This is a genomic window from Desulfomonile tiedjei (assembly GCA_016212925.1).
Lineage (GTDB): Bacteria > Desulfobacterota > Desulfomonilia > Desulfomonilales > Desulfomonilaceae > JACRDF01.
In genome coordinates, this window is record JACRDF010000006.1 from 57,672 (window position 1) to 115,342 (window position 57,671).

Below are 57,671 nucleotides of genomic sequence, written 5' to 3' on the forward strand. Positions count from 1 at the left end.
TAAGGTCCTTGTAAGCAAAAATTATGGTGTTCAGGTTCTTCTTTCTGGTGCACAAGTTTGGCAGCATGGCTGCAAGAATATCCCTCCGATTAAACTGAACGTTGGTTCCAAAGCAAGGCCTTGGCTGATTAAGCCCATTACTCCATTCCCTGCTGAAGTCGTCGAATGTCTCAACGTCAAATGGCTTCAAGGTGGAACGAGAACTGGTCGAGTTCACGGTCTTGGAATCGGGGAAGGGATTGAGCTTTTGCTTGAGAGGGAAGATCTTGCAAGTGGGATAGTAAATCGAGCGCTATCTTTGGCGACGATAAACGGGGCACCGCTTCTCCTCGCCCTAGGACAGGCCGACCATCGCGGTGATGGCACGCTAAACCTCGGAACTCGATACAGGCGACACGCCAGCCTGCTACCATCTTTGTTAGGGCTTCTATTGTATAAACAAAACCTTATGAAAGGAGCGTACATGAACACGGCACCGTTTCTCGTAGGACGACTTCTCGCCTTAGCTGATGTCCTTCACAAGGAGTACTGTGCGCACGTGCGTGAAGGCGGTATCCCACCGCAGTTGCTTGGTAACGCGCTCATGACTTCTGCAATGGAGAACCCTGAAAAGGCGATCGCCAGGCTTGGCGAGCGCTTGATGATTTATCAGGCATGGGCAAACACTGCACGCGGGGAAGGCATCGGCTTGGCCAAATGGGCGGTCAAAGAGATGGGCATTGCCTCAGGTGAACTGGTCAGAGTTAACCTGCTTGACCGGACGAGCGACACTGATAAGGCACAGATGTTGTTGGGATATCTCGCTCGCCTTGACGATAAGGCAAGCGAATGCGCTCAGGATTTAGCGAACGACACAGATCAGGAGGTGCAGAATGAACATGAAAACTGATGGCGGGGAGGCTATCGTTCGAGGCACGGGTCTATTGATAATTGAGGTGATTCGTTCCAATCCCAATGGAGATCCAGATCGGGAAAGCGACCCCCGCCAACGACCTGATCAACGGGGTGAAATCTCTCCCGTATCCTTCAAGCGTAAGCCACGAGACCTCGTAGCAGACAAGAACGGGCCGGTCTGGAAGGGTATCTCGACAAGTTTCAGTCCCCCTCTTGAAGAGGCAGAATTCTGTATTCTAGAAAGCCGGGATAGGGAACGCGAAGCAATCATTCGCGAAATAAAGGGGGACAAGTTCCTACCCAAATATTGGGATGCCAGGGTCTTCGGATGCACTTTCCTGGAAAAAGATAAGGACGATGAAAGTACCAGGAAAAAAGGCAAATTGAATTTCATAAAGACAGGGGTAGTTCAATTTGGCTTGGGCGTCTCGCTGGCCCCAATCCTCATTGAGCGAATGACGAACACCAACATAGCGCCAGTACAGGAGGGGAAGACCCGCGGCATGGCGCCACTGGGCTACCGTATTGTCCAGCATGGCGTATACTGCATGCCTTTCTTTATCAATCCTACTGCCGCGACGAAATCGGGGTGTACGAAGAGAGACATTGACCTGCTTCTTCGAGTAATCCCATATGCCTACACACATACCGCGTCCTATGTTCGGCCATTCGTGGGCATCCGGCACGCCTGGTACATTGAACACAAATCAGCCTTGGGATCTTGTTCTGACTTCGAGCTTATCTCTGCGCTGACTCCCAAAAAGAAGAATGACCCTGAAAGCCCGTCCGCTGCCTGGGAAGAATATGATGTCCCCACGGCCTTGCCAGAAAAGCTGGAAGGCAGAGTAGAACCTTTACGTGATCTCATGAACGAGGATTATCATGGAACCGCTCGCCCATAGCGCACGTCTCGACAAGGGGATACCTGCTCAGCCGTACGCGGAACATGTCTGTCACGTAATGGAATTGGCAGTTCAAAATGCCCGCCAAGCAGCAAGGTATTGGCATGGTGACAAAGACAGATTTGTTGAGGCCGTCCGTCTGGCTGGGGAGTTTCATGACTTGGGAAAGCTGGAAGCAGCGAACCAGGCAGTACTGATGTCAGAATCTCAGCGAGAAGCTTTGCCCGTAAATCACGTGGACGCAGGAGTTGCGCACCTCTTTGATGCTGGCATCAACAATCTGCTGGCGGCTTCTCTTGTTTACGCTCATCACATTGGTCTCCCCGATTTTCAAGATCAGAGCTTGAACGGACCTGGCAGGGTACTCAGAGATGTAAAACCAGGCAAGTTAGGCCGAGCCACAAAGTCAATTACCGACCAAAGGCTTGATGACTACCTGGAATTGCATGGGACGGCTGTTGATGCACTAATTCAGCGACGGGACACGCCATCGCGTGTGGCTCCATCGCCCTTGCCCCCGTTGATATTTCGGATTGCGCTCTCGTGTCTGGTGGACGCAGATCATTCAGATACAGCGGGGCATTATGGAAAAGTCTTGGAACGGGTAGTTCCCCCGCTTCAGCCTGAGCTTCGCCTTGCTCTACTGGATCAGTATGTCGCGCACCTCGAAAAAGCGCAAAAAGACGAACGGAACACACTTCGCGGCGAAGTATACAGGGTCTGCCGTGATGCAGACCCCCATCCACGAATGTTTGCCTGTGACAGTCCGGTGGGCACGGGCAAGACGACGGCTGTTATGGCTCACCTTCTTCAGGCTGCCAGAGCCAAAGGGCTTCGCCGGATTTTCGTGGTTTTACCTTTCACCAACATTATTGATCAGTCGGTGGAGGTATACCGAAAGGCCCTAGTGTCCAAGGGTGAGCGTCCTGAAGATGTCGTAGCTGCGCATCACCACAAGGCAGAATTTGAAGATTTAGAGTCGCGGCATCTTTCCTTTCTTTGGAAGGCGCCCATCGTAATTACCACTGCCGTCCAGTTTTTTGAAACCCTGGCATCCAATCGTCCTGCCAGTCTGCGCAAAGTTCACCAACTCCCAGGTTCGGCCATTTTCATCGATGAAGCCCACGCAGCACTTCCCGCGCATTTATGGCCACAAGCCTGGAGGTGGTTGCGTGAACTGGAATCGCAATGGGGCTGTCATTTTGTTCTGGGCTCCGGCTCGCTTAACCGGTTTTGGAAACTAGAGGAGTTTTCGGAAGAACGCGTGGACCTGCCCGAACTCGTTCATCCTCATGTGAAGGCTAAAGTTAAGACGTATGAAGAACGTCGCGTAACGTATCTGCCCAGATCCGGTTCGCTGAGTGAGGAGGATTTGCTGGACTGGTTGCCGGACATACATGGGCCTCGTCTCTTGATCGTCAACACGGTCCAATCGGCCGCAGTGATTGCCGCAAGTATTGAGGAACGCTCCGGGCGGGAGTCTGTGGAGCATTTGTCAACGTCGCTGTGTCCGCGGGACCGAAAAGCCTCTCTTGCCCGTGTCAGGAGACGGCTCGATGATCAATCGGACACAGATTGGACTCTTGTAGCTACCTCTTGCGTGGAGGCAGGTGTCAATCTGTCATTTCGCAATGGATTGAGAGAACGGTGCAGCCTCAACAGCCTGATTCAAATGGGCGGGCGCGTCAGTCGGGAAGGCGAATTCCTTGATTCGGCAGTATGGGACTTCAAGCTGCAACATGGCAGGCTTCTCAAGGATCATCCGGCCTTTAAAGATTCCGCTCGAATCCTGGGGGAATTGTTCAGGGAAGGAAATGTGTGCGCAGAAGCTTCGACGGAGGCTATGCGGAGGGAGATCCGGCAGGGGGGATTGAGGGACGTTTCCAATGTCATCCTGAAGGCCGAGAGAAATCTACAGTTCCCAATTGTGGCTGAGAAGTTCACCGTGATTGATTCCGACACGGTAACCGTCATTGTGGACTTGGATCTGATTGAAAGCTTGAAAAGTCATGAAAAGGTTGATCCGGACATGATTCAGCGCTCCAGCGTCCAGATCTGGCGCTACAGAGAACACGATTATAACTTGGAATCAGTTCCCGGATTTCGAGGTCTGTACCGTTGGACATTGGGCTATGACGATTTCCTCGGGTACATGGCCGGGGTGCTTCCGATTCTGCGCCACCAACAGCATGGAACAGTCATTTAAGCGACTACTCCGTCGCCGGGGCAGAAAACCATGTTTACCGAAGACGATCTACTACCTTTGTCGGCGCTTCAGCATTTTCTTTTCTGCCCGAGGCGGGCGGCGTTGGTCCTTGTTGAAGGGATTTGGGATGAAAACCGTGCCACCGCTGAGGGGGCTTTGGCGCACGAGCGGGTGCATGAGGCCGAACCCGAATCGCGAGGTGACGTGCGTATCGCTCGGGGGCTTCGAATCCGGTCACTCCGGCTTGGTCTGACGGGCCAGACCGACGTGGTTGAATTCCACAAGCTGCCGGATCACGGCCCTCCAAGCGATAAAGAGGCCGGACTTTCCACAGGAATTGAACTGGACGGGATCGAAGGCTTTTGGAGGCCCTATCCGATCGAATACAAATCCGGAAGGCTCCGGCATGAAAGGGGCTATGAGGTTCAGCTTTGTGCGCAGGCGCTCTGTCTGGAGGAGATGCTGAACGTGAGGATTAATGAGGGTGCTCTTTTCTACGGAAAGACCAAACGACGGCTGGAAATCTCCTTTGACGAGAAACTGCGCACGGAGACAGAGGTCGCCGCGCAAGACCTGCATCGGTTGGTGGACTCCAGGAGCACGCCGAAGGCAAAATATCAGAAGAAATGCCGAGAGTGCTCCTTGTTGGCCGTTTGTATGCCCAAGGTCACCGGGGTCCAAAGAAATGTCGCGGCTTACCTGCAAAAAGCGTTGAATCCAACAGATTGGGAACACCAATGAAGCGACTGCTCAACACCCTTTACGTCACTACTCAGGGGGCCTATCTCTCCAAAGAAGGCGAGACCGTCCTCGTACAGGTGGAAGGCCAGACCAAGCTTCAATTGCCCATCCACACGCTCAGCGGAATAGTGTGCTTCGGCCGTGTCGTTTGCAGCCCGCCTCTGATGCATTTATGCGCGGCACGGAGCGTTGCAATCTCTTTCCTGAGTGAGTATGGGCGGTTCTGGGCAAGGGTCCAAGGCCCGGTTTCTGGAAATGTGTTGCTTCGCCGTGAGCAGTACCGCCGAGCGGACGACGACAAAATGTCGGCCGAGATCGCTAGAACGGTTGTCCTCGCGAAAGTGGCAAACTCCAGGACGGTTCTTCTTCGAGCTGTGCGGGACCATCCCGAAACGACCGACACGGGGTCGTTAGACAATACCGCGCGTGAGCTTGCGCGCATAGCTGAGGGCCTGAGCAAGCCGGCCGGGCTTGATACCGTGCGAGGGCTGGAAGGAGACGCGGCCCGGAAGTACTTTGAGGTCTTCGATCATCTTATCGTTGCCCAGAAGGAGGATTTCTTCTTTCGGGAACGGAGCCGACGGCCACCGCTGGACAACATGAACGCTCTTCTCTCGTTCCTGTACACGCTCTTGACTCATGACGTGGCGTCCAGCCTGGAGGCGGTGGGATTGGACTCGGCTGTGGGCTATTTGCATCGGGATAGACCTGGGCGACCGGGTCTGGCCCTGGATCTCATGGAAGAGTTCCGACCCTTCTTTGCGGATCGGCTCGCACTGTCACTGGTTAACCGCCAACAGGTTAAAGGGAAGGGATTCAAGAAGACCGAGACAGGAGCGGTCATGATGGATGACGAGACGCGTAAGACAGTGCTTGTGGCCTATCAGAAGCGCAAACAGGAAGACCTGAGGCACCCCTTTCTAGAGGAGCAAATAGCAGTGGGCCTTTTGCCGCACGCACAGGCAATGCTTTTTGCCCGTTACCTTCGGGGAGACATCGACGGATACCCGCCGTTCTTTTGGAGGTGATCGGATCATGTTGATTTTAGTCACATACGACGTAAGCACCGAGACCCCGGAAGGCAAAAAGAGACTGCGTCGCGTCGCCAAGATCTGTACGAACCTTGGACAACGGGTCCAAAAGTCGGTCTTCGAGTGTCTCTTGGAGCCCGCCCAGTGGGCGGTTTTGCGACAGCGCTTGATCGACGCAGTTGACCAGGAGACAGACAGCTTGCGGTTTTACTTTCTCGGAAAAAACTGGAAGCTGCGGGTGGAACATGTGGGCGCAAAGGAGTCGTACGATCCGCAGGGATCACTAATCGTCTGATCGGTCTATTTGCGAACCCCAAACTCCCAGGAAATTCCAGGGAGGTTCGCAGTTGTTGTAACGTCCTGGAATAATGATGGTTATCTGCCGATGGGAGGCCGGCTTAACCCATGACTAAGCGTGAGGGAACCATGGTTCGCAAAAATGTGCCTTGTAGGGACCGCTGAATCAAGGTTTCTCCCTCTCGCTATCGCCCCTCGCGCAGGGGCGTGGATTGAAACGCGGGTCGCCGATAGCGTTGACAACAAGGTGTGCTCATCGCCCCTCGCGCAGGGGCGTGGATTGAAACAACTGGACCAGAAAGCCGTTTCCTACGCCGGTTGATCGCCCCTCGCGCAGGGGCGTGGATTGAAACAATGGTGCGGTGAAGCTCACCACTGCGGCCACAGATCGCCCCTCGCGCAGGGGCGTGGATTGAAACCCTTTTGTATTGCTCCCGCCGCGCTAGCTTTGCGATCGCCCCTCGCGCAGGGGCGTGGATTGAAACCTACGGCCAGTATCAGATTGCGGAATACCTGGTCGATCGCCCCTCGCGCAGGGGCGTGGATTGAAACACCGTGATGGCTGAAGTAAAACTTTATCGAGGCATATCGCCCCTCGCGCAGGGGCGTGGATTGAAACCGCAAATCTCCAGTCAGGAAGCTCATGCCTTCAATCGCCCCTCGCGCAGGGGCGTGGATTGAAACCACGTAATCCAGCCAGTCTTGCATTTCACTTTTATCGCCCCTCGCGCAGGGGCGTGGATTGAAACTCGCAACCCCAACTAATCATGACCCTTCCTCCCTATCGCCCCTCGCGCAGGGGCGTGGATTGAAACTCGACATTCACGGTCGGCGGTCCGGCCGCAGCAGATCGCCCCTCGCGCAGGGGCGTGGATTGAAACTGTGTAGTATGGCTCTTGACCGAGATGCTACGTGATCGCCCCTCGCGCAGGGGCGTGGATTGAAACACAACGATGGTGTCCTGGCCGTCTTCCGCGCCCTATCGCCCCTCGCGCAGGGGCGTGGATTGAAACTCGAACTCTTCCTGACTCATCCGGTTATTCGGATATCGCCCCTCGCGCAGGGGCGTGGATTGAAACCTCCTTACTGCCCCACTTTGTTAGAGTTTTTGGGATCGCCCCTCGCGCAGGGGCGTGGATTGAAACCGTTGATTCCCTCCAGGTGCTTTCTCAACCCTGATCGCCCCTCGCGCAGGGGCGTGGATTGAAACTCCATAGTGACGACAGCAATGGCCCTGGAGCAGCATCGCCCCTCGCGCAGGGGCGTGGATTGAAACCGCTTCAGCGATGAACATCCCGCGAATGGCCGAATCGCCCCTCGCGCAGGGGCGTGGATTGAAACCGCTTCAGCGATGAACATCCCGCGAATGGCCGAATCGCCCCTCGCGCAGGGGCGTGGATTGAAACCAACTTGTGCAACAGCCTGCCGCGGTTTAGAATTATATCGATTGCTCAAATTTAAGAGGGGGAAAATTGCTATGCTGAAATCAATACTCATTGCGGCAATAGTGGCGGCGGCGTTTGTCGCGACAAATATTATGGTGGATGCCGCAGATAGTACGTCAGACCCGAAAAGCCGGTCCGTGATAGCCGAGAACCTTCCCACGGCACACACTGTGGGAAAGATAGAACCGGTAGCCGTGTTCGACGGACCAATGCCGACCGGTGTAACCGTATCACATGACGGCAGGATCTTCGTGAACTTTCCGCGGTGGGGAGACAAGGTGCCGTACACCGTTGCGGAGCTGCAATGCGAGACAGTTCCATACCCCAACGCAGATTTCAACAAACCGAACGCGGAGCGCCCATACGAATCTCTAATATCAGTGCAGAGCGTGGTGGTTGATCCCAAGAACCGACTCTGGCTCCTGGACACGGGTCGGATAGAATTCGGGCCTCCCAAGCTCGGGGGCCCCAAATTGGTCGGTGTCGATCTGGCCACCAATCAAGTCTTCAAGATCATCGTGTTTACGCCTGACGTGGCAATGCCCACCACCTACCTCAATGACATGCGTTTCGATCTGCGCCGAGGCAAGGAAGGCATGGCTTTCATAACCGATTCTTCTAGCGAAACCCCCGGCATCATAGTTGTCGACCTGGCGACCGGCCAGAGTTGGCGCCGGCTCACGAATCATGAGTCGACGAGGCCGTTTCACTCCTTTTTCCCGCTGGTGGAGGGCAGGCCGTGGATGGTGCGCCCTCCCAACGGAAAACCTTCGCTGGTGCTGGTGGGAGCAGACGGGATAGCCATCGGCAATGACGGGAAGAGACTATTCTATAGCCCGCTCTCCAGTTGGAGTCTGTACAGCGTCAGCACCGACGCGCTGGCTGATCAGTCTCTGACCGAAGATAAGGTCGCTGCAACGGTTAAAGAAGAAGGTGAAAAGGGGGTCGCGTCAGATGGCCTGGAATCCGACTCGAAAGGGAATCTTTACGTGACCAGCTTCGACCAAGGCGCGATACTGCGACGATCTCCGGATGGTTCATACGAAACGCTGGTGTTCGATCCTCGAGTGCTGTGGCCTGACACCTTGTCCGTGGCCGGCGACGGGTACCTCTATTTCATTGTGAACCAGCTACACCGGCAGGCCCGCTTTAACCGCGGAAAGGACCTCCGTGAAAAGCCGTACGTGCTCTACCGGGTCAAAATCGACGCCAAACCGGTTATGTTGAAGTAGGTGCGGGGAAGAGGAGGAGAGGAACATTGCAGGGGGAACCTTTTCTGAAGAAAAGGTCCCCCTGCACCCCCTCCAAAAGACTTTATTATCAACTTGCAAGTTAGGTCCGGTGTCTAATGGCGGGCTTTGGCTGCCGGGACACGGGCCGGTGCCTTCGCTGGCCTGTAAAAAGCTGCATGGTCTTACCGCCCTCAATTCTGATTCCCGACGATACGTCTCCCGACCGCGCGGACAAAGTCCTGTCCGAGTGCCTCTCCGGCAGGGCAAGCCGATCCTCACTGGCCCGGCTCATGAAGAAAGGGCTCGTGATCCGGGATGGTGTGCCGGTACGCGCGTCAACCGTTCTGAGTCCCGGAGATCGGGTGGAGTTGGTCTCGACGGAAGCTGAAACCCCGCCGGCTAAAGCACCGGAAATTTCGCAAGCGCCAATCCTGTTTGAAGACGACGACATCATAGTCGTAGACAAGCCCCCTGGGCTGGTAGTCCATCCTGGAGCGGGCCGAGACTCAGGTACGTTAATGGACGCTCTCCTGCAAACCAGGCCTGACATGATCGGCGTTGGAGAGCCCGGACGGTGGGGAGTGGTCCACCGGCTGGACCGAGACACTTCCGGTGTGATGGTCCTAGCGAAGAACGTTGCTGCTCATGCTTCGCTTTCCGCTCAATTCAAAGCTCACTCTATCCGACGCGTCTATTTGGCCTTGGTACGAGGCAATCCCGGCAAAGACGAAGGAATAATTGACGCTCCTTTGGGCCGACACCCGAAAGACAGGAAGAGAATTTCCACCACGACCTCCAAACCACGGCGGGCCGTCACGAGGTGGGAAGTCCTCCAACTATGCTCAGGATATGCGCTCCTGGAGGTAACGCCGGAAACGGGACGAACCCATCAGATCCGCGTCCATCTGGCATCCGCGGGCCTTCCGGTGGCAGGAGATCCGGTTTATGGTAAGCCCCGGAGGAGAGGGGGTTCATCAGGCCCCGCAGTGCGAAGCCTGGAAAGCGTCCTGAAACGCCAGGGGCTCCACGCCGCGATTCTAGGGTTTGAGCACCCGAGGACTCACGAGTACGTAGAGTTCTCTTCGCTCTTAGCGGCTGACATCGCTGCCGCAATCCGGATTGTGGGGTGCGAGGATAATTGATGCCGATTGCTGGACGATCTACACGGCGGCGAGCGTGCTAGTGATGGGCGTTTGGAGGCCCATTTCCTCATAGTGAACGTGGCGCAAAAAAGAAACCCCCGATTTGACGGCTTCGGGGGCGCAAACTAAAAGGAAAAAGCTCCTAATGTGGCAGGCTGATTTTGCTACTTTTGATCGAAGTAAGTCAAGTACTTTTATGTCTGGAACTCAGGCTATAGTTCATTTCCGGGAACCGCCGGCGTGTCCAAAACGAAGTCTCAACACATAATGTGTACTCGGGATTGTAACTATACATCGCTAGAATTCAATTAGGAAATAATTCTCAGTTGGGGGCAAAACTAGGGAACCAAAGAACCGAAATCCACATCCCTGAATTCATAAAGCCTCGCGATCTCTTTTCCGGTGAAAAAACGACGCGCAGACTTTTTTCTTCAAAGTTATCCTAGTACCGGCTGGGGATTTGATTTCTCAGAAAGACCGTGACGGCCCAGCAAATACCGCCCCGTTTAGGGCCCGGTCAAGCGGGATGCCCCGTGCCTCAAGGCAAGATCTTTACAGGGGTTCCCACATTAACCATTTGATACAATTCCTGAGCGTCCGCGGGAAACATGTGTATGCAGCCGTAAGACTTCTTCAGCATTCCTTCTTCATGTCTTTTATCCGCATGAATGTGGATGCACTCACCGGTGAAGCCGCGCTGCCTGTCTTTGACATTGGGATAGTTGATGCTAAGAACCGTGGCCTCATCTCCACCATACGGCTCTGACCACAGCTTCTCCAGCGCGGGCCCGGTGGAAGCATCGACAAAGGCATTTCCCTTGCACCAACTCCGGTTGTCCACTATCCGATGGCCTTTGCCCGAAGTGCGCGAAGCCATCCAGGAGACCTCGTAGTCGCCGACGGGCGTACGGTGGTCGCCGCCGCGTTGCTTACCAACTCCTCCCTTGCCGACTCCAATGGGGTACTCTCGGATCAACTCGGCATGCCGCCATAATTGGAGAATCCCATCGGAGCAGTGTATGGCAATACGATATTCCGCTTGTTTGGGCTGAGGATCTTGAGAGGGTTCGGCATGCGGACAAACCGGGACCGCCAGAAAAAGGAAGCAAAGCGCTGCTGTGCCGAGCGCCCGAAGCCCTTGAAGGTCATGTTCCATTTTTTCTCAATAACTGGTATTAGCGATGCCAGGATCGTTCACAACGACCGGGTCCGTCATTGTGTATCATAACGTACTGTTACGGTCATGAATAATCTACAATCAGCCTTCAAGTCCGTTGCGGAGTTCAAAGCAAGAATGCCGACTCGTGTCAAGTGGCCTTTGGCGGTATTTGCCGTCGTGTTGGGGCTGGTTGCAGGATCGGCATCCTTCTTAAGCGCGGCCGATTCGTCCCCAGTCCCGCGGGAAAACACTCCCGAGGCCGTCTTGGAGGCCGCGGACCGGGCCTACAACGAGAGCAGGTTTCAGGAAGCCATCAGGCTTTACACCCAGATCACAAAGATCGTGGCCCCGGCCGGGCGTGCTTTCGTCGGAAGAGGCATGGCCCATGAAATGACGAACCAACCAGATAAGGCGGTGGAAGACTATAAGAAAGCCCTCGAAGCGGATCCGGACAACTACATAGCCATGGAAAACATCGCAGGGATATGGGAACGCAACGGAAAGAACATTCCCGAAGCGATCGAACTCTATAGGAGAGCCTTGAACCTGGACCCTCGGCCCGCCTGGCGGGAAAACCTGGCAGTGTGGATCGGAATTCTGGAAACTCGCCTGAGATCGGAGGGATCGTCCGCGGTGGCTTGTTGGCACAAAGGCAACGACAAGGTCCTCAAGGGAGATCTCGCTTCCGCGAAAACGGCTTATTCCAAGGCAATTGCCCTGAATCCGGCCATGTTTCAAGCCTACTACAGCAGGGGCCTGGTTCGGGTGAAGAATGGCGACCTGACAGGGGCGTTGAAAGACTTCGGTGAGACGATTCGGCTCTCTCCAACTCTTAGGGGCTGTCTGGTTCAGAGAGGGCTTGTCTGGGAACAGTTGGGGAACAAGCAAGCAGCGCTGGAGGACTTCAAGCGGGCCGCGGAGCTGGACCCGCGAGATCCCCAAGCCTTCTATCAGTTAGGGAGAACCTTGGAGACGGAAGGCAACCTGGAAGAAGCTTTACAATCCTACCGGGCCGCTATGGCGCTCAAGCCCAAGCCGGATTTGTTGAAACTCTTGCTGGAGAGGACCGCGGCCGCTTCTGCCACAACGACAACGAATGGGAAGAGGCATCCGGTTGGGTCAAAAAAATCGAAAGGGTTGTGGTGACAGGATCGTTTTGGTCGTGACAAAAAGGGCTCCGCTGTTGCGAAAATCTCGGAGGCTTAATGCCCATGTAGGCACTGCTTGCCGGGATTTGCCGACAAATATTGACTTCGGCGGACTAAACTTGTAGATTTAATCGTTGTGGAGGGCGTAGCTCAGTTGGCAGAGCACAGGGTTGTGGCCTCTGTGGCCGTGGGTTCGAGTCCCACCGCTCTCCCCACCGTTTAAAATGTGCCTCGAAAAGTCTGCTTATTGCGCCCGTAGCTCAGTTGGATAGAGCGCCGGACTTCGAATCCGTAGGTCGCAGGTTCAAGTCCTGCCGGGCGTGCCAAAAAGCCAAGAGTGGCCGACTAGTTGGCGTATGCCGGCTAGTCGGCTTCTTCTTTCTGAGGATGCCCGGACCCGCAGCGGCCCATGCTTGCCGCGGCGGGGCCAGGCAAAGAGACAATAGCATACGAGGATAGGAAGCATTTCTTTTTCGGAGTATAATTCCCGGATGGGCGCCGCCCGGTTACTCTGATCGAAGAGAGCAGAGTACGACCTTGCAAGCGGGTAGCCGGGAACCCGTTTGACGCTACAATTATCTTAGGTCTCACAGGTGTTACGGAGAACGAAATGTCCAAGCCCAAAGCAAAGACAAACAAACACGTGAAGTCACCTTCCCCAGGGAAAAGGCCGAGGAAAGACATTATGATACGCCTCCCCCTGGGGGTCGCTGTGCTTAGAGATCCTGCCTTTAACAAGGGTTCGGCTTTTACCAAAGAAGAACGTGATGCACTGGGCATTCGAGGTCTCCTGCCTCCGCGAGTCCATTCCATTGAGGAACAGCTGGTTAGAGTCCTTGGAAACGTCAGGAGGAAGTCCAACGATCTGGACAAGTATATCTTTCTCGCGGGCCTTCAGGATCGCAACATGACCCTTTTTTTTCGGCTCCTCCTTGAAAACCTGGAAGAACTGATGCCAATCGTTTATACCCCCACTGTGGGACAAGCATGTTTGCAGTACAGCTATATCCTGCGCAGACCCCATGGGATCTTTATTACGTCAAATGACAGGGGTAGGGTCTTGGATCTTCTGCACAATGCGCGCGTTCAGGACATTCGCATCATTGTGGTTACCGATGGCGAGCGCATTCTCGGGCTCGGAGATATCGGGGCGGACGGCATGGGCATACCGGCGGGAAAGCTTTCTCTGTATACCGCCTGCGGAGGGATTCACCCGTTTCAGGGCTTGCCGGTAACCATTGACGTAGGGACGGAGAATGAGGACCTGCTCAACGATCCACTATATATTGGACTCAAACAACCCCGCGTGCGTGGAGACGCTTATGACGAGTTGATGGAAGAGTTCATAGCCGCGGTGCAAGAAGTTTTTCCAGGTGCGCTGATACAATTCGAAGATTTCGCCAATCGCAATGCATTTCGACTCCTGCAAAAATACCAGAATGAGATCTGCTGTTTTAATGATGATATTCAGGGAACGGCTGCCGTGACTTTGGCCGGACTTTATTCAGCTACGCGCATAATGGGCGGAAAGCTCAAGGATCACAGATTCTTGTTTCTTGGCGCAGGAGAGGCTGGAATCGGCAGCGGCAATCTGGTGGTCTCGGCGCTGGTTGCCGGGGGACTCACGGAGCAGGAAGCACGGGAGCGATGCTGGTTCGTCGATTCCAAGGGCCTCGTCGTGAAATCTCGCACTGATCTGGGCGAGCGAAAGCTACCCTATGCCCATGATCACGAATTCATCCCCGATTTCCTGGGTTGCGTGAAGTCTCTCAAGCCCACGGCAATTATTGGAGTGTCCGGAAAGCCTCATATGTTCTCTCGAGAGGTCCTGGAAGCCATGGCCGAGTTCAACGAGCGGCCCATTGTTTTTCCCCTTTCCAATCCGACTTCCAAGACCGAATGCACGGCAGAAGAGGCTTACACGTGGACTGACGGCCGTGCGATTTTTGCCAGCGGCAGCCCTTTCGAACGTGTAACTGCTCACGGCAACACCTTTGTGCCGAGTCAAGGGAACAATGTCTACATCTTTCCCGGCGTCGGGTTGGGTGTCGTTGCATCGGCCGCGACACGCGTAACCGACGAGATGTTCCTGGTTGCCGCACGGACCCTGGCCCAACAGGTGTCTTACGCGGATCTATCGCAAGGCCGCGTGTATCCGCCTCTGCCCAAGATCAGGGATATCTCCGCTGCGATTGCCGTCGAGGTGGCCGACGTGGCGTACAAGCGAGGGCTGGCACGGAATTCGAGACCCGACGATTTAGCCTCCCATATCAAGTCGGTCATGTATTACCCCGAATACCAGCGTTTCGCGTGACCCTCAAGATTTCCGGCAAGTCAAACGCCGTTTCAAACACCTTCTTCGCTTCCGCGGCCATGGGTGAACATCGCTCTGGCTCTCCGAAGCGGGTGCCACTGCTGGCTTGCCCGGCAGTGGCACCCAGTCAATGATCCTCACTTGTTCACTGCTCAATGAAAAAACGCAGAACTCCCGGGAAACAAAACGGCTCATGGCTTTTGTGTTAAGGACTTGCACTAGACCTGTCCTCTGATACTAATTCGCTTTCATACGATTAACATTGAGAGACCGGCTTGACCCAATGTCGAATCTTTGAACGTTCATTGGTTTAGTTATTTGGGACCTTTGGCGCTTGGTCTGGTCTCGTAGCGGCCGGCGTCCCTGCCGGCCATTGCTAAAGTCACTTCTTTGAAAGCGCGTCGGTATGACATGCGGTTCCCGATTCCTTTTTCCCCTAACAGGAAAGAACTTGATTCTTTAGGTCCGGGCCGACTATACTTAACGTTAACGTAAAGGTTAGGTTGGGCCGTATGACTCGACATCCCTCTGGCAAAGACACGAAAGCAGAACTGTATTCCATCTCCGAACTGGCAGCGGAGTTCGACATCAGCCCCCGTTCCATCAGATTCTACGAGGAGAAGGGACTGGTCTCGCCGCAGCGCACCCGCGGGAATCAACGAATCTACACGAGGCGCGATCGCGCTCGGCTCAAACTTGTTCTGCGAGGAAAAAGGTTCGGTTATTCCCTGGATGAGATAGCAGAGATGATCGGTATGACCGATGCCGATATCAGTGAAGTCACGCAGATACAAAGGTCACTTGCATACGGCGAAAAGAAGCTCAAAGAAATTCGAGAGCGTATCGAAGAACTAGAACTCTTGGAACAGGATATGCTCAGTGTCCGGGAGAAGCTCTTAAAGCGCCTCCATGAACTAGCGGATAGGTGAACAACATCTCACAACTGTTGCGAACGCAGCAAGGGGAGGGGAGCACATGAATACCCAGGATGACTTGCAGCCGGGGCTTAGGCAACAAGCCGTCGAGGTCTTGAACCGCCTCACTCCGTCGGAACGCGAAGCGCTGCTGATCAAATGCTGGATGTCCCACGACGCGCGGTGGTTCATGGCTGTGGCGAGTGAGTTTGGCATGGAGGTGACTAATCGACTGAATCAAATTGCAGCCCATGAACTGGGAAAAGCGGAGTGCAAACGGGTTGTTAGGGCCCTACAACTGCCGGCGGTCGCCGGCGCGGATGCAATTCTGTTGATTCAGGAGGTCATGATCGGTCTGTTGGGTCCGAACCTACTCGATTATCGCGTGACCAAGGTTGGCGATAGCTCGTACCAGGTTCACGTCCAAAGATGCTTTTCTTACGAGAACGCAACGCGGGCTGGCGTGGCGCAATACATGACGTGCGGCATCTTCGCGAGGGTAACGGGCTGGTTTGAAGGACTGGGCGTACCCTATACCATTGAGCCGCAATTAGGAGCGTGCTTCAAGGCCAAGGGCGAGGAATGCGTCTATACATTGAGTTTGGACCCAAGCCAACCGGTCAATTGACAGTTTGCGCTCAAATCCAAGGAGGAGACCATGTTCGATTTTCTGCTTACCCAAGAACAGATTAAATTGAGAGACGAAGCCCGCGACTTCGTCAAGTCCATCCCCCGCAAGATGATCCTGGACATGGATGCCGACAGGATCACCTTTCCGAAGGAATTCCTTCAGGAGGCGGCTCGACGCAGGCTGTTCGGTTGCCGATATCCGCAGAAATTGGGCGGTCGCGAACTGGATTGGGTTACCTCGTGCATGCTGATGGAGGAGATCGGAACCCTCGGATATATCTTCTCGTGCGTGTTTGGGATCGGTTCGGAACTTGTGTGCGACGCGATTGTGCTCCATGGCACGGATGAACAAAAAGAAAGATACGTGAAGCCACTCCTGAACGGCGAGCTGTTTTCCGCGGAGTGTCTGACCGAGCCCAGAGGCGGTTCCGATTTCTTCGGGACAACGACCACAGCGGAAGACAAGGGCGACTACGTTCTTATCAATGGCCAGAAGCGCTTTATCGTGGGCGCGGATGGAGCGGATTTCTTTCTCGTGTATGCGCGAACAGACCCGGCAGCTGAGCCTCATAAAGCCCTGAGCTGCTTCATCGTCGATCGCGGCCCCGGAGTGGAGACAAAGTATCTCTATGGATTGCTGGGATGCCGCGGCGGGGGCGCTGGTCGCGTAGTTTTCAGGGACGTGAAGGTCCCGAAGGAAAACGTGGTCGGCCGGGTCAACGGCGCTTACGCGGTCTTCAACACCATGATGGTCCCCGAAAGGCTCGGAACCGCGGCCATGACTATCGGAGCCGCTCGGCCCGCGCTGGAAATAGCGACCGGATACACTACTAAGCGCAAGGCTTTCGGGCAGGTTATCAACACATTCCAGGGAGTAAGCTTTCAGGTCGCTGAAGCGGCCATGCTCCTCGATGCAGCAAGAGCAATGGTATACGCGACCGCGAGGGCGGTTGATGCGGGCGTGGGTCAGACCAGGGTCCGGCGCATGGTGTCGCAAACCAAAAGATTCGTTACTGAATCGTGCCAGAAGGCTGTTCATAATTCCATGCAGGTCATGGGCGGCATAGCGTACACGAACGTGTACCCCATCGAGCGAATTTACAGGGACATGCGACTGGCCACGATCTGGACAGGCACCAACGAGATTATGTCCGCGGTAATCGCGAATGAATGGTATAAGGATTACACAACAGCCAAGGAGGCCAGGCTCACGCGAGATCATGAAATGGACGCTGTCGAGGCTGACGCTCCGGATGAAAAGATATTTGAGGGGTAATCCGCGGGGCATCCCTTTTTACGGAAAGTGACTCCCCGGGGACCCCGACCAACAACGGTCCTTCATCAATGTTGCCTGTCCTCAACAATGTCCTTCCAATATTCGCAGTCATTGCTCTCGGGAGTTTGCTGAAGCGCTTCAAGATCACCGATGATGCTTTCCTGTGCATGTCGGATAAGCTGATCTACTACATTTTCTTCCCCGCCTTGCTCTTCTGGAAGATTGGCAAGCCCGCGCCCGGAGCGCCTGTCGAGTGGAGTTTCGTACTAGCCGTCGGGATAGCGGTATTTGTGGTTTTCGCTACCAGCTTGATCTTTGTCAAGGTCCGTGGAGTGCCTGCGTACGAGGTGGGGTCTTTTTCACAGGGGTGTTACAGGTTCAGCACATACATAGGTATGGCGGTGATCCTGACCGCAGTGGGAGAGGAAGGGGTAAGGCGCTTCGGGGTCCTGATCGGATTCGTCATTCCGTTCATCAACGTGCTGGCCGTTTCGAGCCTGATCTGGTACTCCGGCCAACAATACTCATTCGGGCAGAAGGCCTGGATGCTTCTCAGGGCAATGGTGTCCAATCCCCTGATAATAGCGTGTCTTGCCGGGATATTGTACTCCACCTTGCAGACCCCATTTCCCGTATTCGTTGAAAACACTTTCAGCCTGCTGTCACTGCTCACGTTGCCTCTGGCACTGATCTCCATCGGCGGATCATTGACCTTTGCCAAGTTCCGGGACCATTTAGGCTTGTCTGTTGTGGCCGCGGCGTTCAAGCTCGTTTTATTGCCGCTGGTCGGGTACGTCGTAGCCCAGTTTTTCCAAGTTTCCGACATCTCGCTCAAAGTAGCCATGATTTACTTTGCTCTGCCAACTTCGCCGAATAACTACATACTGTCCTCGCAACTCAACAGCGATGTTGACCTGGCCGCTGGCTCGATCGTGCTTTCGACGCTTTTGTCCGTAGTATCGCTTTCCATTACGTTGATATTAATCTAGCCACGGTAGTCGGAAACCCTCCACTGAAACGCGGTGAGCGCTTTTGCACTAATTTGTTCGCGAAATGAGTCACCTCCGTTGAAGCCGAGCGGAGAGGCCGGCCATGAGTTCCATGCGGTGACGCGGTAAAGGCAGCTAGAGTTCTTACGACACTGCGGTCGGGGCAATGCTCGGAAAAATCCCAGCGTAAAGTTCTCGGTCTCTGAGAGTAACTTGAAGCGGCAAGAAGCGGGGCCAAGACAAAGTGAGGCCGTTCGTGATTGAGATGCGGCGGCCTCTCGATGCGGCTTTAATAGTTAGACATGGTGCGCGGTTGCCGAATAGGCTCTCGCGACTCTAAAGGTGCTTGCCTTAAGCTATTTGTTCAATAACCGCGCTATCCAATATCTCAATACAGCCTATGACGCTCTGGGCGGCAGGGCAACCTTTCAGATACACTGCGAGAGCTTGTCTTGAGTCATCTTCCTTGCCCGACGGGACCTTCAAATGGTAAGTGACATTAATTCGCGTGATTTTGAGGACCCCTCCCACATCTTCTATGTCGCCTGCCACATCCGCCCAAAAATTCTCCTCGGGTGTACCTATTTGTTTTTCAGCCAGGAACCTGGCCAGGGTGCCCATCATTCAAGCGGCTATGGCGGTGATCATGTGGTCCAGTGTGGCCGGGTGTTCCACTTCCGGTTCAACCTTGTAGAAATCCTTGATCCCGCCATGGACCCCGTAATACACCTCACCGGGAAAGCCCTCAATCAACGCCTTTCTCGTGGGGCCTTTTTCCCGAACGATCCTGCTCACGGATCTGTGAACCAGCGTGCCCATCTCAGTCTCCTTCTCGGACAATTTGATAGCTTGTGGGCACAGATGCGCTTTTGTTCGCTCGTGCCACAACATTCCGACCGTTTGAATCTACAATACGCCGACCCAGCCCGAGGCTGAAACGGAAAAGATTTGTAAAACTCTTTACTGCAGGGAAATGGCTTTCTCAGGGCACATTTCCTGGCAGCAGAAGCATGTGATACATGTGTCCGCGTCCACCTGAGGCAGGTTGTCAACCATGGACAGGGCCGATGCCGGGCATTGATCTATGCAGGTGCCACACGCTGTACACAAGTCAGGGTCTGCTTTAGGCCGAACAATGGTTCGACTGTGGATGACCTGTTGTATCGCCGGGTTGCTTACAATGGCTTCCCCGCCCAACGGGGGAAGTTTGAAATCGACTAATCTTTTCAACTCACCAATGACCTCAATCGTGTTCAGGTCGTAGTCGCCCAGCCCCACTTCCTTGGCCTTTTGGAGGAATCGCAACCGACCCGGATCGCATCCCGTCATCGAGGCCATGACAGCATCCAGAGCCACTGCGTTGTCAGAAGCCAGGATCAGGCCGATGTCTCTCAGATCGGGCGAAGCAGGACCATTGCCCTCCATACCAACCACAGCATCCATTATGAAAAGATCGGGCACTCGGAGCCGAAACACCTCAACCACCATTTCATGGAAGCGCTCTGCGCAGCCCGCTGCCATGTGGAGTTTGGCTTTCTGCGCCCCTGGCAAAATCCCGTAACTGTTCTTGATCGCGCCGGTAATCACAGTTAATCCATGGGTCTTGAATTTCGGAAGGCTGATGATGATATCCGCATCCAGCACAATCCGGGAGGGGCTTACCGTAGCCATGAAATCAGGGTTGAAATCAACTTTTCGGGAATCGTCTCCGATGTTTCGATAATAGCCCTTGGCGGCTTCCATAAGGCCTGTTTGCCTGAAGCATTCTTCGTTGGCTCCGTAGTTGAAGAGCCCCGGATTGTCTCCCACAACGATGGTTGCGGGATTGCCTGCTTCCACCCGGTCCACCACCGCGCGGAGCACGGCCGGATTAGTAACGATGCCTTCTTTGGCTTCCGAAGCCCTAAGCACGTTGGGCTTGATCAAAACCGTCTTGCCCTGCAATTCCTGCGGGAAGAGCTGGAAAGCCCGCTCTACCGCTTCGCGGGCGGTCTCATAAGTGGCAGGATGAATCATTACTTTGGACATGATCGTTGCCTCCTCGTCAATACTCGCTGGAACAGATCACAAGGAAGATAGCTGTTTCACAACTTGAATTTCTCAAATAAATAGGTCTGGAAAACGCTTTTTGCCTTATTCTCGGCCCATTCCTCCAAACCCATTTTTCTTATCAGGCAAAGATGGAAGACCTTCGTATTATGCCAGCGCTTGTGGTTATCCGCATAAGGGTGCAGATGGTCGCAAGGAAAATCCGAGCACTCACCGCAATGCTCCAAGCCTTTCTCCTCTGCGCACGGGTACACATTGCACGACATCGGGACGAGGGGCGGCTCGCCGTTTGCGTTTCGGCATCCGGGGCAAGTGGCTCGTTCCAGAGGAAGGTTTAATTCCTTGGCTACCATTTTTCTCAGTTCTTCATTCTCATTTGCGAAATAGGCATAGCATTCAAAACAAGGCAGTCCGCAGGGAGCGGTCATATGATGATAGTCCATTGTTCCTCCTTTGCTAGTTTGGCCTTTTCCCGGCAACCTATGATGTTCAACGCCTTCATGGTCATTACTATGTCGTTGCGCTGGTTCAGCACTTCGATGTACGAGCGGACAATTCCCCGATCGGGTTTGGAGCGTGAGCGAGTAGCCTCCGTGACGGTCACTCGTGCCGAGAGTCTGTCACCGGGGTAGACCGGCTTAAGCCAACGCAGCTCATCAACGCCGGGTGAGCCAAGGCTCGCGACCTGCGAGAGATAATACTCAACGAACAGCCGCATCATCAGACTCGCGGTGTGCCAGCCGCTAGCGATCAAGCCTCCGAAGCTGGACCTTTTAGCGGCCTCCGGGTCCGTGTGGAAAGGCTGCGGGTCAAAGCGCCGGCCGAATGAGAGGATTTCGGCTTCCTCTATCGTAATGCCGCCCAACTCGTGAACAGAGCCGGGGGCATAATCTTCAAAATAGCGGTCTCCTATCGGAGTCCTGAAACCGGCGTTGTGCGTGGAATCCCCTGAGCAGGTCAAGCCTTCTGATCTAGGTGTCATTGCTTTTCTTATTCACCGATTCGCGTTCGCGTAAACATGATCGCGTTCCGGTTGATAGAAGCATCTCCCAAGGTCGCAGGACAATGCCCGAGTTGATATGCGTGCTGAAAGGCGAATCCGTATAGGCCCGCCGGTCGCTCGGTCCTTTTGCCTACAATGTGGCCGTGCCTTTGAAGAAGGTGTAGCAGAACACCCCATCGCTTTCGGTGGTGCGGTATAAGTCGGAAATGCCCTTCTCCCATTGGATTTCATCCATGAGATTCAATTCCAGCGCTTGCTTTCTAACGCCTTCCACCATTGCAATAAAGGTGTTCTTGGTAAAACCTTCCACCAGTCCCGGTTTGCCGGAATCGACGTACACCATCCTCGGCGAGACTAACGGTTCGGCAAAGCCGGCTGCCTTTAGTAAAGGAAAGAGTTGTCTGCCGATGAGAGAATTTCCACCCATCCGGCCCTGAACATCAATCAGGCATTGGACTGCCTTGGACGCGGCCCGGCTCTCCGGATAGAAGTATGCGGAACCGTGATCCCCTTCGATTACAGTTATGGTGCCGCCTCTTTTCAGCACCGATTTCAGGCGGACCAACGCGTCGACCGGCTTCTGCAAGTGTTCCAATACAAAACAAATGAAAACGTGGTCGAAGCCTTCCGCCTCAAAAGGCAGGTCGAAAATGTCGGCAATCTGAAAGGTTACGTTGGATAGGCCTTCTTTTTGGACTGAAGCCCGCGCTTCCTCAAGGGAGGATGGAGAAATATCAACTGAAGTGAAGAAAGCGCCGGGGCTGTTCTTCGCCAATATGACAGTCTGAGCGCCAACTCCGCACCCAGCTTCCAAGACCCTGCTGCCGGAAGGATATATGGTATCGCTGTGCAAAAGGTCGGTGAGCGTGTTGGCCTGATCGAGCAAGCGGGTGCATTCCCTATCAGAGTAACCATGCACGTATTCTGTTACAGTCACGGAGTGTCCCTTTTCTAATAGGCTAATCAAACTCAGGATTTATCCCTGCAACCCTTACCTTGGCAACCCTTCTGCGGTGCGGTTTTCCCCCACCAGGAATCTCCCGGGGCAGAGCCGGGCAAATGGAACCGCGAAGAGGAGGCAGCCGCGGAGATCAGTGCTTCAAGGTGAGATCCGCCACAGCCGCGGCACACCAACTCATCTGAATTTCTGCCGATCCCGACAAGGAATTCGTTTATCTCGCCGCAATCAGCGCATTTGTATTCGTGTATTGGCATAAGACCACCTTCGGACTTTTCGTGTTCGGGGACCGAACAATTCCGTTGAATTCACATGCAAATCAGAGCCAAATCGGCCTGCCGTAGCGTTCGCCGACATGGTACGCTTATCTTGGGATTTTTGCAAATCTTGGAATCGCGGTTGAATCTCGGGTTTTGCCACCTACTTAAATGGGAAATCCCATTTTGAACAACCAAGAGTCTTCTCACCGCATAGTCTGCAGATGTAGGGGCACGGCATGCCGTGCCCTTACCAAGGGGTGAGACCATATTTAACAACTTGCCCGCTCATTTGAAATTTCACGTTGATTTTCCGGTGAAAATCGCTACCTTTAATGCTTCTTTCGAGCAGGTTGGATTGAATCTTCATGGAGAAGAGGCATGGCCCTGAATAAAGGCAACAAGAGAATACTGATAACCGGCGGAGCGGGCTTCATTGGGAGCCATCTGGTCGAAGGCTCCCTGGAACTGGGATACCAAGTTCGAGTCCTCGACAACTTCAGCACTGGAAGAAGGGCGAACCTGGAAGGACTTGGCAACGCCCGCTGGAAGCCCAACAAGGACTTTGAACTGATTGAAGGCGATATCCGTGACATGGAAGCCGTGCATCGCGCAACAACGGGCATGGATGCGGTGTTGCATCAAGCCGCTCTCGGGAGCGTTCCCCGGTCCGTAGAAGATCCGATCACAACTCAACAGGTCAACGCGGACGGGACTCTCAATGTCTTTCTCGCAGCGCGGGACTGCAGTGTTTCGAGGGTTGTATACGCCTCTTCCTCGTCGGTCTACGGAGATAGCGAAGTCCTTCCGAAACGCGAGGGGCAAGAGGGCCTTCCTCTGTCGCCCTATGCGCTGACCAAACGGGTGAATGAAGATTACGGACGCCTGTTCAAGGGTCTCTACGCATTTGAAACCGTAGGCCTCCGTTACTTCAATGTTTATGGCCCAAGGCAGGACCCTGAGTCCGATTATGCTGCCGTAATCCCGCGCTTCGTAAAGGCGTTGGTCTCGGGTCGCCAACCGGTGATCTTCGGAACCGGTGAACAGAGCAGGGATTTTACCTATGTAAAGGATGTGGTAGCAGCCAATCTTTTGGCTCTGGACGCCCCGGCTGAGGCCTGCGGCGCAGGCTACAATATAGGACGGGGAGAGCGAACTACGCTCCTGGAACTTCTCCGCACCCTTCAAGAGCTTTTGGGGACTCAAATCGAGCCTCGCCACGACGCTCCGCGGCCGGGTGATGTCATGCATTCCCTCGCAGATACCTCGCTCGCGGCCAAAATGCTGGGATTCACAGCGGGCCACGACCTTCGTCAAGGCCTGGGGGAAAGCATTACCTGGTACAGGAAGAATTTGGCGTGAGAATCTTCTGAGCGATCGCGGCGGCATGGGGACGCGGATCGGAATTGATAAAGGCCAGGGCGAGAAAAAAATGAAAACCCGGAGCGGGGTCAGGCAGGTAGCGCCGGGTTTTCTGCCTTTCGCAGCCTGAGCTGGAAGGTACTATGTTAGTAGCATAGATACAAGGATAATGTCAAGCTCTGCTTGATGCATTGGCGGTTATTCTTAGTAACATACATAAATAGCTGGACAAAACCCACAATGCTTCTCCATGAATAAACGAAAAGGCGCACCATACCGATGCGCGGGCACCCAATGAACAATCCGTTGAATCGGACACGGACCTGACAAAGCCCTCGTCCGTCGCGCCCCTGGTGGATATTGATGGGTTGTTGGGTGCCACTGACCTGGGCACCAGGTCAGTGCTGCTTCTGCTGCGAAGTCATCTTCACAGCTCGAAAGCGTAATGGCATGAAACTAAAAAAGGCCCTAAGCTCACAAACAGCTCAAGGCCTTGTACCCATAAAAAAAGAGTCCGACCCTAACCCCTATACCCTCTGCCGGACTCAAGCAACAAACCGAAACCATAGGTCCCGGAAAAACAAATTGTTTGAAATGAACGGGCAAAAAATACACTGCCTGCTGTTTTTTGTCAAACTATAAACTACTTTAAGGATGTTAATCGAATGATAACGCGACCAATGTATGCAAAGCTCAACATATGGATCAATAATGTACCGTACGTACCACAGGCCAAGGACAGTAAATGGTGCTGACGCAACAATTCGTTTTTCCGTAAGAGCTTGACGCAAAAGGGCAAGTGGCGGACATTATTTTTTGACACTTGCTACAACTCAACGGACAAGAGCACACCGCCATTAATTGTAAAAAGCCTTGCAAATGTGTTATAAAAAGGCCGGAAAATGGATTCCTGCCCAGCCTTCAATCAGTACTTCCAGACCAGCAGGAGGCGTTTGTGAGAACGTTCGAATACCTCAAACCTACGTCGGTTGAGGACGCGCTGAGTCTCCTCGCACAGTACGGGGATAAGGCCAAGGTGATCGCGGGCGGCACGGACGTAATGGTCCAATGGAAAAAGAAGCTCATATCCGCCGAGTACCTCATTTCCTTGAGGAACATACCCGCCTTGAACTTCATTGACCTGAGCGCGGACCTTAGAATCGGAAGCGCTACCCCGCACAGGGCGCTTGAACTTTCCCCTGTGATTCAGCAGGGGTTTCCGGCGATCCATGATGCCGTGAGGGGCCTGGGGTCGGTACAGGTGCGGAATTCAGGGACAATCGGCGGCAACTTGTGCAATGCCGCGCCGTCAGCCGACACTGCTCCGCCCATGCTGGTCCTGGACACCGAAGTCAAGATTTCCAGTGCCGGCGGAACCAGATCTGTACGCATCGAGGAGTTCTTTAAGGGACCGGGTAAGACGGTTCTCGAAACAGGGGACCTGGTCACCGAGTTCGTGGTTCCCAAACCTGCTTCGAATACCGGAATGGCCTACTGGAAGCACACTCGGCGCAAGGCGATGGACCTGCCCATTCTCGGGGTGGCAATGCTGCTGTCATTCGATGACGACCTGAAGACCTGCCAGAAGGCGAGGATAGGTCTTGGCGTAGCAGCGCCCGTGCCTCTGCGCGCGAGGAAGGCCGAAGCCTTCCTTGAAGGCAGAATCGTGGATGAGGCGGCCTTGGCTGAAGCCGGGAAACTTGCAGCAGCCGAAGCCAGCCCCAGGACAACGATCCGCGGTTCGGAGTGGTATCGCCGCGATATGATCGGTGTGCTGGTAAAGCGAACTGGCCTCATCTGTCAGCAACGCGCACGCCGGTAGCGCCCAACAGCCGGTAATGAAAAGGAGCAATGGACCGATGAAGCGGACCGTGAGGTTCATCGTCAACGGGCATTCGGTAGAAGTGGATGTTTATCCCCATTGGAACTTGCTGCGGGTCCTGCGGGACGAACTGGAATTGACCGGAGCTAAACAGGGTTGCGGCGAAGGCGAATGCGGCGCCTGTACGGTGTTGGTAAACGGCGCGCCTGTAAACAGTTGCATTTATCCCGTATTGGAGGCCGAAGGCAAAGAAGTGCTGACCATTGAAGGTTTGATGACAGAGCGCGGCGAGCTGCATCCGATCCAGCAGGCCTTTCTTGACAAAGCAGGGGTTCAGTGCGGGTTTTGCACGCCGGGCATGATCATGTCGGCGAAAGCCCTGTTGGATGCGAATCCTAAACCCACGGAGGACGAAATCCGGCACGCGATTGCCGGCAACATGTGCCGGTGCACAGGATACGTTCAGATCGTGGAATCGGTGATGCAGGCCGCGGAGGTCATGTCCAAGCGCTCGGGATGACAAGTTGAGACCCGGGAACAGCCGCTGTTACGGCAGACCTCAACCCCAAGCGCCAGGGAGATAAAAAATGGGAGATCTCTTTGTTGGGAAGTCATTCCCCCGTGCGGACAAGGACAAAGTCACGGGCCGCGCCGCGTTCATAGGGGATATCGCTCTTCCCAGGATGCTTTACGGGAAAATCCTCTACAGCACCCGCCCCCATGCCAGGATCAAAAGCATAGACACGTCGGCAGCGGAGAGGTTGCACGGTGTGAGGGCAGTCCTGACAGGGTTCAACACTCCCGATGTGCGCGTGGGATTTCTCGGCGATCAGACCGCCTTGAAGAGAGACAAAGTGCGGCAGTTCAGGGATGAGGTCGCTGCTGTAGCCGCTATAGATGAGGAAATCGCAGAGGAAGCCTTAAGCCTGATCAAAGTAGAGTACGAAGATCTCCCGGCGGTATTTGACCCGATCGAGGCGATGCAAAAAGATGCCCCCCTAATTCACGAACTCGACGCGCGAGGAAAACCCAGACGCAACAACATATTACCGCTGCCGTGGAAACTCGCGTTCGGTGACGTTGACAAGGCGCGGGACGCATCCCACGTAGTTGTAAAAGATACCTTTAGGACCCAATGGGTCCACCAGACCTGTATGGGAGCCAGCGGCGGCATTGCCGAGTTCGATGTGGACGACAATTTGGTCTTCCGAAGCGTCACCAACGTCCCGTTCGGCGGCAAGGACCGTCTTGACATGTTCCTGAACAGCATGGGGATCAAGGGGCGGACCCGCATCTTGACCCCTTATGTCGGCGGTAGTTTCGGGAGCAAGTTGGACACTGACGTGTACGAATTTATTCTGGTCCTGCTTGCCTGGAAGACCAGATGCCCGGTGAAGATAATATTCACCAGACAGGAGGAATTTACCGCCAGTCCTCCGCGGCAGCCTGTTATCGGCACTGTTGAGCAAGGGTGTGACAAAGACGGGCGCCTCACGTTCCGGAAAGTGGACATGATCCTGGACAATGGAGCATACACTTCATGGGGAGCCACCACGCCTTCGGTAATGATGATCCCGATCTCGTCGTTATACCGCGTTGCAAACGTTCAGTTTCAGGCTACCTGCGTGTACACCAACAACATCTACGCACAGGCCATGAGAGGATATGGCAACCCGCAGGCGACGTACGTGGTGGAGCAATCCATGGATCAACTGGCCGAGGCTGCCAAGATAGATCCATTGGAGTTCAGGCGGATAAACGCGAATGTTCCTTATGAAACTTCGCCCATGGGCCTGAAAATTACCACCTGCCCCATGAAGGAATGCCTCGACGAAGTCGAAACAAAACTGGGATGGCAGAGTAAACAGGGCAAGAGAACGGGCCGCGGGGTCGGGGTGGCTTCGTTCCTACACGTGGGTGGCGGAGCGAGAGTTTACTTGTCCGATGCGCAGGGCATCATACTGAAAGTGGACGATGACGCAAAAGTCACTGTGATAACCGGTGGCACGGACCAGGGCCAGGGGTCTGAAACGATTATACGGCAAATGGTTGCAGAGGCTACCGGGTTGCGGCCGGAAGATGTCTCGATCTTTCAAGGCGACACTGAGATTTGTCCGTGGGATGTGGGCACGCACGCGAGCCGGCACGCGTTTATCGCCGGCCATGCCATACTCATGGCTGCGGCCCAGGTGAAGGCCAAGGTCGTGGATATGGCCTCCAGATGGATGCCTTTTCTAATTCAGCAGGACCTGAAGAAAAAGGCTAGGACCCAGCCGGATTTTGTTTCCCCGGAGATTGATTACAGCCTCGTTTCGGACCCTGCCAATCTTGATGTGAGAAATGGAGAGGTTTTCTGCAAGAGCGATCCCGAGAACCCGCATTTCCGCTTGAAAGCCTCACGGATTTTACGCAAGGCTCACATGGTCGGCACCGGCAAGGGTGAAATGGTCATCGGCGAGGCATTTTACGATCCTCCGAACGAGATGTTGGACAGGGAAGGGAAGGGGAACATCTCGTGCTGCTACACCTTTGGGGCGCATGGTGTGGAAGTTGAAGTGGACAAGGAAACGGGCCAGGTTGCAATACTGAATTACGTGGCAGCCCATGATGTAGGGCGAGCGATTAATCCCATGCTCGTGAAAGGGCAAGTTTACGGAGCCACTGTGATGGGCGCGGGATATGCCCTGACTGAGGAGATGCAGGTGAATCACGGGCGGGTCATGAATGCCAACCTGCTTGACTACAAGATCCTCACGGCAAAGGACACGATCCCCATCGATGCGATCCTTGTGGAACCTTTCGAGCCTTCCGGGCCTTTCGGCGCCAAGGGCATCGGCGAGCCGGCTTGCGTCCCGACCGCGCCTGCAATCGCAAACGCGGTTTACGACGCCATAGGCATCAGAATAAAGGACCTGCCCATCACGCCGGAAAAGATACTTGCAGCCTTAAAGAAGGCCGGAAACAGCTAGTGTAGTATAGCTGTTCACCCGTAGGGCGGCCTCTGCTGCCGAATCAAAGAATTGGCGGGCACAGTCAGCCCTCCGTGAGTTAAAGAGTTTCTCCTAATCTCCTTTCAGAGAACTCAATATCATGGCCGTTAGACAGCTTCCGGTGCCGGCGGAAGCTGTCTAACGGCCATGATATGGAAGTTTTTGGAGAGGGGTGCGGGGAGGACCTTTTTATAAAAAGGTCCTCCCCGCATTTCTCTCATCCAAACTCCTTGGTATCACACGTGAAGCGTCGGATTTACATGGACAATGCAGCCACCTCTTTCCCCAAGCCTCCAGGGGTAGTAGAGGCGATGGTGCATTTCATGACCAATGTGGGCGCCAATCCTGGAAGGTCTCGGCACGAGCAATCCTTGGAAGCCTCCCAAATTATTGAAGGCGCGCGCGGGAAGTTGGCCGCGCTTTTCAACATTCCCGATCCGGATCGTATTGCCTTCACCTTGAATGCCACCGAATCCCTCAATACGGTGATATATGGGGCTCTGAACCCGGGCGATCACGTCATCATAACCCAGATGGAGCATAATTCGGTGGTGCGACCGGTTCGACACCTGGAAAGGACTGGAGTCGTCGCGGTTTCTGTGGCCCCTTGCGACAAGATGGGGATGTTGGATGTTGATGCCCTCGCGCGAATGATACGGCCGAATACCGCCTTGGTCGCTGTAAACCACGCGTCCAACGTATGCGGGTCTATTCAGGACGTGGTCGCAGTACGGCAGGCCGCCGGTGAAATACCTGTGCTGCTGGACGCGGCCCAGACAGCCGGGGTGATACCAATCGACGTGCAGGCCATGGGTATAGACTATCTGGCCTTTACCGGGCACAAGGGCCTTTTCGGCCCGCAGGGAACCGGCGGCCTGTATGTTCGGGAGGGGCTAAAGATTCGCCCCCTAAAGCGAGGCGGCACGGGCAGCGTGTCCGAGCAGGACGAGCAGCCGGATTTCTTCCCTGATGCGCTGGAAAGCGGCACAAGGAACAACGTCGGCATAGCTGGTCTGGGCGCGGGGGTTGATTTCGTACTCACCACAGGGGTGGAGAAAATCAGACTCCACGAAATGCAACTCATGGAGGCCTTTATAGAAGGGCTCATAGATGTGCCGGGGCTTGTTTTTTACGGGCCGCTCAAGCCCGAGCAGCAAGTCCCTGTGCTGTCTATGACCTTTGACCAGGCTCTGCCCGATGGCTTGCGGGTCTCCTTCGGGGGATGCGGCGGACGATCCATTCCCGCTACCTTCGAAAGCCTTCACCCGCAGGAAGCCGGCACCATATTGCAGGACCGATACGAGATCTCTGTCCGAGTGGGTTTGCATTGCGCGCCGCTTGCTCACCAGGCGCTAGGCACATTCCCGGACGGCACGGTTCGATTTAGTCTGGGGTATTTCAACACCCTGGACGAGATTCAAATAGCCGTGGACGCGGTGAAACGCATCGCGGAGAAATCTGAATTCGTCGATCTCGATTAAAGGCCGGGTCCACTCGATTTAGGTGGTGGACATTCAAAGAGAATATGCCCCGGTAGATTTCAGGGCAAAGCGTTAACCAGGCGGCTGTCCAATGCTTGAAACAACAGAAGAACTGAGAATATTTAGGGAAACTGTGAGTCGGGCCGCAAGGGAGAAGATCGCGCCCCTTGCAGCCGCGATAGATGAAACAGGCGCTTTCAACCGGGAGGTGGAGTCCCTCTGCTGGGATCTGGGCCTTCTGACTCTGGCGCTTCCACCTGAATTCGGAGGACTGGAAAGAGACCGCGGGACAGCGCTGTGCATTGCGGTGGAAGAGATCGCCAAATGCTGCGCAGCATCGGCTCTGTTGTTGATCATACAGGCCGTTGGCTCGTTTCCCATTGTGCATGGAGCGTCTCAAGAGATTAGAAACGAGATTCTTCGCGGGATCGCCGACGACCGGTTGCTCGTGGCCTATCTTGTTACAGAACCGCATGCCGGTTCTGATGTGGCTTCGATCAGGACCAGCGCGAAACGGGAGGGGGGCGATTACATCATCTCTGGCACCAAGTGCTTTGCCACCAACGGAGGTGTAGCCTCGCTCTACTCGGTGTTGGCAAGGACCTCGGTGGGAGGCGGACACGACGGCCTTTCGTTCTTTCTTGTGGAACGAGATCGGCCAGGTCTTTCCGTGGGGCGAACGGAAAACAAACTCGGACAACGCGGCTCGAATACTACCGAAGTCATCCTGGATGATGTGAGGGTCCCGGCTCGAAACCTTCTGGGTGAGGAAGGACGAGGCTTTATGCTCGCGATGAAGGATTTCGACATGTCACGGCCGGCCGTGGCCGCTCAAGCCCTGGGTATAGCTCAAGGAGCCTTTGAAGCCATGGTACGGTACGCATCGGAACGCGCGGCCTTTGGAAAACCAATTGCCGGACATCAGCTCATCCAGGCGATTCTTGCAGACAGCGCCATGCTGATTGAAGCGGCGCGCGGGCTCGTATACTGCGCTGCCGCTCTCCACGACAACGGTCAAAATAATACCAAGTTGGCTTCTATGGCAAAATGCTTTGCCTCGGACGCGGCCATGAAGGTCACCACGGACGCGATCCAAGTGCTGGGCGGGTACGGTTATATGAAGGACTTCCACGTGGAACGAATGTTCAGGGACGCGAAGCTGACGCAGATCTTCGAGGGCACTAATCAGATTCAACGACTCGTGATTGCACGAGAAATAATGAAAGAGGCAGGCCACCCTTTGCCTTAGCAAGGTTGGATTGCGGGGAGACCCTTTTTGCAAAAAGGGTCTCCCCGCACCCCTCTCCAAAAACTCCTATGTCATGCTCGCTTGTCGGTTTCCGCTGGCAGCGGAAACCGACAAGCGAGCAATATAGAGTTCTTTGAAGCGGGCACGGGAGAAACTTTCTTACGCAAATAAAGTTTCGCCGATGGCTATGAAATATCAAACATCGGTCGCAAGGCAGCACTTTCTTGGATTCAAACGAAGAACCGCCTTGAAGGGGTTGTAGGGGCACGGCATGCCGTGCCCTTACCTCGACAATTCCGCTGGGTTACTCGTTCAGGAACAATAACCTTTTTCAGGAGGCAACAGGTTGTTCGCATTGAGTGATGAACAGAAGATGATCTTAGATACGGTTCGGAGAATCGCGGAAAAGGAGATCAAGCCCCGCGCCGCGGAACTGGACGAGACCGGCGGATTTCCCGACCATGCTTTGAATGTGTTCGCTGAAAACGGGCTCCTCAATCCGCTACTCCCTTCACAATACGGCGGGGTGGAGACTTCTTTTTTGACTTTTTCCATGATTCTTGAACAGATCTCCCGCGTGTGCGCATCCACCGCATTGATGCTGATAGCTCAAGCTGACGGCATGTTGCCCATTCTCCATTCGGCCGGCCAAGACCTGAAGGAAAGATATCTGACCCGGCTGGGCGGCGATTCCAGGGCCTTGACCGCTCTTGCAGCTACGGAACCGGCAGCCGGCTCGGATCTACTCTCAATGAGGACAAGAGCTGTGGCAAAGGGAGACCGCTTCGTGGTCAACGGTCAGAAGTGCTTCATAACCAACGGCTCTGTGGCGGACTTCTTCGTGCTTTACGCGTTTACCGATCCGGGCAAGCAGGCGAAAGGGATCAGCGCGTTTGTTGTGGAGAAGGTTTTCCCCGGCCTGGTATACGGCAAGAATGAGAACAAGATGGGCATGCGTGGCTCGATCAACTCCGAGTTGTTTTTTGAGGATATGGAGATACCGAGGGAAAATCTCATCGGTAAGGAGGGCGATGGGTTTCCCAGTCTCATGCGGACGCTGGCCATGAGCAGGCTCTTCTGCGCATCTCAGGCGGTCGGCTTGGCGCAAGGAGCACTGGACGAAGCAGTTCAATACGCAGGAGAGAGGATTCAGTTCGGCAAGCCTATAGCAGCCCTTTCGCCCATTCAATTCATGGTCGCGGACATGGCCGCGGGAGTGGAATCCTCCCGGCTTCTCACTTACAAAGCGGCCTTAATGTTCGACCGGAATGCCCATAAGGAAGCCGGGCTTATAGCCGCTATGGCCAAGTTCACCGCGTCCGACACGGCCATGAAGGTTACCACGGATGCGGTGCAGATACTCGGCGGGTACGGTTACATGAAAGACTATCCGGTTGAACGCATGATGCGCGATGCCAAACTCACACAAATCTACACCGGTACCAATCAAATTATGAGGCTCGTGGCCGGCAGGTCCATCCTGGGCAAGTGATTCGATATAGCGATTGCCGCAAGAAATTTGCGGTAACATGGTCCGCTGAAAGCTGTCGTCGCATCCATAATCGGCGGGCATGGCCCACCCTACGTTAGAAGGAGAGGCTTCCCGTAGGGCGGGCCGTGCCCGCCGACCTTGCTTTTTCCCACGATTTTTTTAATGGGTCGCGTTCTTGGACAATTATTTGGCCGATCACCACATAATCCTAGTTCTCGCCGAGCATCTCCCAGTCGCGTATAGCAGCCAAAGCGTGCTCACCAGTGGCGGAGGAAACAAGGCTTTCGACTAAATGCCTGCTTCGCGCGGCGCGACTGACCATGCCCAGCAAGCGAACCTGCAGGTCGGGCGGTTCTTTTGGAGACAGTATAAGGAATACCAGTTTTACGGGCTGATCGGTGGGCGCATCTGAAATACCATGCTTGGCAATTCCGAGGGCTATTATGGGAGCCGACAGCGCCTCCAGGCGGACGTGGGGAAAGGCCACCCCTTCATTGAAAAACGTTGAAGACTCTTGCTCGCGTTTTAGGAGATTCACCAGAAGAAGCTTGCGATCGTGAATTTCGCCGTCGGCCACGGACTGCACCAGCGCGCGAAGCGCGATCTCCTTCGTGACAGGCTGTTCCCAGAGAAGAATTCCTGAGCTGGAGAGGGCGGAACTCAAAGGGGCAGTATGAAACGGGGCCGCAGACTTCGTTTCCGCTATGGAGTCGCTTCGAACTTCAGGGACTGTGACCTCTGCGGTTGTCTCGTACCTTCCAGTGTCCATGACGACCGTGGTCATTCCTCTAGCTTTGTCTATGAGCTGCTCTACGACGTTCTTTCTTCCTAGAAGCTTTTTCCAGAACGGGAGTGGACTCGGACTCCCTATTACGATGTGGCCGACCCTGTATTCCTTTGCAAAACGCAGAATGGTGTCGGCGATGTCCTCACCTTTGTAGGTGAACACCATAGCTCCCAGTTGTTTGGCGAGCGTAAGTGTCCCCGAAAGGACTTGTTGGGTCTGAAGATCCACGACTGTCGGGTCCTCGGAAGGTGTTTGAACGTAAACCGCGTACCAGTTGCGATTCAGTCTCCCGGCCAGCCGTGAAGCATAGCGGAGCAACATCTCGCTGTTGGGCCCGCGAGAGCTGAGGCACACCATGACTTGATCCGGAGCGACAACTTCTTCCTCTTCTATCTGTTCACGTCTTCGCGAGTCGATCCGAGCCGCGAGTTCTCTCAATGTCAATTCACGGAGGGTTTCAAGATTCGAATCCGTGAAGAAATTGGCCAGCGCTGTCTGAATCCGATCGGGGGCATAAATTTTGCCTTCTCGGAGCCGCTCTCGCAAGTCTTCAGGGCTCAAGTCGATGTTTACGATCTCATCCGCTTCCGCAACAACCGTGTCGGGCAGGCGCTCACGGACCTTGACGCGGACCGATTTTTCTACAATGTCGTACAGACTTTCCAGATGCTGTATGTTCAATGTGGTGATAACGTGAATTCCCGCGGCCAAGATGTCCTGGACATCCTGGTATCGTTTTGGATGTTGACTTCCAGGCGCATTGGTGTGAGCCAGTTCGTCGATGAGCGCAACGTGGGGCTTTCTGGCCAAGACGGCATCGAGGTCCATCTCTTCGAGCGTCACCCCGCGATACTCCTCACGACGCCGGGGGATGACTTCCAGTCCTTCTATGAGCTTGGCTGTCTCGGTGCGGCCGTGAGTCTCCACCAGCCCAATCGCCACATCAATGCCTTCGGCCTTGAGCCGATGGCCCTCCAGGAGCATCTGATAGGTCTTGCCGACGCCCGCGCCGTACCCTAGATAGATCTTGAGCCTTCCTCGTTGAGCACGGCGGATCATCCGAAGGAAAGTGTCGGCTCTGTTTTCAGCTGAGAGGTTCTGTTTCACAGTCTGCTGTCCAGCGCCAGGTTGAGCTTGAGCACGTTGACGCGTTCTTCTCCAAACAGACCAAGATCCCGACCTTCGGTGTGGGCCTTTATCATTGCTTTAACAGCGCTTTCACCCAAACCTCGGGTTTTTGCAATCCGTTTTGCTTGGATCAGAGCGTTCGGGATGCTGATGTGCGGATCCAAACCGCTTGCCGAGGCCGTCACGGCATCAGCAGGCACAGGAACCGTTGACGCCAGGCCGTTGTTCGTGCGATACGCCTCAACACGGTCTTTTACCGAGTTAATCAGTTTTTTGGAGGTTGGCCCCAGATTGCTGCCACCGGAATTCCCCCCGTCATAACCCGTCTCCCCCGCTGCCGAGGGGCGCGGATGAAAGTACTTGGGATCTGAAAAATTCTGCCCTAGAAGCTCCGATCCAATTATCTTTCCACTTTGTACCACGAGAGAGCCGTTGGCTTGACGTGGAAACGCGACTTGGCCTATGCCCCATACCGCCAGAGGATAAATCCCGCACAAAATGACAGCCAAGAAGAATGTAGCGGTTAAGGCAATGCGCAACTCGGAAATAAGGTTCTTCATTTTAGACTCCCCTCCCTACACGAGATGCAGGACTACCACCACGAGATCCACAAGTTTGATCCCCACAAAAGGAGCGACCAGCCCACCGAGTCCGTAGACGAGTAGGTTGCGGCGCAAAAGCACGGCCGCGCTGAGAGGTCGAAACCGCACACCCCTCAATGCCAAAGGTATCAGAGCTACTATAATGAGAGCATTGAAGATCACAGCGCTTAAAATTGCGCTTTCCGGTGAATGCAGGCCCATGATGTTCAAAGGCCCGATAACGGGAAAAGTGGCCATAAGCATTGCCGGGATTATGGCAAAATACTTGGCGACATCGTTGGCGATGCTAAAAGTCGTCAACGCTCCGCGTGTCATGAGCATCTGTTTTCCGATTTCCACTATCTCGATGAGCTTGGTGGGGTTCGAGTCCAGATCTATCATGTTGCCCGCTTCTTTTGCCGCCTGAGTCCCGGTATTCATGGCCACACCCACATCGGCTTGAGCGAGGGCAGGGGCATCGTTGGTGCCGTCTCCGGTCATTGCCACAAGACGGCCGGAGGCCTGTTCCTTCCGGATGAGAGCCAGCTTGTCTTCGGGTCTGGCCTCGGCCAAGAAATCGTCAACTCCGGCTTCCTTCGCAATAGCGGCAGCGGTCAGGCGGTTGTCACCGGTGATCATGACGGTTTTGATCCCCATGGCACGAAAGCGCTCGAAGCGATCTTTCAACCCGCCCTTCACGATATCTTTCAGATGAACCACACCAAGGGCTTTGTCATTTTCAGCTATTACCAAGGCGGTTCCGCCTGAATTGGAAATCCATGTAATTTCTGCCTCAACCGAGTCGGGTAACGCTTGGCCGATAAACTCTTGTACTGCGTCAGGCGCGCCTTTCCTGATTTGCCTGCCGTCAATGTCGACGCCGCTCATTCGCGTCTGAGCATTGAACGGGATAAATTTCGCGGAAGGCATCTCCTTCATCCTGCGTCCCCTGAGCCCATACTGCTTTGCAAGGACGACGATGCTTCTGCCCTCGGGTGTTTCATCAGCCAAAGAGGCCAATTGAGCAACATCGGCCAATTTCTGGAGTTCAATTCCGGCCGCGGCAAGGAACTCTGTTGCCTGACGATCCCCAAGAGTGATAGTTCCCGTCTTGTCCAGAAGCAGCACATCCACGTCTCCTGCCGCCTCCGCTGCGCGGCCGCTCATGGCCAGTACGTTCTTCTGTACCAGCCGGTCGATTCCCGCGATTCCAATGGCGCTCAAGAGACCCCCAATGGTGGTTGGGATGAGGCAGACGAGCAATGCCACGAGGACTGTGATGGGGAAGGCGACATTGGAATAGAGACCGAAGAACTTCAGAGTAATCGTTACAACCAGAAAAATAATGGTGAGGGCTGCCAGCAGGATCGTGAGGGCTATCTCGTTCGGGGTCTTCTGACGCTGCGCTCCTTCGACCAAATTGATCATGTGGTCAAGAAAACTCTCCCCCGGGTTGGCCGTCACTCGGATTACGAGGCGATCGGACAGAACTCTGGTCCCACCTGTGACCGAGCTTCGGTCGCCGCCGGATTCGCGTATAACAGGCGCTGATTCACCCGTGATGGCCGATTCGTCCACGGAAGCGACACCCTCGATCACCTCTCCGTCAGCGGGTATGATCTCCCCCGCGGAGACAACGACCTCGTCGCCTTTCCTTAATTGATCCGCGGAAATATCCTGCTGGAACAGGCCGTCCTGCACAAGGCGATGCGCCATTGTCTGTGTGCGTGTCTTCCGCAGAGCGTTAGCTTGGGCCTTGCCCCGTCCTTCGGCCACTGCCTCTGCAAAGTTGGCGAACAGGACAGTGAACCAGAGCCAGGTCGAAATTTGAAGCCCGAAGCTCCCGCTCTCAGGCTTGAAGATGAGGCTCGCTGTGGTTATTGCCGCGCCGACCTCGCAAACGAACATTACGGGATTTTTGACCATCCACAGTGGATTGAGCTTCTTGAAGGAATCGATCACGGCCTGGGTCAGGATTTCTCGTTCAAATGTTGAATGAACTTTTATGGCCATTGCGGTTTGTCCTTATCAAAACACCACGTTAGAATTTGTCATTATGAAATGCTCGACAATCGGCCCTAACGACAGCGCGGGGAAGAACGTCAGCGCTCCGACTATCAGGACAGTGCCGGCCAAGAGAGCGATAAAAATAGGTCCGGAAACGGGGAAACTGCCCACACTTGGGGGCACAAGCTTTTTCTTGGCAAGACTGCCGGCCAAGGCCAGAACCGGCACTATCATAAAGAACCGCCCCAGAAGCATCGCAATTCCTATGGTGGTGTCGTACCAATAGGTATTGACGTTCAATCCCGCAAAGGCACTGCCGTTGTTGCCGGCCCCTGACGAGTACGCGTACATTATTTCGCTCAAGCCGTGCGGCCCTTGGTTGTTCAGACCGGCCAACGCCCAACTACTTACCGCGGCCCAAGCTGTGAACATTAAGATGGCGAAGACGGGTACCATCACGAAAAGGACACTAACCTTCACATCGTAAGCATCTATTTTCTTGCCAAGGTACTCGGGTGTGCGTCCTACCATTAGACCGGCCAGGAACACGGCCAGCACCACAAAGACAAGCATCCCGTACAATCCTGATCCGACACCCCCGAAGATCACTTCGCCCAACTGAATGTTGAGCAACGGAATCAATCCACCCAGTGGAGTGAAGGAATCGTGCATGGCATTGACCGACCCGTTGGAAGCGGCTGTGGTTGCTGTGGCCCAGAGTGCTGAATTCAATATCCCGAAACGGACCTCTTTGCCTTCCATGTTTCCGGCGGAAGCATCCACTCCCAGCGCCGTCATGCGAGGATTGCCCTGAGCTTCCGCCCACCAACAGACCAGGACACCTGCAAGGAAGATAGCTGCCATAGCGGACCAAACCGCCCACCCATGCCGCTGGTTCTTTACCATCCTCCCGAGATAATAGGTTAAACCGCTCGGGATCAATAAAATGGATAACAATTGGAGGAAGTTGGACAGCGGTGTAGGGTTCTCGAAAGGGTGAGATGCATTGGCGTTTACGAATCCACCTCCATTGGTGCCCAACATCTTTATCGCCACCTGGGAAGCCATCGGCCCTTGAGGGATGGTTTGAGTTTCAATCTTGCGCTTCTCCATCACCAGGTTGCCTTCCGCGTCTTTGACTTCCCGACCTTCGGCATCTTTCTTGGGAAGCTGAATTGTGTAGGGCTCAACCACTTGGGCGGTGTCATAAGGTTTAAAGTTCTGAATCATTCCTTGCGACAACAGAAACAGGGAGTAGACCAAGCAAAGTGGCAACAGCAAGTAAAGGTTCATCCTGATCAGATCTACCCAGAAATTTCCGATTGTCCCGGCTGAATGGCGGGCGATGCCGCGCACCAACGCGGCTGCCACTGCAATGCCCGCGGCTGCGGAAACGAAGTTATGAAAGGTTAGTCCGACCATCTGAGAAAAATACGACAGAGTGGATTCGCCTCCGTACGCCTGCCAATTGGTATTGGTCATGAAGCTTACGGCGGTGTTGAACGCAAGATGGTCGCTGACGGGGCCAAACGCTTGCGGATTAAGCGGCAGCAGGTGCTGCAAACGGAGGATCGTATAAGTGAACAGCACACCCACAAGGCTGAAGACGATCAGAGATAACGAATATCCCTTCCAATCTTGTTCCTGACTGGAATCGACGCGAAGCAGCCGATAAAACATTCTTTCCAAAGGCCGCATAACAGGGTCCAGGAAGGTCTTGCCGTTAATGTCCAAAACCTGAACGAGATACAGTCCCATCGGTTTGGTGAGCAACAACAGTAAGCCCAGGTAAAGCGCAAGTTGAATCCACGCGAATAATTCCATGGCATTACGCCTCCGCTAGAACCATTCAGGTCTAATCACTGTCACGAACAGATAGACGATCAAAAGGACACCTATAAAAGGCACGGCCGCTTCATACATGATTCAAATCCTTTCGCAAGCCCTCGCGTACAACAGACATAATAAGAAAAACCCTGTTAGAACCAAGACATAGACCAGATCAATCATGGTTGCCCCTCCTCTTGTGGCGAAGTATCCTCGCTCTTGAGAGAAAAAGCGAAGGTACTCCCGGCCCCTTCGGTGCTCTCCACATTCACGGTCCCTCCATGAGCGGTAACTATCTCTTGCACTATTGAAAGTCCCAATCCTGCACCTGAGTCTCCTTCTTGGCCGGGAACGCGAAAGAACTGTTCCAGGATTCTTTCAAGATACTGAGACGGGATACCTTGCCCCGTGTCCGACACTGAGAACACCACTTCCTCATCGGTGGTCCGGGCTGAGACAGAAACCGCGCCTCCGGGACCGGTGTATTTCAGAGCGTTGGAGAGCAAATTGGCAAATACCTGGCCGATGAGCATGTGGTCCGCAATAACATCAGGCAGGTCATCCTGCAGATTCACCTCCAGCGAGATACCCTTGTCCTGCGCAGCTTTGCGAAACGGTTCTATGGACTCGAAGACCAATTGGTGGGAAGAAATCATCTGACGGTCTATTTGTGCTCTCCCGGATTCAATTCTGCTTATGTGGAGCAATTGCTCCAAAATCAGGTGCAGCCGGTCGCTGTCTTCTCTGGCTGCAATTACCAGTTCTGCCTGCTTGTCGGTCAGACTGCCCACTTTTTCTTCAAGCAACAGGTGCAATGCCATTCGAACCGATGTCAAGGGCGTCCTCAGTTGATGAGCCACCGTTGATATGACTCCTTTCTTCAGCTCGTTTTGTTGTTGTTCTTGCGTAGCGTCGGAAAGTATGATGATCACACCTGTAGCTTGTTTTTCCGCATCCAGAATAGGGATCGCCATGGGGCGGAAGTAGCGTTCTTCGCCCTGCATGAATCGCTGAATAACGGATTGACCGTTGCCGGGTTCAGCGACTCTTCCCGTTCGGACAGCTTCGTGAAAAAGATCCACCACAGGTTTGAAGGCCAAGCTGTCAATCTTTTGTGTGGGCCTGAGATCGAAGGCTTCCATGGCCGTGGCGCTCGCCACTTCAACGCTACCGTCCGCATCGACTATGGCAACCGCGTCCGGCAGAAACTTGAAAGCCTGCTGGGTGGAGCGATGAATTCGCATCAGCTTCGCACGATCTGTGCGCTGGAATTCCCTGAGGCTTGCGGCCATGGAATTGAAGGCTTCTGACAGGGTCCCCATCTCATCCCCGGAATTCGACTGCACGACAAGGTTCAAGTTGCCGGACTCGATCTCTTTGGCGGAAGCTATGAGCCGCTGAATAGGATGAAGAATCCACCTGCCGGTAAAGAACATGAAGCCCACGGCTACCACGGCTCCGATCAGCAGTAGCATGACCATCCGCTTTCGAGCGGCCTCCGCGGTCTTCCTCGCTTGTTGATTTGCCTCGCTCATGTTCTGTTGGTTCATCTGCAAGATGTCGTCGGCAGTGGCCTTGATTTCTTGAAACAGTGGCAGGAGTTGGGCGAAATACTTCTCCCGCCGCACCTCACGGGCCAGATTACGGTCCTTAATGGCTGCCAGTGCAGTCTTGTACTGGGCGAAAAGCTCTTGAAGATGGGCCGCTTTCGCTCTCTCTCCCGGCAAGGTAATATTATTGAGTTCAACATCGAGAGCCTGCTCGAAGGTTGACACGTTGTTGTTTATCAGCTCGGAGCCTTCTTTGTCGTATCCCAGGAGAGTAAACAATATGCCGCTGTCCATCCGCTCCAAGGCTTCCTTCATGTCCTGGCATGCAATGACACTCCTGTAGTTCTCCTGCAAAATTACTTCGATGGAGCCGCCCAATTCCGTGAGCAACGTCAGGCTCTGGAACCCGATAATCACGAGGATTACAAGTAATCCGCCGAATCCCAGAGAGAGTTTTTGTCGAATTCCCAGCATTTTCGTGCTCCGAGAACCGTAATAGGCAAAGCCCGTACCAGATGCCTGCATCCGCAAGGGCCTGCATCTTATAGAAATTTAGACAACCCTAGGTTCAGTTGGATTTCACTTTGCAAGGAAACAAGGGTAGGGGGCTTGCAAGTTGCAAGGCCCGACAACACGAGGGACGAAAGAAGCTCAGACTCGTACGGCTCTCAGATTCCGTACTGCTTCCGGCGGCGCCACAGAGTAGCCTGATCTATGCCTAATGTGTCCGCGGCCTCCTGGAGAGATTTGCTGGTAGCAATCACTCGCCGAATATGCTCTTCCTCAATTCTTGCCAGGCTTACAGCATCACCGATCTTGGGCACGGTCTCGGCCGCCATCGTTTTTCCCGGGACGTACTCAACTCCAACACGGTCTGACTGGCAGAGGATTGCGGCCCGCTCGATGGCATTTCTCAACTCCCGGACATTGCCAGGCCACGCATATTGCTTCAGCGCCTCCAATGCTTCTTGGGTCAAGCCGATAAAAGGCCGGTGGTATTTACGACCGAAAAAGGCCAGGAGTTGCTCAGCCAGAGAAACCACGTCTTCAGGGCGATCACGCAGGGCCGGTATCTCGATCTGTATTACGTTCAAGCGATAAAGAAGGTCATCTCTAAATGTGCCTACACGAACGGCCTTCTCCAAATCGACGTTGGTGGCGGAAATTATGCGCACATCGGCTTGTCGCACCTTGTTGTCCCCCATGCGTTCGTATTCCCGGTCCTGGAGAAACCGCAAGAGCTTGGGCTGAACCGGCAGCGGCAGCTCACTGATTTCGTCCAACAAAAGGGTACCGCCTTCGCATGCAGCGATACGCCCGGGATTGTCACGAACAGCGCCGGTGAATGATCCTTTGACATGACCGAACAGCTCGCTTTCCATAAGCTCGGGGGAGAGAGTCGGACAAGAAATGATTCCAAGGGGTTTGGAAGCCCTGCGGCTCCAGGAATGAATCTGGCGCGCCAACACGGTCTTCCCTGTGCCGCTCTCCCCGCGCAAGAGCACTGTGGCGTCGGTGGAAGCCACCTGCCGGGCAAGGTGTATGGCTCGTTGCATCTGATGGTTGTTGCTTGAGAAATCGCTGTCGGGCTGTGCCCGCCCAAGCTCTTCCTGCAAGTGCGCTAGCCGTTGCTCCAAGGACCGAACTTCCGCGAGTTTATTTATGGCCATCGTTACCTGAGCCGGTGTAAAAGGCTTCGGAATATAGTCCGATGCACCGAGCCGCATGGCTTCCACAGCCGTCTCGATAGAAGAGTAAGCTGTGATTACAACTATTTTCAGCCACGGCGTGGATGCCAGCAAGCGTGGTATCAATTCCATGCCGTCCGAGGCCCCGAGCCTCAGGTCCACTAACGCCAAATCAAAGGACTTTCGCGAAGTCTCTGCCACCGCATCCTGGGAGTTGCTGACGGCTATGACCCGATGCCCTTCGGCTTCAAGGCACACGGTTAGCGTCTTGCGGATGTTGGCTTCGTCATCCACGACGAGGACATTGAGCCTGCGCACTTCACCCGCATCCACCGACATGGGGCCTCCTTAACGTCAAAGTCGCGGGCTCAGCTCCGTAGCAAGTCGAGGCATGAAAAGCAGATCTCTTGCCGCTTCTCTTAGGAGTGAGCAATGGCACACAAAAGTCTTCTTCGATCCCCCGCAATACGAGTCGCGGGTGATTTTATCATTCCTCTTGCATGCCGTAAATGTTGGACGAAATGGGCCCGGGCTTCAGGCCGGCGCTACGTCAGCAGGTAATTACAACGCGTCGCTCGGGGCAGGGGGCCGTGGGAGAGAATTGTTTCATTCCGTCAAAGCCTTTGGTCGCACACATCAGAGCGAGTGGTTGTCCCAGACCAGGTAGTCTCCGTGGAAGCTACTGGGTTCTTGTCAGGACACAGAGTAAATGGTAAGCGAATGGGCGACGATGTGGGCAAATGGAGGAGGACGGATGAAAAGCACGTTATCAATCATGGCCCTTCTTTGGCTTTCGGTTATCACCTTTCCCGCTCATGGAGCCTTGTTGGAATTTGCCGACAGTTGCGAAGACGCGCACATGAAGCTTGAAGAGTTGGTGAAGAATCCGGAACACGACGAAATCGACAAAATCATGGAAGCCCTCGGAGTGGATCTCCTGGCATCGTGTGACGTTCCCAAAGGGACCATGACTTGTTTCCAATGCCTGGACAAGACCAAGAAGTTGCGATCGATTCAGATTTTCCAGGATGCGGACTCCCGGAAGTTTACGTTAAAGGGCTACGGCTGCGAATGCACTGACCAGAAATAGAACAGGTACCAAATGCAGTCGCCGTGGAGATCGGAATCAGGGCTGGAGTCAATTTCATTGCGTACGGCGGATGGGGTGTGAACTTCACCTGCATTCCGCACCACTTGGCTTTTGAGTCCTAATTTGTAACCGTTCACCGGGACGGTCTTAAGGCCTTAGAATCACGATGGGGGAGGCTTGGAGGGGGAGATGGTCTCCCCCTCCATCCCCACCGGGCGCACCACGCCCAGGCGTGGAAGCCCGGTGAACGATTACCCTGATGTTACTTGTCCAGGTACGGCTTGAATGGCTCCACGTCTATGCAGCTATCAAGCTCGTCTTTTGATGCATGCTTGGGGTCTTTCAGAGCGTCTGCCGGGCAAAGGTATTCTTTACCCGTGGAATCAGTTACCCACACGTAAGGTTTTTTCTCGCGCCCTTTTTCGGCCATGGGTACTCCTGATGCGGGAATATGGTCCCGTCGCTGCGTCAGGCCATGTCTCAGTCACGGCATGCCCGGACCTTGACCGCGCATGCCTTTTTTATTAGCATAATCGTGCCTGCAACTATCAATATAGTACTGTGGTGGCAATGAATCAACAAGAGACAAAAGACCGGAACAAAACGCTGTGGCTGGGAAGGTTCCGAGCGAACGTTACACTTCGGCAATTCGATCCGACCGAGGGACCGTATTTCTCCGGCCGCGCTCCTTTCTTGTTGCTATTTGCTCTTGCACTGATCGGTCTCTTTGCAACGGGTTTCTTGACCTATCGTCACGTATTGCTTGCAAGCCATGCCGGGTCCGTTGGTGACTCCCTGCTATGCAGAGCCCAGGGCAAGATCAATTGCGATGCCATACTTCTAACGGAGTATTCCGACATCCTCGGAATTGTTTCCTCCGCGGTTCTCGGCCTAATGGGCTTTGTCTTCGTGACTTGGTGTCTGGCGAACGCGATTTTCAATCAGAGAGTTCGCAAGCTTGCCTGGGTCCTATTGGTGCTATATTTTTCCGCGGCAATAGGATTCAGTTGGTATTATGTCTACCTAATGGTGTTTGAGGTGGATTTCGTTTGTACATGGTGCATAGGAGTCCACGTCGTCAACTTGTTGTCGCTGATCATAGTTATTGTTGTTTCCATTAAGAAGCGGAACGAGTTCCTGGTGCAGGAGATAGCCTCCTTAGGCGAAAGGATATATTTTGCCGTCGGCGGGGTGTTGGCGGCCGTAGCGGTGTTCTTGGCCGCTGGAATGTGGGAGCAAAGTCTGAGCTTCCAAGACGCCAAGATGAAATTCGAGGACATGGCCAATGATCCCGTGGTCATCATGGCCATGCTTACGGCCTCTCCGACGTTCGATATACCCATTTCACCGCAGGACCCCACGTACGGGTCCCCTTCGGCTCCATATCCCATTGTGTTTTTCAGCGACTTTCAGTGCCCTGTTTGCGCCCGCTCCGAGGTCTTCCTACGTCAGCTGGTTGACCTTAACCCTGGCCTGTTAAAGGTGGTGTACAAGAATTTCCCCCTTTCCGTAGAGTGCAACCAGCGTATTCTGACGGATCTGCACCCCGCCGCATGCCCTGCGGCCCGTGCGGCCTACGCTGCGTTCATGCTCGGAGGGGCCCAGGCTTTCTGGAAGTACGGTGACCTGATCTTTGAGAACCAAAAGAAGCTAAATCCCAATTCTTGGGTAAAGTTTGCCGACAAAATCGGACTCGACCAAGAGAAATTCCTGCATTTGAACAGGCCAAGTTCCCCTGCAGACGTAAAGCTCAAGGAAGATGTCTACCTTGGAAACAGCCTCAATCTGCAAGCAACGCCTCAGATGTTTTTTGGAGGGAAAAAGCTGCCCGCGGGCCTCAAAGCGGTATATGTGGTGGACACTCTGGAACAGCTTATTCGTTCTAGTGATCCAAACGCCAAGGACCTGAGGCTGAAGAGGCCTTGACCTATCCCGGAGACCGGTAGCCCGGTATACGTTCAGCCAGGGACAGAGGCTTTGGCTAGGAGTTTGCATGTTCCGGGGTATGCGGAACCGGTGCCAAAGTTCGCCGGACCGCGGGACAACAATCAAGAAGGAGATCCCACCTAATGTCGAAGCTCGAACTGGTCCTTGCAAAGCACACAAGGCTCAGGGTGGCTATTTTATGCTTCGTATCGTCTATCGTTCTTGCAGGGCTACCGCACTTGTCGTCCGGTCAAAGCATTCAAGTTCGCCCTACGGATTTTCTACCCCAAGAGATTCTGGACCTCGATGCGGGCACGTCTTCCGCCTGGTTGCTCGAAAGAATCAAGAACTCGGGAACGCATTCCAGCGCCCCTGTGGCGCGCCCCAACAGAATCCGAATTACGTGGGTACCCAATAAAAATCCGTACTATAGCCAGCTCGACTTTACGTTTACCGAAAAAGACAGGCTGTTCCTGGTCCGTTTGGCGCTGAATGATGACTCACGCTGGAGTGTAAACACCTTGAAAAAGCAGTTCCTTGACCGTTTCCACATTTCAGCGGAACAACCGTCGAAATTCCGGATTGGACAAAATGATACGCTTGTCTATCCTCCGGGGAGAGGTGGCCAGTTTCATTTCTTCGAGATCACGGACATGGGTACCGGCAAGAAGTTTCTGGAATTGTTCGATAAAGATATCGATGCCCAGGACAGACCGCCTGCCAAGCCCGCTGAGCAAGGCGGAGCAAAACAGGAAGGCCAGCCCCCTGCCCAGCAGCCCCCGCTTCAGCAAAAATGACGGAAGGGCCGCGCTACGGGGGATGACACCAAGCCTGGGACTACAAATGTAGGGCGGCCTATTGGCCGCCGCAAATTACGGGGCGAGTCAAGATGAAGCCGGCAGAGGCATCCGCTAGCCAATTCGTGATTACTTTCGAGAACAGGTATAGTTTTTCCGGAAATCCCTTCACCCTCAAAATAGCCGTCAAGAGTAGCCCCGCTGCAATTCAGGGGGTCCTCTCCGATATTCTGCTGACCGTCCCTGCTGAACACGGCAGACCTTTCGCCGCGGATTCCGAACAAAAGCGGGCCGCTGCGGCATAGTTGTTCAAGTCCATCATCGCGTTTGCCACATTGTCCCTAATTCCGGGAAAGTCCGCTCGAAGTCGGTACGCTGTAACAAACTGATCCAATGCTCGGGCATAGTCGCGTTTATGAGCGTACGCGGCGCCAAGGACGTTGTGGGCCTGGGCGCTCGATGCCAGTTTGATAGCTTGCTGCAGAAGCGGGATGGCTCCATCCGCGTTCCCCCTGGAGAGCAGAGCGGTGGCCTTGTGCACGTACGGATCAGGGTAAAAAGGAGTGACTTCAATGGCTTTGTCAAACGCCCTCAATGCGTCTTCCTCCCGGCCCGATCGGTAGTACGACAATCCCATGTCATTGTAAACGGACCCTGACTTCGGGTTTGCTTTCAACGCTCCCTTGAAAGTCTCGATGGCTTCGTCGTACCGGCCGTGCCGGTCCAGGATCTGGCCCAGCATGCGGCGCGGCAACTCGGCGTTAGGATCTAATTCAATGGCCTTTTCATACATTTTCTTGGCGCTCTCGTCGTCACCCATCAGCCGGTAGGCCCATCCCATATTGTGGTAAGGTTTGTCGAAGTCGGGCGCAAGCTCCGCGGCCTTCCGGAACATGTTAATGGCCTTCTTGAAATCGCCTCGCTCTATGCACAGCAGCCCATAGTTGTTGTACGCGGCTACGGAGGTCTTGTTGATCTCCAGCGTTGCTTCCCATACGGACGCCGGATCGCGCCAGAGCATGGTCTGCTTTACGGACAAGAGTCCAAGGACAGCAACCCACAAGTAAAGACCCACTATCGCAATCTTTCCCGGCAAAGTCTCGAACCCAAAATCTCGGCCAAAAAGGTGAATACAGCGCGCCACGATCAGTGCCAGCCCGACCATGGGAAGATATAAGAAGTGGTCCGCGACAAATGAATTGCTCATGTAACCGAAAGGAATAAGCCCTGAAACCATGGCAAGGTTGATCAGGAAGAAAAGCATTCCCCAGACGATCCACTTGTCCAGACCTTTTCTGAAATAGACCAGCACGGAACCCAGAGCCATTAGTGCTACCAGCCCAAGCGCGAACCAACCGGGATTCTCAACAACATCCCACCGCGGATACAGCGGCGCCAACTGCAGAGGCGCCAAAAACTTTCCCAAGTAAAACCAAATCGCCCCGGCCGTCACCAAAGGGCGATACTGCAACGGCGGGAGTATCGAAGAGTAGGTCCGCTCAGTGGATAGCACATAGCCGCCCCACGCCAGAGCCAGAAGAAACAGCGCAGTCAACACATAGACGACACCGCGGTCTTTCAACATCTCCCGGTAGCATACGAACACGAGGCACAGCAGTGCGGCCGGCAAGGTTACCGTGGAGGGCTTGGACAGCAGGCCGAGAACAAAAAGAATGGCTACAAAAAATAAATAGTGCCATCCGGCGCTGGTGCCAGGATCCAGTGATTGAATACGAGACGCATCCCTCGTAGGGGCGACATCCCGCGGGTCGGCGGGATCGCCCGTGGGCGAGGCATGCCTCGCCCCTACATCATTCAGCTGACCGGCTGCCAAGTATTTTGAAGACCCACGGGAAAGGTACTTGAGGAAAAGAATCATTGAGGACAGATAGAAAAGAGTTGAAAGTACGTTTTTTCTCTCCGCTATCCAGGCGACCGTTCCAACCTGAATGGGATGTGCGGCAAAGACCAAAGCCCCAATAAACGCGGCCCTTCTGCCGGTCCCGGTCATAAGCAGAAACGCAAAAACCAGGACGGAATTGATGACGTGGTAAACAACGTTCATCACCTTGGCGATCCCCGCGTTAGGTTCAAGGGAACGCACCAGGACCTGGTCGGACATCAGGCTCAGGAAATGCAGAGGATCGTAGTAAACCTCGCGCGTGAACTCCAGGTCGAAGTCGGTGACGATCTTCCACGCCCGCTCCCAACTAGGCTTCCAGATGGCGGCCATATACTTGCCGTCGTCCCACCCGGAGAACTCATGGTTTACAACAGGGATGTAAATCGAGGCAGCGATGAGAATCAGAAGTATTAGGGCAAGCCGGACATCACTATTTGAAGGCTTTGAATAATGATAGGAATTCCGATGGGTAGGGGCGGAACGGATCTCTGCACCTCGCTGGGGATTAGAGTACAAAAGGCGGGCGGAAAGAGCTATCCCTGCTTTCCGCCCGTTCGATCATCCATGTGAATCTTCGATCTGGGCCGCAGCTATGCGGCCCACATCTTCTCGGTCAGACTATCTCAGCTCCCACCCACGATGAGCGAGCAGTCGGTCCCTGCGGGGGTTCTGAGGACGCCGCCGGCGGTGTATATACTCTCAGTATAACACGTTGCGGTCGGCGCACCATACACCACTCCGGTAGTGCAAACGGTGGTGTGTGTGACGGGAAGATCGGTTCCGCCTGCCAGGTTTATCCTGAACATGTATCGGCTGTCAGAGCCGGCGGGATGGCTCCCGTTCACCGCGCACGCCTGCGCTTCCTCACCTACGAGCTGGACACGCACGTCGCACTTTCTTGTGCTGCCGCCCCAACCATAGTACGGGCCGACCATGTAGCCGAGCTGAGTCGCGTTGGCGATGCCGGTGTCGGTGCTGTTGACCACTTCTCGGTCACTCTCGAGCCTCTGAAGAGCAGCGGCGAGCTGCACGAGGTCGCCCGCGGCGGCCTTGTCGCACGCAGACCGCTTGTACGAGATGTAGTACGGGATAGCTATGGCCAGGATGATACCGATGATCGCAACGACGACCATCAATTCAATGAGGGTGAACCCTTTGACATTTCGCATCTTGCTTAGCATGAAATTCCTCCTTTCCTGTTAGGGATTTCGTTCGATGCTTCTTGATCCTTGACTGCATACTGGAAGCCGATTTTACTTGTGAAATGCATTTTCGGCTTCGTGGGAGTGAATAGAGCAATGATCGTGCCAATTGCTGGATCCCGTAAGATATTGAAAATAAGAGGTATAGGCGGATGCGGTACCTTGACGACAATGGTACGCCCATGACAAAAAAGGGCATGGCACTCCGGCAACCCACGTAACTGGCCAATTTATCAAAGCAACCAGCCGTCAACTAAATTGACAACCCGTGACGAGTCTTGTCCTACTCCTGTACGCCACCCCGAGGACAACAAAGTCGGAACATTTCTTCTCAGTGGAACGTTGTCTCCAACCGAGCCGTCACCAGCCAAATACTAACGGCAGAGAGATGTTGTTGTGGGCCAGGCTTTCCAGCCTGCCATTATTCGCATTCAAAAAAACCGGCAGGCTGAAAACCCTGGCGCACAGTCCCAGGACATCGGCACAAGTCATGTTCATCTCCGTAAGCCAGTAGACCCTTCCTCTTTCAAAGTCGGGCATTGGGCCAGTTTGAGTTTTTCCATCTCTAGCGAAAACAACTCATTTCGTCACCCCGTTGAAAAACGGGGTCCAGTGTGTTTTTCCTGGATTCCGGCCCCGGTTTTCACCGGGGTAAACTTGGGGATCGCCGGAATGACTGTGGGGCTGTGTCCTTCGAATCCGAGATTTCAAACGGACCCGCTACCCAAAATCCCTATAACGCTACGGACGCGCATTGGTATGGTATATTTGATGAATCGGACCACTTAGTATAAGGCAATCGACGGAGGCCCCAGGTGAATCCTTCCCAGCAGGCTCTTTCCACCTCTAGCGAGCAGCCATGCCCCTCCGGGTCGGAGACCAACCAACCGCGCGACGGGAAGCTGCTTTTGGGAGTTGCGGCTGCGGTGGCGATAACGATGGCCCTGTACCTTCCCAACCTCGGGACGGATTTTGTGGACTGGGACCTGGTGCCCTACCGACAAATACTCTTCACTACGGACTACGGAAAGACTGCCTGGTCTCTGCTTACGGACTTGAAGGGAGCAGTGGTGGCGGGATACTATGCTCCGCTATCATCCATCAGCTTAATGCTGGACAAAGCTCTGATTGGTTCATCAACGCCTTCCCCATGGGCAACCTTGTTCATCAATGTGCTTTTCCACTGTTTGAATGGGGTACTGGTCTTTGCCTTGCTGAGGAGAGTCGGTGGAACAGACGGCGTGGCGCTGCTGGGAGCTGCTATTTTCCTCATTCACCCCATTCAGGTTTCATCCGTTCTGTGGTTTGCTCAGAGAAAAGGAGTGCTCGCGACAGCCTTGTACCTTTCTGCGTACTTGGCCTATTTGCGATATACCGACAGGAGCGGCTACGTTACTTACGCGTGTGCTCTCGCCCTCTTTCTCCTGGCTCTACTGGCCAAACCCACCACAATCGTGTTGCCGGCAGCCCTTTTTTGCAGCTCGCTTCTGGCTGCCCTGCCATCACGACGTACCGAGGGCACGGAAAATCAGTTGCGTGACAGCGACGCTGGAGAGAGGCAGTCGGGCGAACCTAGCGCGGTAATTACAGGCTGGGACCTGCGTCAAGCAATTGCAGGCTGTGCCGTTCACGTAAGGCCGCTCCTGCCGTTCTTTTTCTCGGCCATTGCGCTGGCCCTTCTGGCCGTCGTGAGCGAGAGTACCGGCCTGGACGAACGCGTTCCCGATTTGGGGGCGGTGGATCGGATAATCGTTTCTGCCGCAGCGGTCTGGTTCTATATCGCGAAGGTCTTGTTTCCGGTGGGTTTGGAGCCGATCTATCCTCAGTGGGACGTGGATGCAGCCTCGCCTGTCTGGTGGCTGCCTCTAGGCATGCTGGCGGGGGGACTGGTTCTCGCGTGGCGGTTTAGGGGCTCGATCGGACCGTTTCCTCTGTGGTGTCTCGTCAACTTTGTCATTCCTCTCTTGCCTGTAATCGGAGTAGTCAAATTCGCGTATTTGCGCCACTCCTGTGTGGCCGATCATTTTTTGTACCTTCCCATGGTGGGACTGGCGGGTGTTGTCGCTGCTTCCATACAAGGAGCGCGGATCTCCTTCGGACCAGCGATAAAATACTTGGTTACCGCGACGGCTCTGATCTACCTGATAGTTTGCGCAGTTCAGACCGCCGCGTACGCAAAGGTGTGGGAAAACTCGATCGCGCTCTGGACGTACAACCTCAAGCACAAACCGAACGATTGGACTGCCCACAACTACCTCGGTCACGCGCTTCTCAACGCGGGCAGGCCTCAGGAAGCAGCGGACCATTTCCTTCAAACAGTTTCCTTGAAAGAAAAATATATTTCCGAGCATGAGGGCCGCAGCCAGGGACTCCAGACCACTGGAAACCGCGCGGCAGCCAAACGCGAAGCCGAAAAGGCGGGAAGGGTCAAACGAACCTTGGGAGGGGCTTACCACAACCTCGGCAACGCATTCCTCCGCGCGGGCATGCACCATCAGGCTATTGCAGCGTACACCAGAGCCATCGAATTGAAGCCGGACCTGGTGGACGCGCTCACCAATCTCGGTGTCGCGCACGCAAGCGTGGGCAACCTGCCCGAAGCAGTGCGTAGCCTGTCGCGGGCGGTGGAAGTCAACCCCGGCTACTATCAGGCACAGTATAATCTTGGCGTGGCGTACGATATGTCGGGCAACAGAGAAATGGCCGAACGGCATTTCGAAAAGGCCCGAACCATAAGGAAGGAATGAGGACTCCGCAACGTGATTGATGGGCGCCTGTTTGTGTGTGTCATTTCATTGAGCTATAATCCGCGGTCTGTGGGCGCATTTGTGGATGATAACTTGCCGGAGCGAAAAGACAAAGACCGGGATGGTTAGATGCGTGTAGAGCATGGCTGTTTGAGGTGTGAAGCTTGACTTCTTCGGATCGCAGTGCTGCGGCTACGACAAGAGCTAATCCCCTGGTTTGGGCTTTGGCCGGCTTCGTTGTGTTGTCAATGGTCTACTACGGGTGGATGAGTGGGGGCACTTTTTCGGTCTCCGAGCTATCGGTATTTCCGAACTACAATATGCTGGCCAAAAGCTTCCTCCAGGGAAGACTGGATCTCGCTGACAACCCCCCCGAAGATTATTCCCTCTTTGCCAGCAAAAAGTACCTGTATTTTGGACCGGTGCCGGCTCTCTTGCGTTTGCCCTTCCTACTCATTGGGTGGGAGATTTCCACAGGCTTCATGGTGGCTTTGCTGGCCGCGGGAACGTGGGCTGTTTTTCTGCTGATACTAATTTGCCTGAATCACGATCACACGCAAAGGCCTCTCGGACCACTTCAGGTCGCCTTTGCCGTTATGTTCGCGCTTAACGGATTTTCGCTTTGGATGGTGTCTGTACCCTCGATTCATCACGAGGCGATTTGTGCAGCAACGTTTTTCTTGCTGCTAGGCATTTATTTTGTGCTAAAAGCAGCCCGGAATTCCTACACCCTCAGCATCAACGAGGCATTGATTATAGGTTTATCACTAGCTCTCTCGCTGGGGAGTCGTTTTTCCTATGTTCTGACCGTGTTTTTTCTCGTGGCATTTTTGTTTAGAGGCATTTGGAGGGAAAGGGGAGAAGGTAACCCAAGCAGATCTTTGGCCCCTTTCACTATAATGCTCGGGACAATGGCCGCGGGGATGGGGTTGTTATTGGCCTACAATTTCGCGCGGTTCGGGTCATTGACCGAGTTCGGTATGAAATACGCGACATCCCTTTACTCGGATTATCTTAGACAGGGCTTGTTTTTTCGCTATGATCACATTCCCTACAACCTGTGGTCGTATATTTTCTATATTCCGGAAGGCAATCCACATTTTCCGTACGTCAAACTGCCTTTTTACATCCTCAAGGTGGAATCGGTATCCGGTTTGCCATACGCTCTTCTCAACGTGAACGAACTCTGCGCATCGGTTTTTTGTTTTTTTCCCGTTCTGCTGTTTTGCTTCGTCCCTCTTTTCAAGAGGGCAACGAACCCGGCAGGCTTGCGGCAATCCGCTCTCAAGCTCTTCGTTGTGGTTTTTGCCCTGCAATTATTACCTCTTTGCATGAGTATGGCGGCAATCACCAGATACTATTATGATTTCTTACCTATGATGATGCTGATAGCTCTATTCGGAATCGAGCGGGTTCAAGAGGAATTCACACATAAGAACCTTACTCTGACGATCATTGTGGTGACATCAATTCTTTTCAGCTTTGCGGTTACCGTCAATGCGGTCAGGTTCTACGAGGTTTTTTGTGCTTACAGGTCACCGCTTCTTCGTTTTTTCTAGGCATGCCGGGGCGAGAATGCCATAGCGGGAAAAGATCATGATTTCATTCCGTGCCTTGAAACTCTATGCCGTAATGGTGCTCTGCGCCCTTGTGTTTCTGGTATTCGTACCCAGCGTGGGTAATGACTTTGTTGATTGGGACGATTACTCGTTTGTGGTTCGGAACCCACACATAACCTCGATTTCGCTGCGTTCCGCGGTCTGGATGCTGACCACCTTTTCTGAAGGGGTGTGGCACCCTCTGACCTGGTTTTCCCATTCTCTGGATCTGGCCCTGTGGGGACCGAACCCGGGTCCACACCACCTCGTGAGCGTACTGATTCACGTCTTGAATGTGGCGTTGTTTTTCACCGTCTGCGGGCTGCTGCAAGACGCGTGGGTCCAGCGAAATCCCTCCCGCACCAGCCTATCCGAGACCAGCCGGTTCATAGCGGCCCTGGTTGCGGCGTTGTTGTTTGGCGTTCATCCTTTGCGAGTGGAGTCGGTGACGTGGGTAGCGGAACGGAAGGACGTTCTATGCGCTCTGTTTTATCTTTCGTCCATGATTTTGTACCTGAAGTATGCGTTGGCAGGGGACTCAGGTGCACGAAAGAGGTTTTACCTGTTCGGTGTTTTGCTCTTCGCTCTTGCACTGCTTTCAAAGCCGATGGCAGTGACACTTCCGCTCGTGCTCCTGCTTCTGGATTATTTTCCCCTTTACAGGCTTAGGATGGCGTCCTTTGGGAGTCTCCTAAAAGAGAAGGCTCCGTTTCTGCTCCTTGCCGCCGCAGCGATGGCTATGAACGCGGCAGCAAAGTGGGGGACGGCTATCCCGCTGTCTTACGTGCCGGTCCACATGCGTCTCATGAACGCTTTCCATTCTATCGTCTTCTACATATATCAGACGGTTTTCCCCTCCAAACTCGTACCCATTTATGAAATGGATAGAAATCTTGACTACTTTGGTCCCAGTTTCGTTCTGGCCGCCTGCGGCGTGGCTGCCATAACGGGCCTGTGTCTATGGCGAGCGGTGAAAAAGACCCGTCTATGGGCAGCCATATGGTTTTACTATCTGATCACCTTGGGACCGGCCATGGGCTTCTTCATGGCCTATAGGCACGCTGCGGCCGACAGGTACACCTACCTGCCAACCATGGGATTGCTGCTGTTGATCGGCCTGGCAGCCGCGCGGATGTGGGAAGCGGCCGGAAGACTGAAACAGCCCTTGCCGGCAAAGGTGGGGCTGGCGGCCTTTCTGCTTCTGGTCACTTGTGCCTACGGGTATCAGACTCAGAAGCAGATCGCGGTCTGGAAAAACTCGGAAACGCTTTGGCGCTATGTTATTGAAAATGCGGACTATGTGCCTGATATGGCCTACTTCGGGGTTGGAAAAGCACTGGAAGAAAAAGGCCAACTGGACGCGGCCTTGGCGAATTACGAAGCGGCTCTGGCCTTAACCCCCCAGGATAACCGATATAGGAGAAAGATCGCATGGATTCTGGCGCAGAAAGGGGAGACCGAAAAGGCACTGGCAATGGTCAAGGAGAACGTCGACCGAGAACCCATGAATCCTTCCGCGCACGTAAACGGCGGGAAGATCTTGGCGCTTTTAGGCCGGTATGATGAAGCGGAGCAGTCGGCCCAAAAGGCTTTAGCGCTCAACCCGGATTTCCAGCCCGCTTTTGATCTGTTGATGATGGTTTATCTGGAGAGAAATGACCTGGTCAAGGCCCGTGAGTATTACGAAAAACGCGTATCAAAAGGCTACAACGTTCCCAAGGAAATCGAAGAGAGGCTGGGAATTCGGAATCCCCGCGGGAAAACCTCCGGGCCTTAGTAACCCAACCTGGTTTCCCCGGCGATTCAAAATCACCGCGCCTTTTCGCGTCCGCGTTGCTGGAGCGCCGCCTCCAAATTCCTTCGCGAGGGAACGTCCTCAGGATTGATCCGGACCGCTTCTTTGAAGTGGGCCACTGCGGCGTCCAACAACCCCATTCGGGCCAGTAACACCCCGACGTCGTTATGCGCCTTCCAATGGCGGGGGTCAATTTCAATCGTCCTCTTAAGGTGAATAAGTGATGCGGAGGTGTCTCCCGCAGCCATAAGGGATTTTCCCAGCCCGTAATGCTTCGGAGCCGAGCAAGGGTCCAGTTGAACGGAGCGCCCAAAATAGCGCGCCGCCCTGGCAGGGTCACCGGACTTCATCAGTATTTCCCCGATGGTTTCAGCTGGGGCAGGGTTGTCTCCGGCAGCCTCGACCGCTTTTTCGAAATAGCTTGTTGCGGAATCCCGATGGTTTTCCGTCATCAGGACGTCTCCAAGGCCCACCAGAGCCTCAGCGAAACCGGGATTTACTTCCAGCGCTCGCTCGTAGTAAACCTTGGCTTCGGCCGAATTTCCGAGACCCGCGTAGGCCCTTCCCAGGGTAACAAGGGAGTGTCGGTCTCTCGGATTTATTTCCAGCGCCCTTTTCAGCAAACCTATGGCTTCGTCGTGTCTGCCTTTGCCGTCGAGTTCAGCGGCCAGGTTATTCAATGCCTGGAGTCTGACGTGTTTCTCGACGTTCTTGCTGTCATGAGGAAATCCTGCAACGACGTCTCCCCAGAAGACAATAGGGTCATTCCACAATTCCGCCTTGGAGCGAGTGACAGCGCTTAGGCCTATAATGCCGACGCATAGCGTCAAGGCCAGTCCGGCCGGGAGCCAACGCAAGCGCGGGGAGTTCGCGACCTTTCCTGAAACCAAGAGCAAAAGATCCGCCAGCACGAGCAACAGACCGAACATCGAGAGCGATGGCCTGTATCCGAAAAAAAGGTATTGCGGCACCAGAAACGCCTCAGGCAACAGGTTCACAAAGAAGAAGAGCAGTCCAAAGGCGATCACAGGCCGTCGGCGTAACAGATAAAAGGCAGCGGCAAGATATGCCGCGACGCCGACAACCGCGGGCAGGGTCGTGAGCGGCTGCAGGATAGAGCCCGAGATCTCACGAGCCTCGCATAGCCTCACGTTGGCAGGAAGCGGCAAGAAGATCATCTCGAGGTACGAGAACATGACCCGGCACTGCGAGAGGGCCACTTCCTTCAGGGTCAAGCCGCTTTCCAGGTAATACCTGGAAACCGTGTGGAAGAACCCCGAGGATTCGCCCGCACCGTGAGGCCGCTCCAGAAAAGAAAGGGCCCCAATGCCGACCAGCATGGCAGCGGAGCAAATAGCAATCGGTTTGACCAGGCTCCGGAAATTTGACCGAAGTAATGTGACCTCTGCAAGGATCAAAACCAGCGGCAGGGTCACGGCGTTTTCTTTGCTCGCGATGGCGCAGAGGGCCAGAATCGCGAAGATCGAGTATCCCGCGATTTGGTTGCCGATTCGTCCCGTCCTCGTCGCCAGGTAGGCGAAAAACGCGGAGAGATAGAACAGGCACGAAAGCAGAGCCATTCTCTGCCATATGTACACCACCATGTAGGTCTGTACCGGATGAACGAGAAAAACGAGGCCAAGGAGGAAAGCAACTATCCTTTTGTCCCGTGAAGCGGTTTCATAAGGAGAAGAGGCCAGGTCAAGAATCAAGAGAAGCAGAATTGTCACCGCCAGCGAAGTGAGAGTGATCAAAGCCACATTCGCCAGTCGGAAGGAAAAAGGATCCATTCCGGTTACAAGGTAATTCAAATAGAAAGTCAGCATCGCCAGCGGCCGTTGCGGAAATATTCCGACCACGTCGAGAAGGCCGCGGCAAAAGAGGTGTTGATTCCCTTGCAGTCGAACCGCGGAATCATAATACATGGGAGCTTCGAGGCCGGGATAGTAAGTTGCCAGGGCCACAAGAAAAAATAGAAGACCTGACGGAATAATCAAGAATGGCCTAGGCCCTATCATTCGCGCTCTCATAAAGTGGCCTTCCGTAACTCCGTAGGACATCA

At 54.4% G+C, this 57,671-nt stretch carries 45 protein-coding genes, 2 tRNA genes, 1 pseudogene and 1 CRISPR repeat array (1 of these 49 only partly in view); of the genes and pseudogenes, 29 read left to right on the forward strand and 19 right to left on the reverse strand.

Annotation, left to right across the window (positions count from 1 at the left end; translation table 11 throughout):
• The 8 genes from HY913_02825 to HY913_02860 all read left to right on the forward strand — a co-directional run.
• Nucleotides 1-889: the 3' end of a hypothetical protein gene (locus HY913_02825; protein ID MBI4962188.1), read on the forward strand. The gene continues 1,235 nt to the left of window position 1, outside the view; 889 of the gene's 2,124 nt are visible here — the last part of the coding sequence; its start codon lies off the left edge, out of view; the stop codon is at nt 887-889.
• On the forward strand, nt 879-1,796 hold the full coding sequence (locus tag HY913_02830; protein MBI4962189.1) for a type I CRISPR-associated protein Cas7: 918 nt from the start codon (nt 879-881) through the stop codon (nt 1,794-1,796). The genes HY913_02825 and HY913_02830 overlap by 11 nt, the downstream gene beginning before the upstream one ends.
• Nucleotides 1,777-4,002 carry a DEAD/DEAH box helicase gene (locus HY913_02835; protein ID MBI4962190.1) on the forward strand — a complete coding sequence of 742 codons (2,226 nt, stop codon included), beginning with the start codon at nt 1,777-1,779 and terminating at the stop codon, nt 4,000-4,002. The genes HY913_02830 and HY913_02835 overlap by 20 nt, the downstream gene beginning before the upstream one ends.
• 30 nt (nt 4,003-4,032) lie before the next feature.
• Nucleotides 4,033-4,743, forward strand: a complete 711-nt coding sequence (cas4, locus tag HY913_02840) for a CRISPR-associated protein Cas4 (protein MBI4962191.1) — start codon at nt 4,033-4,035, stop codon at nt 4,741-4,743.
• Nucleotides 4,740-5,771: a type I-C CRISPR-associated endonuclease Cas1 gene (gene cas1c, locus HY913_02845; GenBank protein ID MBI4962192.1), complete on the forward strand. Its 1,032-nt coding sequence runs from the start codon at nt 4,740-4,742 to the stop codon at nt 5,769-5,771. Before cas4 ends, cas1c begins: the two co-directional genes overlap by 4 nt.
• Before the next feature lie 7 nt (nt 5,772-5,778).
• A complete protein-coding gene (gene cas2 / locus HY913_02850; GenBank protein ID MBI4962193.1) occupies nt 5,779-6,069 on the forward strand; it encodes a CRISPR-associated endonuclease Cas2 in 291 nt (96 codons plus the stop codon).
• A 189-nt stretch (nt 6,070-6,258) separates the two neighbouring features.
• Nucleotides 6,259-7,477: a CRISPR direct-repeat array (repeat unit 32 nt; unit sequence ATCGCCCCTCGCGCAGGGGCGTGGATTGAAAC).
• Between the two features lie 131 nt (nt 7,478-7,608).
• On the forward strand, nt 7,609-8,748 hold the full coding sequence (locus HY913_02855; GenBank protein MBI4962194.1) for a gluconolaconase: 1,140 nt from the start codon (nt 7,609-7,611) through the stop codon (nt 8,746-8,748).
• Between the two features lie 176 nt (nt 8,749-8,924).
• Entirely contained in the window at nt 8,925-9,890 is a 966-nt protein-coding gene (locus tag HY913_02860) for an RluA family pseudouridine synthase (GenBank protein MBI4962195.1), read from the forward strand.
• Nucleotides 9,891-10,428: 538 nt separating this feature from the next.
• Here the strand turns inward: HY913_02860 and HY913_02865 are convergent.
• The gene (locus tag HY913_02865; protein MBI4962196.1) at nt 10,429-11,046 is read right to left on the reverse strand and encodes a L,D-transpeptidase; all 618 of its coding nucleotides are present in this window, start codon (nt 11,044-11,046) and stop codon (nt 10,429-10,431) included.
• A 138-nt stretch (nt 11,047-11,184) separates the two neighbouring features.
• Here HY913_02865 and HY913_02870 point away from each other — a divergent pair, with 138 nt between their 5' ends.
• The 8 genes from HY913_02870 (at nt 11,185) to HY913_02905 (ending at nt 18,320) form a co-directional block, all read left to right on the forward strand.
• A complete protein-coding gene (locus HY913_02870; protein ID MBI4962197.1) occupies nt 11,185-12,195 on the forward strand; it encodes a tetratricopeptide repeat protein in 1,011 nt (336 codons plus the stop codon).
• A 141-nt stretch (nt 12,196-12,336) separates the two neighbouring features.
• A tRNA-His gene (locus tag HY913_02875) sits at nt 12,337-12,412 on the forward strand.
• Nucleotides 12,413-12,446: 34 nt separating this feature from the next.
• Nucleotides 12,447-12,523 (forward strand) — tRNA-Arg (locus HY913_02880).
• Between the two features lie 359 nt (nt 12,524-12,882).
• Nucleotides 12,883-14,511 carry an NAD-dependent malic enzyme gene (locus HY913_02885; GenBank protein ID MBI4962198.1) on the forward strand — a complete coding sequence of 543 codons (1,629 nt, stop codon included), beginning with the start codon at nt 12,883-12,885 and terminating at the stop codon, nt 14,509-14,511.
• Nucleotides 14,512-15,023: 512 nt separating this feature from the next.
• Entirely contained in the window at nt 15,024-15,440 is a 417-nt protein-coding gene (locus HY913_02890; protein MBI4962199.1) for a MerR family DNA-binding transcriptional regulator, read from the forward strand.
• A gap of 46 nt (nt 15,441-15,486) precedes the next feature.
• Entirely contained in the window at nt 15,487-16,053 is a 567-nt protein-coding gene (locus HY913_02895; GenBank protein MBI4962200.1) for a hypothetical protein, read from the forward strand.
• Nucleotides 16,054-16,083: 30 nt separating this feature from the next.
• A complete protein-coding gene (locus HY913_02900; GenBank protein MBI4962201.1) occupies nt 16,084-17,331 on the forward strand; it encodes an acyl-CoA/acyl-ACP dehydrogenase in 1,248 nt (415 codons plus the stop codon).
• A gap of 68 nt (nt 17,332-17,399) precedes the next feature.
• Nucleotides 17,400-18,320, forward strand: a complete 921-nt coding sequence (locus HY913_02905; protein ID MBI4962202.1) for an AEC family transporter — start codon at nt 17,400-17,402, stop codon at nt 18,318-18,320.
• Between the two features lie 351 nt (nt 18,321-18,671).
• Here the strand turns inward: HY913_02905 and HY913_02910 are convergent, their stop codons facing one another.
• The 7 genes from HY913_02910 to HY913_02940 all read right to left on the reverse strand — a co-directional run bounded on the left by HY913_02910 (nt 18,672) and on the right by HY913_02940 (nt 22,587).
• Nucleotides 18,672-18,944, reverse strand: coding sequence for an OsmC family protein (locus tag HY913_02910; protein MBI4962203.1), 273 nt, complete (start codon nt 18,942-18,944; stop codon nt 18,672-18,674).
• Nucleotides 18,945-19,139 (reverse strand): hypothetical protein, encoded by a 195-nt coding sequence (locus HY913_02915; GenBank protein MBI4962204.1) that lies wholly within the window; start codon nt 19,137-19,139, stop codon nt 18,945-18,947.
• 141 nt (nt 19,140-19,280) lie between these two features.
• Nucleotides 19,281-20,348, reverse strand: coding sequence for a DUF362 domain-containing protein (locus HY913_02920; protein MBI4962205.1), 1,068 nt, complete (start codon nt 20,346-20,348; stop codon nt 19,281-19,283).
• 56 nt (nt 20,349-20,404) lie between these two features.
• Nucleotides 20,405-20,812, reverse strand: a complete 408-nt coding sequence (locus tag HY913_02925; GenBank protein MBI4962206.1) for a DUF3795 domain-containing protein — start codon at nt 20,810-20,812, stop codon at nt 20,405-20,407.
• Complete coding sequence (locus tag HY913_02930) at nt 20,794-21,351, reverse strand: MaoC family dehydratase (GenBank protein MBI4962207.1); 558 nt, start codon at nt 21,349-21,351, stop codon at nt 20,794-20,796. Before HY913_02930 ends, HY913_02925 begins: the two co-directional genes overlap by 19 nt.
• 151 nt (nt 21,352-21,502) lie before the next feature.
• Nucleotides 21,503-22,309, reverse strand: coding sequence for a methyltransferase domain-containing protein (locus HY913_02935; protein ID MBI4962208.1), 807 nt, complete (start codon nt 22,307-22,309; stop codon nt 21,503-21,505).
• 32 nt (nt 22,310-22,341) lie between these two features.
• Nucleotides 22,342-22,587 (reverse strand): zinc ribbon domain-containing protein, encoded by a 246-nt coding sequence (locus HY913_02940; GenBank protein ID MBI4962209.1) that lies wholly within the window; start codon nt 22,585-22,587, stop codon nt 22,342-22,344.
• 381 nt (nt 22,588-22,968) lie between these two features.
• Between HY913_02940 and HY913_02945 the strand changes: the two genes are divergently transcribed.
• The 7 genes from HY913_02945 (at nt 22,969) to HY913_02975 (ending at nt 32,983) form a co-directional block, all read left to right on the forward strand.
• Complete coding sequence (locus HY913_02945) at nt 22,969-23,949, forward strand: NAD-dependent epimerase/dehydratase family protein (GenBank protein ID MBI4962210.1); 981 nt, start codon at nt 22,969-22,971, stop codon at nt 23,947-23,949.
• A gap of 955 nt (nt 23,950-24,904) precedes the next feature.
• Entirely contained in the window at nt 24,905-25,771 is an 867-nt protein-coding gene (locus HY913_02950; GenBank protein MBI4962211.1) for a xanthine dehydrogenase family protein subunit M, read from the forward strand.
• A gap of 37 nt (nt 25,772-25,808) precedes the next feature.
• Nucleotides 25,809-26,291 (forward strand): (2Fe-2S)-binding protein, encoded by a 483-nt coding sequence (locus tag HY913_02955; protein ID MBI4962212.1) that lies wholly within the window; start codon nt 25,809-25,811, stop codon nt 26,289-26,291.
• A 67-nt stretch (nt 26,292-26,358) separates the two neighbouring features.
• The gene (locus HY913_02960; GenBank protein MBI4962213.1) at nt 26,359-28,740 is read left to right on the forward strand and encodes a xanthine dehydrogenase family protein molybdopterin-binding subunit; all 2,382 of its coding nucleotides are present in this window, start codon (nt 26,359-26,361) and stop codon (nt 28,738-28,740) included.
• Between the two features lie 281 nt (nt 28,741-29,021).
• Nucleotides 29,022-30,242: an aminotransferase class V-fold PLP-dependent enzyme gene (locus HY913_02965; protein MBI4962214.1), complete on the forward strand. Its 1,221-nt coding sequence runs from the start codon at nt 29,022-29,024 to the stop codon at nt 30,240-30,242.
• A gap of 91 nt (nt 30,243-30,333) precedes the next feature.
• The gene (locus HY913_02970; GenBank protein ID MBI4962215.1) at nt 30,334-31,491 is read left to right on the forward strand and encodes an acyl-CoA dehydrogenase family protein; all 1,158 of its coding nucleotides are present in this window, start codon (nt 30,334-30,336) and stop codon (nt 31,489-31,491) included.
• 346 nt (nt 31,492-31,837) lie between these two features.
• A complete protein-coding gene (locus tag HY913_02975) occupies nt 31,838-32,983 on the forward strand; it encodes an acyl-CoA dehydrogenase family protein (protein ID MBI4962216.1) in 1,146 nt (381 codons plus the stop codon).
• A 208-nt stretch (nt 32,984-33,191) separates the two neighbouring features.
• Here HY913_02975 and HY913_02980 read toward each other — a convergent pair whose 3' ends face one another.
• The 7 genes from HY913_02980 to HY913_03010 all read right to left on the reverse strand — a co-directional run bounded on the left by HY913_02980 (nt 33,192) and on the right by HY913_03010 (nt 42,890).
• A complete protein-coding gene (locus HY913_02980) occupies nt 33,192-34,829 on the reverse strand; it encodes a PTS sugar transporter subunit IIA (protein MBI4962217.1) in 1,638 nt (545 codons plus the stop codon).
• Nucleotides 34,830-34,873: 44 nt separating this feature from the next.
• A complete protein-coding gene (gene kdpC, locus HY913_02985) occupies nt 34,874-35,458 on the reverse strand; it encodes a K(+)-transporting ATPase subunit C (GenBank protein MBI4962218.1) in 585 nt (194 codons plus the stop codon).
• A 15-nt stretch (nt 35,459-35,473) separates the two neighbouring features.
• Nucleotides 35,474-37,492 carry a potassium-transporting ATPase subunit KdpB gene (kdpB, locus tag HY913_02990; GenBank protein MBI4962219.1) on the reverse strand — a complete coding sequence of 673 codons (2,019 nt, stop codon included), beginning with the start codon at nt 37,490-37,492 and terminating at the stop codon, nt 35,474-35,476.
• A 15-nt stretch (nt 37,493-37,507) separates the two neighbouring features.
• Nucleotides 37,508-39,310, reverse strand: a complete 1,803-nt coding sequence (gene kdpA / locus HY913_02995) for a potassium-transporting ATPase subunit KdpA (protein ID MBI4962220.1) — start codon at nt 39,308-39,310, stop codon at nt 37,508-37,510.
• Between the two features lie 15 nt (nt 39,311-39,325).
• The gene (locus tag HY913_03000; protein MBI4962221.1) at nt 39,326-39,409 is read right to left on the reverse strand and encodes a potassium-transporting ATPase subunit F; all 84 of its coding nucleotides are present in this window, start codon (nt 39,407-39,409) and stop codon (nt 39,326-39,328) included.
• Nucleotides 39,410-39,492: 83 nt separating this feature from the next.
• Nucleotides 39,493-41,337, reverse strand: a complete 1,845-nt coding sequence (locus tag HY913_03005) for a HAMP domain-containing protein (protein MBI4962222.1) — start codon at nt 41,335-41,337, stop codon at nt 39,493-39,495.
• Between the two features lie 194 nt (nt 41,338-41,531).
• On the reverse strand, nt 41,532-42,890 hold the full coding sequence (locus tag HY913_03010) for a sigma-54-dependent Fis family transcriptional regulator (protein MBI4962223.1): 1,359 nt from the start codon (nt 42,888-42,890) through the stop codon (nt 41,532-41,534).
• A 415-nt stretch (nt 42,891-43,305) separates the two neighbouring features.
• Here HY913_03010 and HY913_03015 point away from each other — a divergent pair, with 415 nt between their 5' ends.
• On the forward strand, nt 43,306-43,641 hold the full coding sequence (locus HY913_03015) for a hypothetical protein (protein MBI4962224.1): 336 nt from the start codon (nt 43,306-43,308) through the stop codon (nt 43,639-43,641).
• A 262-nt stretch (nt 43,642-43,903) separates the two neighbouring features.
• Here HY913_03015 and HY913_03020 read toward each other — a convergent pair whose 3' ends face one another.
• The gene (locus HY913_03020; protein MBI4962225.1) at nt 43,904-44,071 is read right to left on the reverse strand and encodes a hypothetical protein; all 168 of its coding nucleotides are present in this window, start codon (nt 44,069-44,071) and stop codon (nt 43,904-43,906) included.
• Between the two features lie 140 nt (nt 44,072-44,211).
• On the opposite strand from HY913_03020, the gene HY913_03025 reads away from it, so the two are divergent.
• Together HY913_03025 and HY913_03030 are read left to right on the forward strand one after the other, a co-directional pair.
• The gene (locus HY913_03025; GenBank protein ID MBI4962226.1) at nt 44,212-45,567 is read left to right on the forward strand and encodes a thioredoxin domain-containing protein; all 1,356 of its coding nucleotides are present in this window, start codon (nt 44,212-44,214) and stop codon (nt 45,565-45,567) included.
• A 143-nt stretch (nt 45,568-45,710) separates the two neighbouring features.
• Nucleotides 45,711-46,364, forward strand: coding sequence for a hypothetical protein (locus tag HY913_03030; GenBank protein MBI4962227.1), 654 nt, complete (start codon nt 45,711-45,713; stop codon nt 46,362-46,364).
• Between the two features lie 208 nt (nt 46,365-46,572).
• Here HY913_03030 and HY913_03035 read toward each other — a convergent pair whose 3' ends face one another.
• Nucleotides 46,573-48,597 carry a tetratricopeptide repeat protein gene (locus HY913_03035; GenBank protein ID MBI4962228.1) on the reverse strand — a complete coding sequence of 675 codons (2,025 nt, stop codon included), beginning with the start codon at nt 48,595-48,597 and terminating at the stop codon, nt 46,573-46,575.
• A gap of 740 nt (nt 48,598-49,337) precedes the next feature.
• Nucleotides 49,338-49,436: pseudogene (locus tag HY913_03040) on the reverse strand (prepilin-type N-terminal cleavage/methylation domain-containing protein).
• Between the two features lie 848 nt (nt 49,437-50,284).
• Here HY913_03040 and HY913_03045 point away from each other — a divergent pair.
• The 3 genes from HY913_03045 to HY913_03055 all read left to right on the forward strand — a co-directional run bounded on the left by HY913_03045 (nt 50,285) and on the right by HY913_03055 (nt 55,591).
• A complete protein-coding gene (locus HY913_03045; protein MBI4962229.1) occupies nt 50,285-52,216 on the forward strand; it encodes a tetratricopeptide repeat protein in 1,932 nt (643 codons plus the stop codon).
• 164 nt (nt 52,217-52,380) lie between these two features.
• Nucleotides 52,381-53,775, forward strand: coding sequence for a hypothetical protein (locus HY913_03050; GenBank protein ID MBI4962230.1), 1,395 nt, complete (start codon nt 52,381-52,383; stop codon nt 53,773-53,775).
• A 37-nt stretch (nt 53,776-53,812) separates the two neighbouring features.
• Entirely contained in the window at nt 53,813-55,591 is a 1,779-nt protein-coding gene (locus HY913_03055; protein ID MBI4962231.1) for a tetratricopeptide repeat protein, read from the forward strand.
• A 32-nt stretch (nt 55,592-55,623) separates the two neighbouring features.
• On the opposite strand, the gene HY913_03060 is transcribed toward HY913_03055, so the two are convergent.
• Nucleotides 55,624-57,627 (reverse strand): tetratricopeptide repeat protein, encoded by a 2,004-nt coding sequence (locus tag HY913_03060; protein MBI4962232.1) that lies wholly within the window; start codon nt 57,625-57,627, stop codon nt 55,624-55,626.
• Nucleotides 57,628-57,671: the final 44 nt, after the last annotated feature.

Bases quoted from the DNA above. Each gene is read 5' to 3' on its own strand.
- HY913_02830 (MBI4962189.1), top strand. From the start codon at position 879: ATGAAAACTGATGGCGGGGAGGCTATCGTTCGAGGCACGGGTCTATTG.
- HY913_02835 (MBI4962190.1), top strand. From the start codon at position 1,777: ATGGAACCGCTCGCCCATAGCGCACGTCTCGACAAGGGGATACCTGCT.
- cas4 (MBI4962191.1), top strand. From the start codon at position 4,033: ATGTTTACCGAAGACGATCTACTACCTTTGTCGGCGCTTCAGCATTTT.
- cas1c (MBI4962192.1), top strand. From the start codon at position 4,740: ATGAAGCGACTGCTCAACACCCTTTACGTCACTACTCAGGGGGCCTAT.
- cas2 (MBI4962193.1), top strand. From the start codon at position 5,779: ATGTTGATTTTAGTCACATACGACGTAAGCACCGAGACCCCGGAAGGC.
- HY913_02855 (MBI4962194.1), top strand. From the start codon at position 7,609: ATGGTGGATGCCGCAGATAGTACGTCAGACCCGAAAAGCCGGTCCGTG.
- HY913_02860 (MBI4962195.1), top strand. From the start codon at position 8,925: ATGGTCTTACCGCCCTCAATTCTGATTCCCGACGATACGTCTCCCGAC.
- HY913_02865 (MBI4962196.1), bottom strand. From the start codon at position 11,046: ATGGAACATGACCTTCAAGGGCTTCGGGCGCTCGGCACAGCAGCGCTT.
- HY913_02870 (MBI4962197.1), top strand. From the start codon at position 11,185: ATGCCGACTCGTGTCAAGTGGCCTTTGGCGGTATTTGCCGTCGTGTTG.
- HY913_02885 (MBI4962198.1), top strand. From the start codon at position 12,883: ATGATACGCCTCCCCCTGGGGGTCGCTGTGCTTAGAGATCCTGCCTTT.
- HY913_02890 (MBI4962199.1), top strand. From the start codon at position 15,024: ATGACTCGACATCCCTCTGGCAAAGACACGAAAGCAGAACTGTATTCC.
- HY913_02895 (MBI4962200.1), top strand. From the start codon at position 15,487: ATGAATACCCAGGATGACTTGCAGCCGGGGCTTAGGCAACAAGCCGTC.
- HY913_02900 (MBI4962201.1), top strand. From the start codon at position 16,084: ATGTTCGATTTTCTGCTTACCCAAGAACAGATTAAATTGAGAGACGAA.
- HY913_02905 (MBI4962202.1), top strand. From the start codon at position 17,400: ATGTTGCCTGTCCTCAACAATGTCCTTCCAATATTCGCAGTCATTGCT.
- HY913_02910 (MBI4962203.1), bottom strand. From the start codon at position 18,944: ATGATGGGCACCCTGGCCAGGTTCCTGGCTGAAAAACAAATAGGTACA.
- HY913_02915 (MBI4962204.1), bottom strand. From the start codon at position 19,139: ATGGGCACGCTGGTTCACAGATCCGTGAGCAGGATCGTTCGGGAAAAA.
- HY913_02920 (MBI4962205.1), bottom strand. From the start codon at position 20,348: ATGTCCAAAGTAATGATTCATCCTGCCACTTATGAGACCGCCCGCGAA.
- HY913_02925 (MBI4962206.1), bottom strand. From the start codon at position 20,812: ATGGACTATCATCATATGACCGCTCCCTGCGGACTGCCTTGTTTTGAA.
- HY913_02930 (MBI4962207.1), bottom strand. From the start codon at position 21,351: ATGACACCTAGATCAGAAGGCTTGACCTGCTCAGGGGATTCCACGCAC.
- HY913_02940 (MBI4962209.1), bottom strand. From the start codon at position 22,587: ATGCCAATACACGAATACAAATGCGCTGATTGCGGCGAGATAAACGAA.
- HY913_02945 (MBI4962210.1), top strand. From the start codon at position 22,969: ATGGCCCTGAATAAAGGCAACAAGAGAATACTGATAACCGGCGGAGCG.
- HY913_02955 (MBI4962212.1), top strand. From the start codon at position 25,809: ATGAAGCGGACCGTGAGGTTCATCGTCAACGGGCATTCGGTAGAAGTG.
- HY913_02960 (MBI4962213.1), top strand. From the start codon at position 26,359: ATGGGAGATCTCTTTGTTGGGAAGTCATTCCCCCGTGCGGACAAGGAC.
- HY913_02965 (MBI4962214.1), top strand. From the start codon at position 29,022: ATGGACAATGCAGCCACCTCTTTCCCCAAGCCTCCAGGGGTAGTAGAG.
- HY913_02970 (MBI4962215.1), top strand. From the start codon at position 30,334: ATGCTTGAAACAACAGAAGAACTGAGAATATTTAGGGAAACTGTGAGT.
- HY913_02980 (MBI4962217.1), bottom strand. From the start codon at position 34,829: ATGATCCGCCGTGCTCAACGAGGAAGGCTCAAGATCTATCTAGGGTAC.
- kdpC (MBI4962218.1), bottom strand. From the start codon at position 35,458: ATGAAGAACCTTATTTCCGAGTTGCGCATTGCCTTAACCGCTACATTC.
- kdpB (MBI4962219.1), bottom strand. From the start codon at position 37,492: ATGGCCATAAAAGTTCATTCAACATTTGAACGAGAAATCCTGACCCAG.
- kdpA (MBI4962220.1), bottom strand. From the start codon at position 39,310: ATGGAATTATTCGCGTGGATTCAACTTGCGCTTTACCTGGGCTTACTG.
- HY913_03000 (MBI4962221.1), bottom strand. From the start codon at position 39,409: ATGTATGAAGCGGCCGTGCCTTTTATAGGTGTCCTTTTGATCGTCTAT.
- HY913_03005 (MBI4962222.1), bottom strand. From the start codon at position 41,337: ATGCTGGGAATTCGACAAAAACTCTCTCTGGGATTCGGCGGATTACTT.
- HY913_03010 (MBI4962223.1), bottom strand. From the start codon at position 42,890: ATGTCGGTGGATGCGGGTGAAGTGCGCAGGCTCAATGTCCTCGTCGTG.
- HY913_03015 (MBI4962224.1), top strand. From the start codon at position 43,306: ATGAAAAGCACGTTATCAATCATGGCCCTTCTTTGGCTTTCGGTTATC.
- HY913_03020 (MBI4962225.1), bottom strand. From the start codon at position 44,071: ATGGCCGAAAAAGGGCGCGAGAAAAAACCTTACGTGTGGGTAACTGAT.
- HY913_03025 (MBI4962226.1), top strand. From the start codon at position 44,212: ATGAATCAACAAGAGACAAAAGACCGGAACAAAACGCTGTGGCTGGGA.
- HY913_03030 (MBI4962227.1), top strand. From the start codon at position 45,711: ATGTCGAAGCTCGAACTGGTCCTTGCAAAGCACACAAGGCTCAGGGTG.
- HY913_03035 (MBI4962228.1), bottom strand. From the start codon at position 48,597: ATGGCCGCCATCTGGAAGCCTAGTTGGGAGCGGGCGTGGAAGATCGTC.
- HY913_03055 (MBI4962231.1), top strand. From the start codon at position 53,813: ATGATTTCATTCCGTGCCTTGAAACTCTATGCCGTAATGGTGCTCTGC.
- HY913_03060 (MBI4962232.1), bottom strand. From the start codon at position 57,627: ATGATAGGGCCTAGGCCATTCTTGATTATTCCGTCAGGTCTTCTATTT.